Below are 57,671 nucleotides of genomic sequence, written 5' to 3'. Positions count from 1 at the left end.
ACGGGACGCCGGGTTCATCCGGGAACCGTTGCGGTCCGCACGCCCAGCGGTAGAGCCTCTTGACATCGTATTGCCTGCGGCATTCTGGGGCCGGGCCATAGTCACCTGTTTCCTCGGTAAGCGGATCTGTCCGATTCTAACCCGGCCATCTGGGCGGAACCGGGCGCCAATACCGGCCGCCTACGCTGTATGAGATAATGATTTTGGCTGGCACTCGTTCCACATGCGGGTTTCGGTCCAATGGCAAGGTTTCAAGCTCGCCGGTGATGCACCGTCAAGCGCACGGGGTGAAGATACCCGTCGCGTTCCGGTATCCACCGAGCGGCCCCGCTGGGCAGAACGACCAGCGGGAGAGGGAACATGCAATTGGCTTCCAAGTGATTCCGCACCCAATGCTCGTGCGACCTTGGAAGTATCCACACGACTTCTGTCAACGCCCGAGGGTTTTGACTAATTCGCCCTAGCGGGCGCCGGATGTGGCGACGCCTTCGGGGCTGGAGCAACGCCACAGATGGATAATGAACAGTCTTTCGCAGAAGCAAACGCAGCAGGCAATAATTCAGCCGCAGAAGACACCAGCACGAATGAGAACGCTGTCGCTGAGGCGGTCGGGAGCGCCGGCGCGTCCGCCGAAACAGGTACGACGACGGCGGTAAAGCGTCCGGCGCGGAGCCGCCGTAAAACGGTCCAACAGGAAAGCCTTCCGGCACCCGCCCGGGTAGCGGAAGATTCAGGTCTGGCGGAAACCACGGAAGCGGCTTCCGCTGGTGGCTCGGATGGTCAGCGGCTGGTCAGGAAAACACCGGTGCGCCGGAGCAGGGCCAAGAAGGTCGTCGAAGCCTCGGTTGCGGAGGATTCCGCGGCGGTGCATGCGGCCCTGGAGCTGCCGGAGCTTCCCGAAGCGACCTCCGAAACCGCGGCCGGCCCTGTGGCGGCTCCTGCCGCGCAGACGTTGGAAACTAGGGCACCGAAGCGGCCCGCCCGCCGTCGGGCATCCTCCCCGATAGCTTCCCCGGCATCGACAGTTACGGGCCCCGCGGACCTGCGTCCGGCGGCGGCAGGTGCCGTAGCCGTCGAATCGGCTATGACCGTTGCTGTCGAGCTGGCCGCGCCTGCCGTTGCTGTCGAACCGGCCGCGCCCGCCGTTGCTGTCGAGCCGGCCGCGCCTGCCGTTGCTGTCGAACCGGCCGCGCCTGCCGTTGCTGTCGAACCGGCCGCGCCTGCCGTTGCTGTCGAACCCGCCGCGCCCGCCGTGCCGGAGACCACACCCCGTGCCGTCGCAGAGCAACCATCCCTCTTCCTGGCTCCGGGTCTGTCCGTGCTGTTTCAGGCGCCCGATCTGAGCGCGGCTGCAGCCACCGCAAAAACCACCGCCGTCGATCCGGCGGAATCCGATGATGATTCGGACGCCGGCGAGGGCGGTGGCCGCCGCAGGCGTCGTGGCCGGACCCGACGGGGGCGCTCCGAGGACGCCGGACTGCGTTCTGACAACGCTTCATCTCTTGATGACGCCGACGACAACGCCGGTGATGACAACGATCGTGATGACAACGACCGTGATGAGAACGGCCGTGACAACAACGACCGTGACAACAACGGCGTAACCTCCCGCCGCCGTCGCCGCAGGCGCCGCGGTGACCAGGATCTAGAACTCACCGGCGGCAGCGACGAAGACCCGCCTAACACCGTTACCCGCGTCCGCGCACCACGGCAGCCCTCCGAGGCACCGGTCTCCAACAAGGTGACCAGTCTGCGCGGCTCCACGCGGCTTGAAGCGAAGAAACAGCGCCGTCGTGAATCCCGTGACACCGGACGACGGCGCCAGGTGATCACCGAAGCTGAGTTCCTGGCCCGACGGGAATCCGTTGACCGCACCATGGTGGTTCGCCAGCGGGATGAGCGGATCCAGATCGGGGTCCTGGAGGACGGAATTCTGGCCGAGCACTTTGTCTCCAAGACGCAGCAGGATTCGCTGATCGGCAACGTCTACCTGGCCAAGGTCCAGAACGTGCTGCCCAGCATGGAAGCGGCCTTTGTTGACATTGGCCGCGGCCGCAACGCCGTGCTCTACGCGGGCGAAGTTAATTGGGATGCGTCCCGGCTGGACGGCCAGGCACGCCGGATCGAAAATGCGCTCAAGTCCGGGGATTCCGTTTTGGTGCAGGTGACCAAGGATCCCGTGGGCCATAAGGGCGCGCGGCTGACCAGCCAGATCTCGCTGCCCGGCCGCTATCTGGTGTACGTGCCAGGCGGCTCGATGACAGGCATTTCCCGCAAGCTCCCCGATGTGGAACGCAACAGGCTCAAGCGGATCCTGAAGGATCACTTGCCGGAAAACGCAGGTGTCATAGTCCGCACCGCCGCCGAAGGTGCCAGCGAGGAAGAGCTCACGCACGATATCAACCGGCTGCGCGCGCAGTGGGAAGGCATCGAGGCTCAGGCCACGTCCACCAAGATCCTGGCCCCGGAGATGCTGTACGGGGAACCCGACCTGACCATTAAGGTGGTCCGTGACGTCTTCAACGAGGACTTCAGCAAACTGATTGTTTCCGGCGAGGAGGCCTGGGACACGGTCGAAGCCTATGTGACCTATGTGGCCCCTGATCTGGTGGACCGGCTGGAGAAGTGGACCAAGAACGAGGACATCTTCGCAGCGTTCCGCATCGAGGAGCAGATCGCGAAGGCGCTGGAGCGCAAGGTGTTCCTACCCTCCGGCGGCTCCCTGGTGATCGACCGCACCGAGGCGATGACCGTCGTCGATGTTAACACTGGCAAGTTCACCGGTTCCGGCGGAAACCTCGAGGAAACCGTCACGAAGAATAACCTGGAAGCGGCCGAGGAAGTGGTCCGGCAGCTGCGGTTGCGGGACATTGGCGGCATCATTGTCATTGACTTCATCGACATGGTGCTCGAATCCAACCGGGATCTGGTACTACGCCGTCTGGTCGAGTGCCTGGGCCGGGACCGGACCAAGCACCAGGTTGCGGAAGTGACCTCGCTGGGCCTGATTCAGATGACCCGGAAGCGGATGGGGACCGGCCTGCTGGAGGTCTTCGGCGAGCAGTGCGAGGCCTGCGCCGGCCGCGGCGTCGTAACCCAGGACGTGCCGGTGGAGCATCGCCGCATGCAGACCACGACGGCGGCGGAGCAGCACCATCCGCAGGTACGCCACGACCAGCCGCGTCACGAGCAAGCCAGACAGGAGCCGGCCCGCCAGCAGCGCGAAAAGAAGCGCCGCCGGGGGCAGCAGGGTGCAGAAGCGGAAATCTCGGATGCTCCGATGGCTGAAGTGAGCGATGCCGAGCGCCAGGCGAAGGCTTCCGCGGCCCGGACCGCGCTGGCAACGATCGCCGCGGCGACCCATGCCGCCCATCTGGATGGTGCTGAGCACCATGCGCCGGAGCAAGGCGCGGCTGTTGAACACACTGCGGTGGCGGGGCATGTTGGCGCTCGGCGGGAGGCCGGAGGCGACGCAAAAACTCAGGATCCGCGGGGCGGGCAGTTAACCATTGGCGGCGAAGCGATCGAGCTCCCGCGGGGCAACAGCCGCCCGTTGGGGGCTCCGGTTGATCCAGCCCTGGCCTTGGCGGGGCTGGCGGACGTGCTGGAGCACCTTGCCGAAGGTTCAGCCGCCGAGGTCCCGGATCACTCCGGGTTGGACGCCAGCGGCGAGCCCCTGCGCACCAACGAACGCCGGGGACGTCGTAACCGCGGTGCCAGCCGTGCCCAGGGTTCCGCTAACGCGAATGAGGTTCAGCAGCGCACGGCGGCGCCGGCCGGCACCGTAGAGGCCAACGCCGGGCAGGAACACGTAGTCCACGTTCCGGCCAGACCAGACCATGCTCCGCGCACCGCTGCTGTCCAGCAGGGCGCGAAAGCAGCCGAACCGATTATTCTCGGTGTGGGAGTGCCTGCTTCCGAGCTTTAGAACCTCGGGCAGAACATACTCGCAAACCCCGGCAACCCCTCGCCCAAGGTGGGGTTGCCGGGATTTTGCGGGTTAGTCCGCAGCTTTGAGATGGGCGGGAAGATGTTCCGCCCCTCCATCGGCTAGGGTGGGTTTTGACACGGGGTGCCGCGCCATAGGGCCGGCTGAGATCCAGACCCGTCGAACCTGCCCGGCCAGCACCGGCGAAGGGATGTCCCTATGACCAGCGGAACCCAGCCCAACTCACGGCCCGAAAACCCACAGCGTCGGATTCCGCGGGTACTCAGCATCGCCGGTTCCGATCCCTCTGGCGGGGCCGGGATCCAGGCGGATTTGAAAAGCATCGCGGCCAACGGCGGCTACGGCATGGCAGTCATCACTGCGCTGACCGCCCAAAATACCCAGGGCGTGCGCTCCGTGCACGTCCCGCCCGTGGCGTTCCTTCAGGACCAACTCGACGCCGTGGCGGAGGACATCGTGATCGATGCGGTCAAGATTGGGATGTTGGGGGATGCAGCGGTGATCAACACCGTAGCCCGCTGGCTGGAACACACCCGGCCGGCCGTCGTCGTCCTCGATCCCGTGATGGTGGCCAGCAGCGGTGACCGTCTGCTGGCGGCAGACGCTGAGCAAGCGCTGCAGCGGCTGCTGCGTCAGGCGGACCTTGTCACCCCCAACCTCCCGGAACTCGCCGTGCTGCTGGGGGAGGAACCGGCCGAAAGCTGGGAGGAGGCGCTGGCGCAGGGGAAGCGGCTAGCCTTCGGCAGCGACATACGGGTACTGGTGAAGGGCGGCCATCTGCACTCACCGGACTGCCCGGATGCGCTGGTTGACCCGGACGGTTCCGTGTACGAAGTCAGCGCGCCCCGGGTTCGAACGCGCAATACGCACGGCACCGGCTGTTCGCTCTCGGCTGGCCTCGCTACTGTCCAGTCGCAGCTGGGGGACTGGCCGGCAGCCCTGCGGCAGGTGAAGTCATGGCTGCGCGGCGCGCTTGACCATGCCGACGAACTGCGGGTGGGCAGCGGTCACGGTCCGGTACATCACTTCCATGCGCTCTGGTCTACCCGTGCACCGGAGGGAAATGACTTTTCCGCGCAACTGTGGAGGGACAGCGCTGCCGTGCGCATGGCGATTACCGGGCTGGAGTTCATCCGGAATCTGGGCAATGGAACCCTTGCTGAAAGGCACTTCGCTTATTACCTGGCCCAGGATGCACTGTATTTGACGGGTTATTCGCGCGTTTTGGCCCGGGCCAGTGCCTTGGCGCCCACGGAAGCGGAACAGCTGTTCTGGGCCACGTCGTCGCGGCAGTGCCTCGAGGTGGAGACGGAGCTGCACCGCAATTGGCTGGGTGCGCTGACCGAGCCGGCTGTGCAGGGACCGGTGACCAAGGCCTACGTGGATCATCTGCTGGCGGCCAGCTCCGGCGGCAGCTACGGGGAGGTAGTCGCCGCGGTCCTGCCCTGCTATTGGCTGTACGCGGATGTCGGAGCGAGGCTGCACCGGCAGTTCCTGATCGATTTTCCGGACGACGACGGCGGCGACGGCGGTGGATCCCACCCGTATGCCGCATGGCTGCGTACCTATGCGGATGAAGCGTTCGCGGCGGCGACCGAACAGGCCATTGCCATCACGGACGCGGCAGCCCGAAACGCCTCGCCCGCAGACCGGGAGCGAATGCGCCGCGCGTTCGCCCAGTCGGCGAAGTATGAGCTGGCCTTCTTTGACGCACCGAGACTGCACGCGGAAAAATACCCATCCGCCGCGCCGGTGTCCTGAGCGCCAAACGCCCGACCACAAGCTAAGCTGGCTAGGCAGGGTTCTCCGGTGCCAGGCTCTATTGCCCGTCGAAGGCGCGACCCAACAGTGGCGCTTATCACGGCAGGTCTCGGGGAGCCCGCCTCATTTGCGGCCGAGGGCGGATCTAGCGTATTCTTGATCTTCGGTGCTTACGCCAGTTCAGGGCATTTACTCCTTTGAGAGGTCCTCGGCGTCGGGGCACAGCAGGCATCCGGCGAAATATTTTCCGGATCCGCACGTAAACTTTGTTATAAACGTCGAGAGAAGTGAGTTCCACAGTGGTGTACGCGATTGTCCGCGCAAGCGGCCGCCAAGAGAAGGTTTCCGTTGGAGACTACGTAACCCTGAACCGCGTCCCCGGTGGAGCCGGCAGCACATTTGAGCTGCCCGCTTTGCTCCTGGTTGATGGTGAGAAAATCACCTCCGCCGTTGAGGACCTGGCCAAGATTAAGGTTACGGCTGAAATTCTGGAAGATCTTCGCGGCCCGAAGATTGTCATCCAGAAGTTCAAGAACAAGACCGGCTACAAGGTCCGCAAGGGCCACCGTCAGGAACTGACCAAGGTAAAGATCACCTCGATCGCGTAGTTTCTCAACCCGCTGCGGTTTCTTAGACCGCGGCTATGCGATCCCGTGGTTCAGTCGTCTTCAGTCGAATAAGGTAGGCATTTCAAATGGCACATAAAAAGGGTGCGAGTTCCACTCGCAACGGCCGTGACTCCAACGCCCAGTACTTGGGCGTAAAGCGTTTCGGTGGTCAGGTAGTTTCCGCAGGCGAGATCATCGTCCGCCAGCGTGGAACGCATTTCCACCCCGGCGCCGGCGTAGGTCGCGGTGGCGACGACACGCTGTTCGCTCTGACGGCAGGAGCCGTTGAATTCGGCACCGCCCGCGGCCGCCGTGTTGTGAACATCGTTACCGCAGCAGCTGCGCAGTAGCAGCAGGCACAGTAGCACCAGACGTTTTTCCTGTGGAGCGGGCCGCTTGGCCCGCTCCACAGCCTTTTAACTACGTTGACTTTGACATCGGGTCTGGTGCCGAAGGTGCCCCAACTTGGTTGCATTATTTGCTTTACTGCCCGCGGATAGAATTGACGCGAGGGCAGAACTATTCAAGGAGAATCCATTGGCCAGCTTTGTTGACCGGGTTGTATTGCACGTATCCGGCGGGACAGGTGGCCATGGCTGCGTCTCAGTCAAGCGGGAGAAATTCAAGCCCTTGGGCGGTCCCGACGGAGGCAACGGCGGTGACGGCGGCAACGTCATTTTGCGCGTGTCGGAGAACACGACCACGTTGCTGGACTACCACCACGCCCCGCACCGGCACGCCAGCAACGGCGGTCCTGGGATGGGTGACTGGCGCAACGGCAAGACCGGCGAAACCCTGATCCTCCAGGTTCCGACCGGAACTGTTGTCAAAACCAAGGACGGCGATGTTCTCGCGGATCTGGTCGGCGAAGGCACCGAATACATTGCTGCCGCCGGTGGCCAAGGCGGCCTCGGCAACTCATCCCTGGCGTCGCAGAAGCGCAAGGCCCCCGGTTTCGCCCTCCTCGGCGTTCCCGGCGACGCGCGGGACGTGGTCCTGGAGCTTAAGAGCATCGCGGATATCGCGCTGGTGGGCTTCCCCTCCGCCGGCAAGTCGAGCCTGATTGCAGCAATGTCGGCAGCCCGGCCCAAGATCGCCGACTACCCGTTCACTACCCTTATTCCGAACCTCGGCGTGGTCCAGGCGGGCGATGTCCGCTTCACGATTGCCGACGTTCCGGGCCTGATCGAAGGTGCCAGCGAAGGCAAGGGGCTTGGGCACCACTTCCTGCGCCATGTGGAGCGTTGCGCCGCTTTGGTGCACGTCCTGGATTGTGCTGTGCTCGAATCGGACCGGGACCCGCTGAGTGATCTTGCGGTCATCGAGCGGGAATTGGACCGCTACGCCGTCGACATGAGCTTTGCCGGTTCCGACGGTGAGGTCGTGCCGCTGAACGCCCGGCCGAAGCTGGTGGCGCTGAACAAGATTGATACCCCGGATGGCCGTGACATGGCCGAGTACGTCCGCGGCGATCTGGAATCCCGTGGCTACAAGGTCTTCGAGATCTCCGCCGTCAGCCATGAGGGGCTGCGCGAGCTAGGCTTCGCCATGGCCGAGATCGTCCAGTCCGCCCGTGAAGACGTCAAAACCGAGGCCGCCAGGGTTCCCGTTCCGGTGCTGCGTCCGCGCGCCGTCAACGACGGCGGCTTCAGCATCCGCCGTGAGGAAAAGAACCTCGAACCGTTCTTCCGGATTCTGGGCGCCAAGCCGGTCCGGTGGGTGCTGCAGACGGACTTCAACAACGAAGAAGCAGTCGGGTACCTTGCCGATCGGCTGGCCAAGCTCGGCGTCGAGGACAAACTTTTCAAGGCAGGTGCTACACCGGGAGACACCGTCATCATCGGCGAGGGCGATGGCATGGTCTTCGACTGGGAGCCCACCATGATGGGGGGAGCGGAGCATCTGGCGTCTCCGCGTGGTACAGACATCAGGATGGCGGACTTCGGCGACCGACCGACCCGTACGCAAAAGCGTGAAGAACAGCAGGAGCGCAAGGACGCGCGGGCGGCGACCCGGGTGGAGCTGGAGGCCGAGCGCAAGTCGGGAGTCTGGACCGAAACGCCGGGGCCGGGCAGGAAAGCTGCCCCGCTGCGCGAAAGCCAGCTCGCGGACGACAGTGCCTTGGACCATCCTTCGGCGCATCACGCCGGCGATGACTCCTAAGGGGAAAATGCAGACGGAAAGTCCTGTGTCGGCTAAATTGCAGGACCGCTACAGTCTGGCCACTGCGGGCAGAATAGTCGTCAAAATTGGTTCCTCCTCGCTGACCAGCGTGGCCGGTGGAATTTCGGAGCCGGCTCTGCTGGCGCTGGTGCAGGTGCTCGCCGAGCGCCGGCTGCAGGGAACGGAAGTCATCCTGGTCTCCTCCGGCGCAATAGCCGCGGGGCTGGCACCGCTCGGTTTGGCCCGGCGGCCAAAGGACTTGGCTACCCAGCAGGCGGCGGCAAGCGTGGGCCAAGGACTCCTGATGGCACGGTACAGCCAGGCCTTTGCCGCGCACGGTGTCACCGTCAGCCAGGTGCTGCTGACCGCCGAAGACCTGACCCGGCGTACTCAGCACGTCAACGCGCACCGGGCCTTGGAACGGCTGCTGAATCTGGGCGTGGTGCCGATAGTGAACGAAAACGACACGGTGGCCACGCACGAAATCCGTTTTGGCGACAATGACAGGCTGGCCGCGCTGGTGGCCCATCTGGTCAAGGCTGAGGCTCTGGTCCTGCTCTCAGACGTTGACGCGCTCTACGACGGGCCGCCCCAAAGCGGTGCGCAGCGGATTGCACACGTCGCCGGACCGGAGGATCTGGTCGGCATTACCATCGGCCGTGCCGGCGGTCTGGGCACCGGGGGCATGGCCACCAAGGTCGAAGCTGCCGGAATCGCGGCGGACACGGGAATTCCCGCGCTGGTCACGTCCGCGGCCAACGCCGCCGCTGCCCTAGCCGGTGAAGACGTCGGAACCTGGTTCAGTGTCAACGGTGTACGCCGGCCTGTGCGACTGCTCTGGCTGGCGCATCTTGCGGATATCCGCGGCACATTGACTCTCGACGACGGCGCCGTCAAGGCCGTGCGCGAGCGGCACAAATCTCTGCTGCCGGCCGGAATTACCGCCGTGACGGGCGTCTTTGAGGCCGGTGACGCCGTCGACCTCGCTGATCTGAACGGGAATGTGGTGGCCCGCGGTTTAGTGAACTACGCAGCCGCGGAGCTCCCGCAGATGCTGGGCCGCGGAACCAAGGAACTGGCGCTGCAGCTGGGTCCGGAGTACGAACGTGAGGTTGTTCATGTTGACGATCTGGTGCTGCTCTAGGCGGCCCTTGGCCTAAACTTGTTTTATGAATGAGCTGGCTGTGGAACAAGGCGTAACCGAAGCGGTGCATGCCGTTGCGGACCTTTCCCGAGCGGCGTCGCGCCGGATGGCACACGCAAACCGTGCCCAAAAAGACCGGGGTCTGCTGGCAATAGCTGTGGACCTGCGGGAACGCCAAGACTCGGTGCTGGCCGCCAACGCCAGGGATGTTGCCCGGGGCAGGGAGGGCGGAACAACCGAAGCGCTGCTGGACCGGCTCACGCTGACGCCGGACCGGGTTGCCGCACTATCGGATGCGCTCGAAAAGCTCGCGTCGCTGCCGGATCCGGTGGGAAACGTGGTCCGCGGACAGACGCTGCCCAATGGTCTGCGGATGCGCCAGGTGAATGTCCCCTTGGGCGTCGTGGCAGCCATTTACGAGGCGCGGCCCAACGTCACCGTGGACATCGCCGGTCTGGCGCTCAAGAGTGGAAATGCCGTGATTCTCCGGGGCGGCAGCGCGGCGGCAGAGACGAATGAAGCACTTGTCGGGATCCTCCGCGACGCTCTCGAACGTACCGGACTCCCGGCCGACGCGGTGCAAAGCGTGGACCGGTACGGACGCGCTGGTGCGAATGTTCTCATGCGGGCCCGTGGCCGAATTGACGTTCTGATCCCGCGTGGTGGGCGGGACCTGATCCAGTCTGTATTGAATAACGCTTCCGTCCCCGTCATTGAAACGGGTGAGGGAAACGTCCACATTTACCTTGACGAATCCGCGCCCGCAGGCATGGCGGTCGATATTGTCCTCAATGCCAAGACGCAGCGTCCCAGTGTCTGCAACACCGTCGAGACGCTGCTCGTTCACCGCAACGCTACGGCCCTGCCGGACGTATTGTCCGCGTTGTCTGCCGCAGGGGTCCGGTTGCACGTTGATGAGCGCATCATGGCGGAACTTCCCGCCGGACTCAGTGCCGAAGCGGCGTCCGATGCGGACTGGGGGCGTGAATACATGGATCTTGATCTCGCCGTGGCCATGGTCGATTCGCTGGACGCTGCCGTCCGCCACATTAGGCGCTGGAGCACCGGGCACACGGAAGCGATCGTGACCAACGACCTGTCCAGTGCTGAGCGCTTCATTGCCGAGGTAGACTCCGCGGCGGTGATTGTCAACGCCTCCACGCGCTTCACCGATGGTGCCCAGATGGGATTGGGTGCCGAAGTCGGAATTTCGACCCAAAAGCTGCACGCTCGTGGGCCGATGGGTTTGAGTGAACTGACCACCACCAAATGGATCGTTCGTGGTGAGGGCCAAATCCGCGCCTAGCAACCGATCCGGGAGCGTTCGGCGGCCGCAATGGGCTGCTTCGCGTAACATGATAGTTCAAGGTGTTTGACCCGCCGCCCGGCTGGTCGGACGAACGCGTAGTTGATACTTAGGGGAGAAAAATGCTGACCCAGCTTGCCGGCGTTCTTGCGGCCGCCACCGAACACGAGGAAAAAGCGCCGCTGTTCATGCCGTGGTGGATGTTTGGCGTTTCAATTTTCGTCATTTTGATCGTGCTGATGTTCATTACCGCCTCCTTTACGAATATGGGCAACCGCCATTCCGCCGTTGACGAAAGCCCAGATCCGCACCGCCAGCACACGAACAAGCACGATCACGGCGAGGGCGAGAAGATTCCCCATTTCTAACACACCTTCGCCCGCGGCAGAGGTGAAGGATTCGCCCAGACGCCTCCGACTAGGGGTCATGGGCGGAACCTTCGACCCGATCCACCACGGGCACTTGGTGGCGGCGAGTGAAGTCGCCGCTGTATTTAACCTCGATGAGGTGGTTTTTGTGCCCACCGGACAGCCGTGGCAGAAGGCGAAGACCCAGGTCAGCCTGCCCGAGCACCGCTACCTGATGACGGTAATCGCCACCGCATCGAACCCGCGATTCACTGTCAGTCGAGTCGATATCGACCGGCCAGGACCAACCTTCACCATTGATACTTTGCGCGATTTGCGCAGGATGCGCCCGGACGCCGACTTGTTCTTCATCACCGGTGCCGACGCGATGGCACAGATCATGTCGTGGAAAGACAATGATGAGCTGTGGTCGCTGGCACACTTCGTCGGTGTCACGCGGCCAGGCCACGTCCTCGACGGTATGGGGCGTTCTGACGTAAGTTTGTTGGAAGTTCCCGCAATGTCGATTTCGTCAACCGACTGCCGTGACCGTGTCCAGGAACAAAATCCCGTGTGGTATCTGGTCCCTGATGGCGTGGTGCAATACATAGCCAAGTACGGGCTCTATCTTCAACGAGGGCACAGTGGTGTGGGATCCAATCAACAGGTGAGTTCTAGTACTGAATGAGTAGTAAATGAGCAAGAGATCAGAACAGCGACGCAGCCGCCGGGTACGCGGGCTCGTGCAACGGTCGTCTAATCAGGTCCGCCCCGGAGGTAGTAATCCTCCGGCGCCAGTGCCGTCTGCCCCCGAACAGTCGGCCTTCGTTCCTGCTGCACCGGCGACGGCTGCACCGACGACGGCTGGACTGGCGTCCGCGGCACCGGCGCACAATGAAGCAGAGGACGCACCGGCGGAAGCGCTCGGTCGCCGACCCCGGCGTGCCACCGATGCTCCAGTGGACGCCCCCGGCACGGCGGTCAAGGCAGACCGGTCCGCGCTGACGAGTTCGCGGGATCGAGCGGCACTGCGGGCGTACATCGAACTTGCGGGAAACCCCAGCGCCCAAAGTGCCGTATTGCCTTCCCGGCGAGCGCTGCGGCTCGCATTGCTGGAGTCCGAAAGCCCTTCCTTGACGAGCGTTGCTCAACTGGTTCCCCCGGTAACTGCGGCAAGCGGGGGTGCCCCTGGTGCACTTCCTGAAGATTCAGTGCTGCCTGAAAAGTCCGGCTTGCCTGAACAGTCCGGCTCGACTGAAACGGGCCTGGCACCGACGCTCGCCGCCGCCAGCGAGTCAATGAGCATCGAGGAGGCGCTGGCCGCACGAGACGCGCTGACGCAGGATGCGCAGCGTCAGCTTGACGATCTGCCCGAAGCCGGCACTGTAGATCCGCTGGCGGTTAACCCGGAATTCCTGGTGCAGCAACGTGCCATCGCTAAACGTGCCGAAATGCTCAACCACCGTGCGCAGGCAAGGGAACAGCCGGAACAGGAAAACACCGAGCGCCAGCCGCCCGTTAACGACCCGACCGCAGCCCATAATTTGGCGATGGTCACGCCGCTGGAGTTTGTCCGGGTACCGGGAATCGATATGCCGGTCATGCGTCCTCCCACCACGTCACACATACCCATCATCTCCCCCCTGGCGCGTCCGAAGGGGAACCAAGGACCGTCCGCCGCGCCGGGCAGTACGCCGCTCAGATCCGAGGCCGCCCCGCCGCCAGCTCCACGGGACGCTGCCGCTGCCCGCCATCCTGCAGGGCCGGAGGCGGCAGCCCCACAGAATCCAGCAGCCACCCGGACCGCAGCTCCCCTTGAACCGGCCGAGATGCCACCGTTGCCGGCTGGAAGCGCCCATGGCCTCGAGCCGTTGGATGCCGTCACCGCAGGCCTGGGCCGGCTGCGGCGCAACCGCCTGATGCTGTGGGGCGCCGTGGCGATAGGCGGCGTTGCTCTTATTGCCGGATTTACTATGATCATTACCGGACTGGCCCGCTAGGCCATCCCACCCAACCAGAAGGAAATCAGTGACCGCAACAGATAGCTCCGTCGCCATCGTCAGGGCAGCCGCCCGGGCAGCATCGGACAAGCTCGCCCTGGACATTATCGCCTTGGATGTGAGCGACGTCCTGGCCATTACGGACATCTTCTTCATCGCGTCGGCTCCCAGCGAGCGGCAGGTGAACGCCATCGTGGACGGCATCGAAGAGGAACTGATCAAGTCAGGTCTGCGCCCCGTCCGCAGAGAGGGGCGCTCGGGCGGACGCTGGGTCCTGTTGGATTACGCGGAAGTAGTTGTCCACGTCCAGCACGAGGAGGACCGGATTTTCTATGCCCTGGAGCGGCTCTGGAAGGACTGCCCGGTTGTGGATCTTCAGCTGGAGGCCAAGGATCCCTCGGCCAAGCAGGAGACAACAGCGCAGCCGTCGGACGCCGCGCAGCAGTCGGACACGGCAAACTAGGGAGGTATTGCGGCACCCATGAGCAGCTCAACAATTTTGCCACCCGCCGGTGCCGTCCGGCGGGTTGTCTTCTGGCGCCATGGGAGGACACTGTGGAACGCTGATCAGCGTTTCCAGGGCCAGGCGGACATAGAGCTCGACGACGTCGGCCGTGCGCAGGCGGATAAGGCCGCGGCCTTGCTGGCCGCCGTCGGGCCTGCCCGCCTTGTGTCCTCCGACCTTCGACGTGCCCGGGCTACGGCCCAAGCGCTGGCTGACTTGACTTCACTGGACATTGCCACGGATCCAAGGCTGCGGGAAACCTATGCTGGGTCTTGGCAGGGGCTGACTTTTGAGCAGATTGCGCGTGACTATCCGGTGGACCTGCTCCGCTGGGAACGCGATGACATCAGCGTCCGGGCAGGAGGAGGGGAGACCCGGCTCGAGGTCGCCGATCGGATGCGATTGGGCGTACTGGAAGCACTGAGCGGTGTTGAGCCGGGGGGAACTTTAATTGTGGCCACCCATGGCGGTGCGGCGCGGGTTGCCATCGCGCGGCTGATGGGGCTGCCGTATGACTATTGGGGCACCCTGTCCGGGCTGTCCAACTGCAACTGGTCCGTTCTGGAGGAAGCCGGGAACGCCCGCGGTGCGGCGGGAGAGCGCCGCTGGAAGCTCACCGAGCATAACGCCGGCACCTTGCCCGAACCGCAGTCAGAACCCGTGGAGGACTGAGCTTCCGGCCCGTATTTACGCCGATTTGGTATCTGGAGAAGTACTGTTCTAAGATTGACAAGTTGCTCCGGCAAGGACGTAAAACTCCACAACGGCGGCATCAGATTGGGGCTGTGGCGCAGCTGGTAGCGCACCTGCATGGCATGCAGGGGGTCAGGGGTTCGAATCCCCTCAGCTCCACCAACAAACCGCTGGAACCCGAAGAATGTGAGGGTTCCGGCGGTTTTCTTTATGGAGAGTGCTCCACCACGTCGGTGGGCTGACACGGATGGTCTGCTAACCCTAGAGTCGTAGTGACGGGCCTCATCCGGCTACGACAACGAGTTCGGCAGGACACGTAGGCCAGGAATCCGCCGCCTCGGGAATCGGCAGTTGCGCGAAATCGAGCAAGGTCGGGAGCCCTTCCAGCTCCGCATTGCAGCTCTCGCCGGCACTGACTCGGCCGGCCAAATCCCTGGAGTTACTGAGATCAGTCGCGATCGCTGCAAAGAGGGAGAGGAGGAAAGCGCCCAGGCACAGAAGTCGCCACGCCGTGGAATCATCTGCCAAGCCCAATCGGCTCTGCAGAGTGGCGGTAAAGGTTTTGGCCGCCAATCGCCGGGCCGGCGGTCAGCACCGCTGCTACGGCGCTGCCCATAATGCTCAGATTCGCCAGTCGGTTCCGCCGCGGCCGGGCGCGTTGCAGTAGGGTGCGGATGTTTGCCCTGCGGGACTGGATGCGTTGAGAAAGTTCTTGCCGAAGTACTGGATCCTCGGTCATGGTCATACTCCTACCGGTCCGCGCGCAAAGCAGCGGCGCGGGCGCGTGCTAAACAAGCCCATCGATGCTCTTGATAATATGCCTAATCGCCGCACTTGACATTCTTCCGCGCACTAAGGATAGTCAAAGCTCGAGGGACATTCGCACCGTCCGGGGGCCTTCTCGCTACGCCACGTTTTCTCACATTCCTGGCGCAGGTTGGTGTGGACCTTCGGTCTTGAGGTCGATGGGAATGACAGGTACTGGACGGCGAGTTGCCGTGGTGGGACGCCTGGGCGTGTATCCGATGGTACGGCTGACGCTACCGGGCCGGCGCATCCTTGCCTACCTGGCGCTGCAGGGGCAACCTGTTTCCCGTTCGACGGCAGCCGGAGCGCTGTGGCCGGACCAACCGGACCAGCAGGGCCGTGCCAACCTCCGCCGGGCTTTATGGCAGCTTCCGCGCAGCTGGGTGCAAGCCGTCGGTGAGGAGCTAATACTGGACGCCGTTGTAGACCTACCCGACGCTCGCTTAGCTGCGGTGCTCTCCATCGCGGGCGGCGAACTCGGCATGACGGAGATTAACCTCCTGTCCGAAGATCTACTGCCGGGCTGGCACGAGGAATGGGCTACCGGCGCGCAGGATACGTTCCGTTTGCTTCGCGTTCAGGCCCTAGAAGCCGCCTGCCGGTCGATGACCGCGGCAGGCCAGCACGCCTTGGCAACGCAGGCTGGTATTGCCGCTCTACGGGCGGAACCGCTGAGGGAGTCGGCTGCTGAGGCATTGATTTCCGCCCATCTGATTCAAGGAAACCGCTACGAGGCCGCCCGTTGTTTCCGGGCCTTTGCCCAGCTGCTTGACGAGGAGCTCGGAGTCTTGCCGAACCCCGCACTGACGGACCGGCTCCGAGGAGTCGACCTGGACGGGCACCACCACCGCTGAAGAACTTCTCCACCAGCTCATCCCTTTCTGGCCTGGGATTAAACTCCTCCCATGCGCCGCTGAGGACGGAAGGTGGACGCCGCAGCGACGGCGTAGGGACGAAGAGACGACGACGACGTGACAAGGCCCACGCCACCGACCCGGAACCCACCAGGAAGTTGTTGCGAACCCGTGAGGTCTTTAAAAGTCCTGATGTCAAAGGCTTTCCCGAGATCATCTCGGTGTCCCAACGCCCGGATGGGAAGTATGACTACGAAGTGAGGGACTGGTTTCGCGTCTACCCGGATCCGGCGGCGGCCTTTATCGCCCACGGTGAATTCCTGCGCAAGAACTCACGCTATGCCAAGGCTTTCCTGGCTGCCCCGGACCCGTACGCATTTGCGGCCGAGGTGGCCCGGGCCGGGTACGCGACCGACCCCTCCTATGAACGCGTACTCACCGGCACCATGAGGACTTTGGAACGAACGGGCTGGCAGCACTAGCGGGCAGAAACCACCTGTTGAGGCGGCAAAAAAGCCGAGGAGGTGTGGATTGAAGACCTGTGGGCCAGATGCGTGGACTTCGTCCTTCAGCGCGCTATACGGCACGCCCAAGGTACCGTGGAATCATCACCACGGTCCGCACGGCGGCCGGCCGACACCGTGCGAACTGATGCTGGCCTTCCGCGCAAACCCCCTGCCGGACTGCAGGGGCGCCGCGCTCACCACCGCGTATCTCTGGCTCAGCTGACCAAGGTAAAGTGCGCTGGTCTTTCTGACCCGCGAGAAAGCGGGCTACTCCCATGGCCATACCGCTCGTTGTGCGCTTTACTGGGGCTATATCGATTGTGGGCAGCGGAAAGAGGCGGATCGTATGGATACAACTACGGTGATCTGGATAATCGTCGTCGTGATCGTAGTACTGATAATTTTGGGGCTACTGTTCTCCTTGGGACGCAGGCGGAAGGTCGCAGCGAACCGGCAACACGCCGGAGAGCTCCGCGAGTCAGCGGAGAACGACGCCTTCCGCGCCCGCGAAAGCGAGGCCAAAGCGGCCAGGGCGGATGCCGACGCGAAAGAGGCGGAAATCAACGCCGAGAAGCTTCGGAGGGAAGCAAGCCAGCGCCAGGAACACGCCCAGACCGCGCGGAGTCGCACCGACGAGCAGCTGCGTGAGGCGGACAGGCTTGATCCCGACGTTGCTTCCAATCGGCGGCGCGCAACACCAGAGACCACCACCTCCGCCCGCAACCCGGCCGAGCACACGGCTGATGGATCCGAACGGCTGGACGAGAGACCGGGGAGGCACCAGCTCCCGCCGGAGGCCACTGAGTCCGAGGACCGGCATCAAGAGTAAAAGCGACTCCGGCGACTGTGGGCGCTATCTGGAGAGCGACGGCACGCCGCCCACCGCCGAATCGCTGATGCGGTCGCGCTACACGGCCTTTGCTGTTGGCGATGCTGCGTATCTTCGGCACAGCTGGCATTCAAGCAGCCGGCCGGAGAGATTTGAGCTTGATCCGACCCTGCGTTGGTCCCGGCTGGACATCCTTTCCACAACGGCCGGCGGCCCGCTGGACACGACGGGAGAGGTGGAGTTCCGTGCCTATTTTAAGCACGACGACGGCGCTGGCACTCAGCGCGAGCGCAGCCGTTTTGTCCGGGCCGGCGGGCGCTGGTTTTATCTCGACGGCGTGGTCGGCGCCTGAGGGCGGTGTCTGCCGGGGACCCTGCCTGCAGACGCGGCTGCGTGCCGACGGCACCGCTTACTGACGGCACCGCCTACTGACCTCACTGCATGGTGAAGCGGCGGGCCACGAAATTGTGCACAGCGGGCGCGGCGACCAGTTGCGCCAAGGCCCGATTGCGGATAGCCATGACCGCCCGCGGCAGAGGACGGCCCAGCGCCATGTTCAGGTGTGCCTGTCGAACGGCCTGCCGGGCAGCCCGCTGCCGGCTCCGTTCGAAGGCGTGCAGTGCGCTGGCCGAAGGTTTCCCGTCGAGTGCTGCGGTGATGATCGGTGCCAGCGCGACGGCGTCCAGCCAGCCCAGATTCATCCCCTGACCACCAATCGGGCTGATCTCATGCGCGGCATCGCCGATCAACGCCAACCGTCCACGGATCAGGCGGCGGGCCAGCCTGGAGCGGACGGTGAAGGCGCTGAGCATGCTGTTCGTGTCGGGATCGACGACGGCGCCGGTCCGTGCCCGGATCAGCTCGGCCAGGGATCCGGCAGTGGGCTGGCCGCAGAGAGCATCGGTATGGACCACCCAGCGCCTGACCCCGCCCGGCAGGGGGAAGGACTCCACGATGCCCCCGGGTTCCAGGTGGAGCACCGCCGTTGCACCATCACCGGTGTTGTCCCGAAAATCGCCCATCAGGTAGGTGTCCGGATAGTCGCGGCTGTAGGTTGCGACGTCCAGCTGCGAGCGAAGGGCCGAGCGCGCGCCGTCGGCGCCCACGAGCAGACGCGCGCTAAACTCAGCGTAGGTATCGCCTGCGTGTTCTACTCCTCGCCCCGGCCCGATGCCCGGATCTGGCCCCATGCTCCGGTCCAGCCCGACGTGCCTGTCCGTTTCCGACCGGCGGATGCGGGCCGAGACCGTAACTTGTGTTCCGTCGTCGTGCGCGCGCATTACCTGCGCACCCCGCACCATGACATCGGATCCATGGGCACGCAGTCGCTGTTCCAACACCGATTCCGTGACGGTTTGCGGTACCGCCAGGACAAACGGATACGCCGTCCTCCCACCGGAAAAAGACAGACCAGCCAGATCCCTGCCTTGGGTTCGCGCCACGCCGTTGTGGATCTGCACGCCTTGAGCGATCAGGGGAGCGGCGGCTCCAACGCCTTCCAACGCGGCCAGGGACGGCGGATGGATGCCAATGGCCCGGGAGTGATCGCTGCGTTGCGTGCGTTTCTCCAGCACCAGCACGTCCACCCCGGATTGGCGCAGCAGCCCACCCAAAAAAAGTCCCACCGGACCGCCGCCGGAGATGATGACGTCATGCATCGGGCGTTGACTCCGGTGAACCGGCCACCGGCGGATGGGCCTCAGCCCGGTACATGAGCAGGTTTCGGAACGGGCCCTGCGGCTGCACCCGCCATGGTGGCGGTACGGCGGACCGAAGTTCCGGCGCCGTGTAACTACGGCGTATGGAGGTCAGGCCGTCGGCGCGGATGAATGAACGGTGGAAGACAGGCAATGTTCCGGCGGAAAAGAGGGCGTAGGCCAGCGGACTGCGCGCAATGTCGCTGTGCACGCTGGCCTGCGTGGCCAAGAGTCGGGAGTCCGCCAGGAGACCGTGCAGCTGCACGGCGCTGAGGTGATGAAGCACATGGTTGGAGACGACCAGATCAAAGGTGGCCCCCTCGGCCACGAGTTCCGAGCTGAAAGCACGCCGGAACCGCAGCCGGGGTACCGGCGGCTGGTCAGCGGCATAGGCGAAGGCCCGCTCATCCGGGTCGATGGCGGTGATGTCCAACGGTAATCCGTCCTGTGCCGCCCACCGCGCCAGCCGTCGTGGAACGTCTCCGCCGCCGCAGCCAATGTCCAGCAACGTCGACGTCCGACTGCGGGAGAGCAGGGGACGCAACACGTGCGTGTAGGTGCGCCGCCACCCGGACACCGCGGCGTTGATCAGCGGAAACTGCGCATAGGTGCGCTCCAGTAGCTGCGGATCGCAGTCGGATCGGTCCATTTCTTCGACGGCATCCGCGGCACGGGTCTGCAGTTGGCCCAGCATCACAGCAGTTGCACCGCCGTCAAACCCGGGCCGGCAGTGCAGCGGTCCGCTCCTCGTCGAACGGGTCACTTTCCGCCTGTTCCCCGGCGGTCTCCTCGGACGTCCTGCCCGCCGTCGCTTCCGCGTGGGCAGGGACTTTGCTGAACAGTCCTGTCTCCACTGTCAGACCTGGCCCGAATGCCATGGCGCAGATGCGTTCATTCTCGCTGCCGGTGGACTGATCGAGAATGTGCTTGAGCACGAACATCACCGTTGCGCTGCTCATATTGCCGTATTTGCGCAGGGTCTCCCGGGCCGGCACAAGCTGATCCGCGTCGAGGCCGAGTTTGGCTTCCACCTTGTCCAGAATGCTGCGCCCCCCCGGGTGAATGGCCCAGTGCTTGATCTCCCGGTACGGCAGGCCTCGAACGGACGGATCTGCGGCCAGCAGGGGCTCCAGAGCTCCCACGATGTGGTCGTCAATGATGTGCGGGACGTAGCTTCCGAGGACCATCTCGAAGCCCTCGTCGCCGATGTTCCACGCCATCGATTCCTCACCCACCGGCGTCAGCGTGGTTTCGAAGCGATCCAGACTTATGCAGGCACCGCCCTGCGGGAGATCGCGGGCGCTGACAACAGCTGCGGCGGCCCCGTCGGCAAAGAGTGAGGACCCCATGATGGTGTCCGGGTTGTTGGAGGTGCGCACGTGCAGGGAGCACAGTTCCGCGCTGACCACGAGGACAACGGCTTCCGGATCGGCCTCGCAGAAAGACTTTGCCGCGCGCAGCGCTGGAAAGGCTGCGTAACAGCCCATGAATCCGAGGTGGAACCGCTGCACCGAAGGGTCTAGCCCGAGCGCACGGACCACCTTGTAGTCGGGGCCCGGGTTAAAGAATCCCGTGCAGGAGACCGTGATGACGTGAGTGACGTCGCCGGGGCCGATGCCGGCACAGGCATCGAGGGCCTTTTGGGCGGACTCCACGAAGAGCCGGGTCGCTTCCACGGCAAATATGTCGTTTCTGACCTTGGTGCTGGGGCTGAACATTTCGTTCGAACCGGCGTCGAAAAACACCGGGTTCTCGCTTCGTTGGCTCCGGGTCAGCTCACCGACGGCCGTATACCGGGTGTCAATGCCCGAGGCATCGAAACAAGTCCGCACCAGTCTGGTGCCCAAACGGGTGAGCCCGGGTTGGGATGCAAAAACGTCCCGTGCTTCATCCTGGATCAGGACCGTGGGCGGGACTGCAGTTTCGAGAGTTCGTAAGAAGACCGTCATAGTCCATTGTGCTAGGACGCCGCCGCATAAAACAATGGAGGCCTACTGATATCCGGAATTGCCCAAAACCTGCGATTATCCAAGCGAGAGGAAACGCCATGACGTATTCCCCCAGTACATCGATCGTCACCGGGGCGGATTCGGGGACGGGCGCGGGAAATGGCTCAGCAGGTTCGCGAACTCGGGCGAAAGGCCTTTGTCGCCAGATTGGACACTACCGAACTTCCTGACTGCGGTGACGTCGTTGACGATTTGGCGCAGTCCCTTGGCGGTCTGGACGTCTTTGTCAACAACGCCGGGGCAGGGGACGGACTGAAATTCCTGGAGCTGGGGTACTCCGACTGGTGCCGGACGCTGAATACGGACCGTACCGGCCTATGACGCCGCTAGACACGGGCTCGGCGGACTGATGAAGACGGTGGCGCTGGAACTGGGCGAGCATGGCATAACCGCCAACTGTGTGGCTCCGGGGGCCGTCCTGGTCCGTTGACGGCGGCATGCTACAGATGGGTCCACAGGCCGGGTCGCACCTAACGGATAATACGTGGCGGCAGGGCTGAGCGACGTCACAGATGCTTTCGCTACGCGGTAGCAGGACCCAGCGTGAGCTTATGCCGGCAAGAGCTGACGCAGAACGTACTGCAGGATTCCGCCATTTTGGAAATAGGCAGCCTCGGCGGGAGTGTCGATCCGCACGGTTGCGGTGAACACCTTAATTTTGCCGTCCTGTTCCACCTGCACCTGGACGTGTGGCGGTATCCCGGCCGTTCCGGCGAGCCCGGTGACGGAGTACACCTCTTCGCCGGTGAGAACGAGCGTCTGTGCACTCTCGCCCGGGCTGAACTCCAGGGGGAGCACGCCCATGCCAATCAGATTGGAGCGGTGGATCCGTTCAAACGAAGTAGCCAGCACCGCTTTGACGCCCAACAGCAGGGTGCCCTTGGCAGCCCAGTCCCGGGATGATCCCGAGCCGTATTCCGCCCCGGCGATCACGATCAGCGGGACGTTGTCGGCGAGGTATTTCGTGGAGGCGTCGAAGATGCTCAGCTGTTCCCCGTCGGGCAGGTGCCGCGTGAATCCGCCCTCGATGCCCGGTACCAGCTGATTGCGCAGCCGGATATTGGCGAAGGTGCCCCGGATCATCACTTCATGGTTGCCGCGGCGGGACCCGTAGGAGTTGAAGTCTCCGGGCTGCACGCCCTGCTCCATCAGGTACCGACCGGCGGGGGAGTCCTTCTTGATGGCACCGGCGGGAGAAATGTGATCCGTGGTCACGGAGTCACCCAGAAGGGCCAGCACACGTGCTCCCGATATATCCTTTAAGGGTAGTGGTTCCCGTGGCATAGCGTCGAAGTACGGTGGTCTGCGGACATAGGTTGAGGTCTCGTCCCAGGCAAACATATCGGCGGCCGGGATCTGAAGGTTTTGCCAGTTCGCATCCCCGGCAAAAACGTTGGCGTAGCCGGCGGTAAACATCTGAGCCTGGACGGCTTTGCCGACGACCTCGTCAATCTCCTGACTGGAGGGCCAAATGTCGCGCAGGTAGACCGGTTCACCTGACTCGTTGTTGCCCAGAGTGTCCGTCAGCAGGTCGATGTTCATGGTCCCCGCAAGCGCATACGCGATCACCAGCGGCGGCGAGGCCAGGAAATTCATCCGCGTCTGGGCATGGATCCGGCCCTCGAAGTTGCGGTTTCCGCTGAGCACCGAACTGACCGTCAGATCATTCGCGTCCACGGCCTGGCTCACCTGCGGAATCAGCGGACCGGAGTTGCCGATGCATGTGGTGCAGCCGTAACCGACCAGATTGAAGCCCAGCTTATTGAGGTAGGGGGTAAGCCCTGCCTTGTCGAAGTAGTCGGTGACAACGCGGGAGCCCGGCGCAAGGGAGGTCTTCACCCATGGCTTGGAACGCAGGCCGTGCTCCACGGCCTTCTTCGCCAGCAGTCCGGCCCCGATCATCACGGAGGGGTTGGACGTGTTGGTACAGCTGGTGATCGCGGCGATCACGACGTGGCCGTGGTCGATGGTGACTGGTTGCTGGTCGGAAAATGTCACCGGGGCAGGATTCGACGGGTAGGTGGGGGACCGCACATCACCGTCACGGTCCACCGGCGGGATATTTGCAGCGGCCGAGGCGAATGCGATCGAGTCACTGGCCGGGAACGATTCGGCAGATGCCTCGTCAAGTCCCGTCAGTTCCTCCGGTTCCTTCGACCCCTCGCTCAGGATGGCACCCACGACGCGCCGGGCATTCGCCAACGGGATGCGGTCCTGAGGTCTTTTAGGTCCGGCGATGGACGGTTCCACGCTCGCCAGGTCGAACTCGATGGTTTGGGAGTAAACAGGCTCGTGCTCCGGATCGTGCCAGAGGCCCTGTTCCTTTGCGTACTCCTCGACCAACCGGATCTGGTGCTCTGCTCGTCCGGTGAGGCGCAGATACTGCAGGGTTACGTCATCGATCGGGAAGATGGCGCACGTTGAGCCGTATTCTGGACTCATATTCCCCAGCGTCGCGCGGTTGGCCAGCGGTATGTTGGCCACTCCAGGCCCGTAGAACTCGACAAACTTTCCGACTACGCCGGTCTTACGCAGTTTTTCGGCAACCGTCAGCACAAGGTCGGTTGCGGTTACGCCCTCGCTCAGGGCCCCGATGAGTTTGAAGCCCAGCACCGGTGGGATCAGCATGCTCATTGGCTGCCCCAGCATGGCGGCCTCGGCTTCGATCCCGCCAACACCCCAGCCCAGGACGCCCAGTCCGTTGACCATTGGCGTGTGCGAGTCGGTGCCGACAAGGGTGTCCGGGTACGCTTGGCGAGGCGCTGCGCCGCTGCCGTCACCGGCGTCCTGCACCGCATCCCGGGTAAAGACCACGCGGGAGAGGTATTCGAGATTGACCTGATGACAGATGCCGGTATCGGGCGGGACGACGAGGAAGTCATCGAAGGCCTGCTGTGCCCAGCGCAGCAATTGATAACGCTCCTTATTACGGGAAAACTCAAGACCGGCGTTACGCGCGAAGGCGTCGGAACTGCCAAAGACGTCGGCGATGACGGAGTGGTCGATGACGAGTTCGGAGGGAATCAACGGGTTGATTCTCTGTGGATCCCCGCCCAGGGCCGCCATCGCGTCCCGCATGGCAACCAGATCCACCACGCATGGGACGCCAGTGAAGTCCTGCAGCAGTACGCGCGCGGGCGTGAACTGGATCTCCGTGCCGTGCCCGGCGTCCGGGTCCCACGCCGCGAGTGCCGTAATCTGGGCCGCGGTGACCAGGGAACCATCCTCACAGCGAAGGAGATTCTCCAGCAGTACCTTCAGACTGTAAGGAAGGCGGCCCGATCCCTGGACAGCATCAAGGCGGAAGATCTCGTAGCGTTCATCATCGACCGTAAGGGTGTTCCGGGCGCCAAAACTGTTCTTCATCGTAAACCTCCGCCGGCTCCCGCCGGATCGATAGCAGGGATATGATCTGCTGCCATTGACGTTCGTGACAGCGGGTCAGCCTAGGACATCTCTAAGCGCCGTCGGGAAGGGACTGACGCGTGGCGACGGCCACCGGTTCCTTGTCCGTGTACAGATCAGGTGCTCCCGCCCGGCGGAGAGCACGGCCATGCGGCGAAGGCTTCGCCTTGGGACGTTGCCTCGCGGGAATGCATGTCCAGGCAAAAGGCACCACGATTCACCTGGGAGGCACGCATTTTGATCAGGTTGCCGCTGCATCGAAGACATCCTGGCTCCTTCTTGTTAGTTGTGGCCCGATAGTTCCGGCCCGGATCAAGTTTTGTTCCTGCGCATATCAGGTGGAGTTGTGCCGTAATGCGGACAGTACGTCGCCGTTGAGGCGTGAGATCATATCCAGCGGGATACCCACCGGGCACACGGCCGTGCATTCACCGATTTCTGTGCAGCCGCCGAAGCCCTCGGCGTCGTGCTGGTTGCCCATGGCCAGCGCACGGGAGTTGCGCTCAATCTGGCCTTGGGGGAGCGCGCCGAGGTGGGTTGCCTTAGCGCCGGTGAAGAGCATCGCCGAGCCATTGGGGCAGGCAGCTACGCAGGCTCCGCAGCCAATGCAGATGGCCGCGTCGAAGGCCCGGTCCGCGTCCTTCTTAGGTACCAGCATGGCCGCCGCATCCGGAGCTGCCCCGGTGGGTGCGCTGATGTAGCCGCCGGCCTGGATGATCCTGTCGAAGGCACTGCGGTCAACAATGAGGTCCCTGAGGATCGGGAACGACGGCGAACGCCACGGTTCGATGTCGATGGTGTCGCCGTCGTGGAAGTGACGCATGTACAGCTGACAGCTGGCGGTGCGTCCTTCCGGGCCGTGGGCGATGCCGTTGATGACCAGGCTGCACATCCCGCAGATGCCTTCGCGGCAGTCGTTGTCAAACGCCACGGGATCGTCCCCGGCAGCGGTGAGCTGTTCATTGAGCACGTCGAGCATTTCCAGGAAAGACATATCGGCGGAGATTCCGTCGACGCCGTAACTGACCATCCGGCCGGCCGCGTCCTGGTCGTGTTGGCGCCAGAGGCGAAGGGTGACGTTCATTTGTAGCTCCTCTGGGTCAACTCGATGTTGTGGTACTCGAGGACTTCCTTGCGCAGCTTCGGCGGTGAGTTATCACCTGTGAATTCCCACGCCGCGACGTAGGCGAAGTCAGCATCGTCGCGCAGCGCCTCGCCGTCGTCGGTCTGACTCTCGGTGCGGAAGTGGCTGCCACAGGACTCGAGGCGATGGAAGGCGTCGATGCACATGAGCTCGGCCAGCTCGAAGAAGTCCGCGACCCGGCCGGCCCTTTCCAGGGTTTGGTTCAGTTCCTCGTTGGCGCCGGTGACTTTGACGTTGGTCCAGAACTCTGCCCGGAGCGTGCGGAGGAGGCCGAGGGCGTGCTGGAGTCCTTCGGCGTTGCGTTCCATCCCGCAGTACTCCCACACGATGCTGCCGAGTTCTTTATGAAACGAATCGACGCTCCGCTCACCGTTGATGGTCAGTAACGTGTTGATGCGTCCGCGTACCGCATCAGCAGCTTTGACCGCCTCCGGGTGGGAAGCGTCGATGGTTTCGGTGCTCGGGTTCTTGGCAAAATAGTCACTGATGGTGTTGGGCAGGATGAAGTACCCGTCCGCAAGGCCCTGCATTAACGCGCTGGCGCCGAGCCGGTTCGCCCCGTGGTCGGAGAAGTTGGCCTCGCCAATAACGAACAGGCCCGGGATCGAGCTTTCCAAATCGTAGTCAACCCATAGCCCGCCCATGGTGTAGTGGACAGCCGGGTAGATGCGCATGGGCACCTGGTACGGGTCTTCGTCTGTGATTTTGCGGTACATATCGAAAAGGTTGCCGTACTTCTCTTCGATCGCCGCGCGGCCCAACCGTGCGGTTGCATCGGCGAAGTCGAGGTAGACCCCGCGCCCGCCAGGGCCGACCCCACGACCGGCGTCGCACTGATTTTTGGCCGCCCGGGAGGCGACGTCCCGCGGGACGAGGTTCCCGAACGCCGGGTATTGGCGTTCCAGGTAATAGTCACGGTCGTCGTCGGGAATTTCACGTGGGTGGCGGCCGTCACCGGCCTCTTTGGGCACCCAAATGCGCCCGTCATTGCGCAGCGATTCGCTCATCAGGGTCAGCTTCGACTGATGCTCTCCGCTGACCGGGATGCACGTGGGGTGAATCTGCGTGAAGCATGGGTTCGCAAAGAGCGCGCCCTTGCGATAAGCCCGCCAGGTGGCCGTCGTATTGCATCCTACGGCGTTGGTGGAGAGGTGATAAACGTTGCCATAGCCCCCGCTCGCCAGCACGACGGCGTCGGCCAGGTGGGTTTCAAGCCCGCCCGTCACCATATCGCGGACTATTACGCCCCTGGCCCTGGCATCAATGACAATAAGGTCCAGCATTTCATGCCGGGTGTGTACCTCCACCGTCCCGGCCGCGACCTGGCGCTCGAGGGCCTGGTAGGCCCCAAGCAGCAATTGCTGACCCGTTTGGCCACGGGCGTAGAACGTTCGGGACACCTGGACCCCGCCAAACGAGCGGGTGTCCAGCAGACCGCCGTAGTCCCGGGCAAACGGTACGCCCTGGGCCACGCTCTGGTCGATGATGGCGGAGCTGACCTCCGCCAGCCGGTAGACGTTGGACTCCCGCGACCGATAGTCCCCGCCCTTAACGGTGTCATAAAAGAGCCTGCGGATACTGTCGCCATCGTTGCGGTAATCCTTGGCCGCGTTGATGCCGCCCTGCGCCGCAATGCTGTGCGCGCGGCGGGGGCTGTCCTGGTAGCAGAAACTCTTCACCTGGTAGCCGGCCTCGCCCAATGTTGCTGCAGCGGAGGCACCCGCCAGACCGGTACCGACAATGATCACCGAGAGCCGGCGCCGATTGGCGGGGTTAATCAGCTTGGCACCAAAGCGGCGCGCCTCCCATTGGTCCTGGACGGGTCCGCCCGGCGCCTTCGTGTCCCGAATGGCTTCCCCGACCGTGAACAGTCCAGCCATTACCTCACCCATCCCGCGAAAATCACCAGCGGCGGGATCAGGAAGCCCACCAGAATCAGCAGCGCTACAACGGTAGCCAGCTGGTTGAGGCCGCGCCTGCGCGCCACCGACGAGTTGCCACCCAAGGACGCAAACGCGCTCCATACTCCATGACGCAGATGAAAACCGAGGGCGATCAGCGCGATCACATACGAGAGCACCACCCACCAGATGGAGAAGCCATTGACCATCCGCTGATACGGACTCGACGACGCCCCGCCGGGTGCGACGTAATCCGCACTCAGGTGCAGGAGGTGGTAAATAACGAAAAGACCGACGACGACGCCGCCCCAGCGCATAGTGAACGAGGCATAACTGCGCTGGACTCCCCGACGGTTCTTCGTGGTCTCATACCGCCAGCCACCCGCCCCGGCCGTGGCTGCACGGGACCGATGCCACAAGGTAAACGCCGCGTAAATATGGACCAGAACACTAATCAGCAGCACGACGCGGATAATCCACAACACACCGGTGCGGGGCAGCAACGGTTCGCCCACCTCGCGTAAATACTCTGAATAGCCATCGAAAGCCTGCCTGCCCTCGAAGATCTTCAGGTTGCCATACATGTGGGCCAGTAGAAAAAGCACCATGATCAGGCCGGAAACCGCCATTACCGCATGCAGCAAAACGGACGACCGCAGCGCTCTGGACCGCTGCCCGGTTCCATTGCTCACTACCATGACCTCACCATAGGACCGATCCGGAGAGCGCACCAGACGAAGAGACAAAGCGCATGCCCTATCTTTAGCCATGCCCCAGGCGGCGCTGACCGCCATGCTCATTGCCAGCCTGCGGAACGATCCCTGCTCGTCGTGGCTTCACGGGGCACTACAAGGTTCACTCATCGTCAGACGTCACAGTGGCTCATTCCTCGTCAGCTGTGGTTCCTGTCTCCAGATCCGGCAGATCCGGGTTTTCCTTGCGGGCCGGACCGGGCTCGGCCAACTGCGTACGGGCATGCAGGACATCGCCGATGAGCAGGTCGTAGATCAGTACACCGATCACCCCACCGATCAGCGGGCCGATGATGGGGACCCAGAAGTAGACGCTGAACGAACCGTCAACCGTACCCGGAAGAGCAACGTCGCCCCAGCCGGCCATCCAGGCAAAAAGCCGGGGGCCGAAGTCACGGGCGGGGTTGATGGCGTAACCGGCATTGGCGCCAAACGACATGCCGATAGCGGCGACAGCAAAGCCGATCATCAGCGGACCCAAGTTGGCTTTCACTGCCGTGTTCCGCAGATCGATAATGGCGACGATTAAGAGGACCAAGAAGGCGGTGCCCACGATTTGGTCCGTCAGCGGGCCTATCATGTTGCCGTGGTAGTACGCCGCCGGGAAGGTGGCAAAGATGGAGAAGGTCGCGTTCCCGCCTGGATCAGTTCGGGCCACTTTGGAAGCTTCATTGAACGCATCAATTGCCTGATGGTAGACGAGGTAGACCAACGCCGCACCGGCAAATGCTCCTACTACCTGGGCCGCCATGTAAGGGAGGACCTTACGCCAGGCGAACTTCCGGCGGACCGCGAAGGCCAGGGTTACCGCGGGGTTGAGGTGAGCACCGCTAACCCCGCCGGCCACATAGACGCCTAACGCGACAGCGAAGGCCCATCCCCACGTGATCAGCAGCCAGTCCCCAGCGGCGTTGAAAATGGTTGTTGAGGTTGCCGTGCGGCCGCTGCCGGGCAAAGCTGCTACAGCCATCGCCACCACGCCGTCGCCAAAACAAATCAGCACAAAAGTGCCGAGGAACTCCGCTAACACCTCGCCCCACGTCCCGCCGACCCGCTTAAGGCCGCTGCCGTTGCGGATCGCGTTCCGCAGAGGAGAAATATCACTCATAATGACCCCTTGAATCGTCGGCGACAGGGACACTGTACGTTGAGTTCAGCTGCTGCACTGTTTGAGCTACGGCACTGCTTCAGAAACTGCGGCGAGCCTGTGAGCCGTTTGAACACTCCTGGGTTGACTAGTCGATGGTCTTCATGCTAGCAGCATGCTTAGGACCTGACCATGGCTGCGTTTTGCCGTTAAATTCTGACCAGGATCCGCGGCTAAACTAGAGTGGATGAGGGACATAACGCTAGGCGGCATGGCGAAATTTGTGGATCCCGGAGTGCTGTTTGACTTCAGCAGTCTGCGGCGCTCTCCAGACGTGGAAGCACCGAACCTTTTCGCCTTTGACGCCACCGACAAACTCATCCTCACCGAGGCTGCCCCTAGTCTTGAAGAGCGTGACGGCGGCACTGTCGCGGTGGTGGGGGATCGCTACGGCGCGCTGACGTTGCCCGTGGTTTCGGTGCCCGGTTCCTGGGATGTGCGTGTGCATCAGGACCTGATGGCTGGAGAGCGGGCCCTGGACCGCAATGCGGCAGAACGTTCACTGTCCGGGAGGTTCCGCCGTTTCCCGTTGGGGAAGGAACTTTTTGACGGAGCCGGCGTGGTCTTGTGGCAATTGCCCAGGAGCCTGGCCGAGCTGGCGGAAACCGCAGATCAGATTGCCCGCTACGCGCGCCCGGATGTAAAGGTTTTTGCCGGCGGCCGGATCAAGCATATGAGCATGGCCATGAACGCTGTTTTGCAAGACTCATTTGGCGACGTACACGCCGGCCTGGCGCGGCAGAAATCCAGGGTGCTCACTGCGGCCACGCCCATTAGGCCAACTGCGGAGCCTGCTTTTCCGGAACGGCTATACCATTCGGAGCTTGGATTGTGGGTGTGCGCCTACGGCGCCGCGTTTTCCGGCCCGCGGCTGGATATCGGAACGCGGTATCTGCTGGAGTTCATTGACAGGATGAAAGCTGACGCCCGGCACGCCATAGACCTAGGCTGCGGCTCCGGCGTTATCGCGGCGGTGCTGGCCAACGCACGGCCGCAGATAACTGTCACCGCCACCGATCAGTCCGCCGCCGCTGTTGCCTCGGCCGCGGCGACGGCCGAGGCAAACGGTCTTTCCGCGCGTATCTCCACGGTTCAGGACGATGCGATGGCAGGGTTTCCGACCGGCAGCGCCGAGCTGATTTTGCTGAATCCGCCCTTTCACCTCGGAGCAACCGTCCATGCCGGAGCGGCAGTCCGGCTCTTCGATGCCGCCGCACGGGTGCTGGCCGGGGGAGGCGAATTGTGGACGGTGTACAACAATCATCTTCACTACCGGGCTCAGCTTGAAGAACGGGTAGGGCCAACAACGGTGCAGGGCCAGAACGCCAAGTTCACCGTGGCCCTGTCGATCCGAAGCTGAGCAGCAGACCAACGTAGTTCGCCCGTATTAGTCCACGGACTCAAGTATTTCGCCAAACGGAATCAGCTCGTCAACCACTGCCTGAACTTCGTCATGGGGCAGAAGCCTGACCCGCACGCCGTGGAGCTGATCGGCCGCTGACTGTTGAAGGATCGGTTTAACGGTCTCTACGACAGCTGGCGGTTTTCCCGTGAGGTAGGACAGATAGCTGGCTGGGAGTATATTCATGGCCACAGCTTAGACCAGACCCAACAGCTCTGCAGAGGTATCGCGCATCTGAATTTTGCGGACCTTTCCGGTCACGGTCATCGGGAACTCGGGCACGACCAGGACGTAGCGGGGAATCTTGTTCCTGGAGAGTTTCCCGGCGCAAAAGACCGCCACGGCAGCGGCATCGAGCGTTGCAGCACCTTCCCGCAATTGGATCCACGCACAGAGTTCCTCCCCGTACTTTGAGTCCGGTACGCCGACGACCTGAACATCGGCAATGTCCGGATGGGTGTAAAGGAACTCCTCGATTTCACGGGGATAGAGATTCTCACCACCGCGGATCACCATGTCCTTGATCCGGCCCACTATGGTGATGTAGCCGTCGTCGCGCATTTGGGCCAAATCACCGGTGTGCATCCAGCGTGCCTCATCGATGGCCTCGGACGTCTTCGCGGAGTCATTCCAATAGCCCAACATGACAGAGTAGCCACGGGTGCAGAACTCTCCGGTGGTTTCGCGGGGCACGGTAAGCCCGGTGATCGGGTCGACGATCTTGACCTCCAGGTGCGGGTGCACCCGCCCCACAGTGGCAGTGCGTCGCTGCAGGTCGTCGTCGGGTTGCGTCTGTGTGGACACCGGCGACGTCTCGGTCATCCCATAGGCAATGGCCACTTGCGACATATTCATTTCACTAATGCAGCGCTTCATGACCTCCACGGGGCAGGGCGAACCGGCCATAATTCCGGTCCGAAGGCTGGAAAGGTCGTAACTGGAAAAGTCCGCCAGGCCCTGTTCGGCGATGAACATCGTGGGGACTCCATAGAGCGCCGTGCACTTCTCGTCCTGCACGGCCGCCAGCGTCGCTTTCGGGTCGAAGGCCGGTGCCGGGATGACGATGGCTGCCCCGTGGGACGTGGCACCTAAGTTTCCCATCACCATGCCAAAACAGTGATAGAAGGGTACGGGGATGCAAATCCGGTCGCGGTTGCTGATCCCGATTGTTTCTGTCACAAAGTAACCGTTATTGAGAATATTATGGTGGCTCAGTGTCGCGCCCTTGGGAAAGCCCGTGGTGCCGGAGGTGTACTGGATATTAATTGGATCGTCCGCGCTGAGGGTTTCCATCCGCCGGGCCAGCGAATCCGGCGCAAGGGTGCTTCCGGCGGCGAGCAATTCGTCCCAGTCCGGGGTTGAGAGGTACACCACGTCCGTCAGATTGGGGCACTCGGGACGTACGCCGTCGACCATCGCCCGGCAGTCAGTTGAGCGATATCCGGTCATTGACACCAGCAGCTTGAGGCCGGACTGCTGCAGGGCGTACCGCAGCTCATGCTCACGGTAGGACGGGTTGACATTGACCAATATCGCGCCGATTTTCGCGCTCGCGTACTGCACGTGCACCCACTGTGCACAATTGAGCGCCCAGATGCCCACACGATCTCCCTTTGCCACGCCGGCTGCCAACAGCCCGCGTGCCAGCGCATCGACGTCGGCCTCCAGCTGGGCATAGGTCCAGCGGCGTCCAGCGGCAATGTCAACCAGTGCTTCGCGTTCGGCGTTGGCGGCGGCCAGCCTACTGAAGTTCGCACCGATCGTTTCGCCCAGCAGCGGGACTGACGATATACCGGAAACGTACGAAAGAGCCGGGATCTGGGCGCGATGTTGATCGTCAGCAGTCATAGCCATACGCTACTGGCCGCCGGACCAGTCTGGTAGGCGTGCCGAGTCCGGGCTATTTGCAGAGCCGGCCCGCAGGCTGGTTATCTATGGCCGCGGGCAAGGACTGCTCCCTTCGATTGTTCGATTTTAGCCACCGCATGGGCCTGATCCACTCCTGCATGAGGATTTTGCTGCGTAAACTTGCGTCTTAATTCGGTGCCTGCTGTTGCGCCTCGGTTAGGGCCTGCGTAGAGTCATAGCCAAGTTACTGAATGTAACGTGTCAGCGATCCTCGCAACGGCCACGGTAAAGCCCCACCTGGGACTGCCCGTCGAGCCAGGGGATGTGGGTGCCCCCATGTGGGCCTGACATTTGCACACAGAACCGCCGATCATTTTTTCCGGGCCCAGGCCCGGGCCGGTGCTGCCGGTCCGGCTGCGCGTTTTGAGCGCAACGGTGATCTGGAAGACGGTTCTGTTATTCCTTTTCCGACTACGTTCACGTCCGCACCGCAGTCCGCTAGCACGGCGGCGGGCGTCAACGGCATCCAGCCAAGGGCAGCAAATGTCACCTCCAAGCCTTCTCCAGGCACATCCGAAGACGATCGATACCGCACCGATCGCCTTGTCCTACGAACTTTTTCCACCTCGAACGCCCGCAGCCGCAGATAATCTGTGGACCACCGTCCGGGAATTGGAAAGCACTAATCCTGACTATGTCTCCGTCACCTACGGCGCCAGCGGGGACAACCGGGATGTCGCCGTTGGGCTGCTTAACCGGCTGCTCACTGAGACCACGCTGCGTCCGCTGGCGCACCTGACCTGTGTGGGTAATACCGTTGAGGAACTCACAGCCATCATCACCGATCTGCTCGATCACGGGGTGCGCGGCATTCTGGCCCTGCGCGGGGACCGTCCGCAGTCCCCTGACTCCATGGACCCGCCTGGGCCGTTGACATACGCCCAGGACCTGATCGAGTTGATTCGCCGGGTGGAGCAGCGGCGTACGGCGTTGCTCTGCGCCGGGAAGGTGGCCATCGGCGTGGCGGCATATCCTGCCAAACATCCCGAATCGCCAAGCGCGGAGCACGATATTGAGGTGCTCCTGGCTAAGCAGCGCTCGGGAGCGGATTTCGCCATTACCCAGGTTTTCTTCCATCCGTCGGAGTACTCGGATCTCTTGACCAGGGCCCGGCGTGCCGGGGTGACCATCCCGCTTATTCCCGGCGTCATGCCGCTGATCAGTGTCCGCCGGCTGCAGCGGCTCGGGACGCTGGCCGGAGTCGATCCTTCACCGGATTTGATCCGGTCGTTGGCCGGCGCACAGGACGACGGCGAACGCCGCCGGATCGGGGTGCGGGCAACCGTAGATTTGGCGCGTGCCGCGTTGGATGCGGGCGCGCCGGGGATCCATCTTTACACCTTCAATGAGCACGCCGCGGCGCTGGACGTGCTCGATAAACTCCAGCTCCCGCGGCCGGCCCGACCGGGTTCGCGGCGGTTGCAGCCCGCCCTGTAAGGGCCGGCACTGTAGCGACACGCACCTTAGCGACACGAACTGTAACGACGCTCGACCGACCACAGATAGAGGACTTCAATCATGACTGCCAGCACTTCCACCAGCACTCTCACGTACACCGGCGCGCGCTCCACAACGCCGGTGTTTCCCGCGGCGTCGATTTTGGGCTACCCGCGGATCGGCCGCCGCCGGGAATTGAAGAAGGCCGTTGAGTCCTTCTGGGCCGGTAGCATTGACGCTCCGGCGCTCGAAAAGGCCGCGCAGGAGCTACGGCTGAGCACCGCCCAGCGCCTGCAGGGTCTGGGGCTGACCGAGGCCGGCGCCGTACCGGGCACGTTCTCCTTTTACGACCAGGTGCTGGACGCAGCGGCTCATATCGGCGCTGTACCCGCCCGGTTTGGCGCGCTGCTGGATGCGCAGGGGCAGCTGGATATCAACGGCTACTTCACGCTGGCCCGCGGGACTGCGGAGCAGCAGCCGCTGGAAATGACCAAGTGGTTTGACACGAATTACCACTACCTGGTGCCGGAAATCGGACCCGAGACGGTCTTCTCCCTGACGTCCACTCGGATTGTTGAGGAATTTAGCCACGCGCTGGCCAACGGAGTGCACACGCGTCCGTACCTTGTGGGTCCGGTTACCTTTTTGCTGCTGAGCAAGGCCTCCGACGCTGCCGAGAAGGACTTTTCCCCGCTGAGCCGGTTGGCGGATGTTTTGCCCGTCTACGCTGATCTGCTCGCCAAACTCTCCGCTGCGGGAGCGGATTGGGTGCAGCTGGATGAGCCTGCGCTGGTGGTGGACCAAGGGACGCCCTTGACCGAGGTTCAGGCAGCCGTGGCGGAAGCCTACGAATTCCTGTCGGCGGTCCCCGTGCGGCCGGCGCTGTTCGTCAGCACACCCTACGGGGCGCTGGAGGGCCTGCTGCCCACGCTGGCGGCAACCGGAATTGACGCACTTCACCTCGACGTGTTCCAAGGTGAGGTGCCCGCCGCAGCAGATCTGGCGACGCTTTCGGGGAAAACGCTGGTGGCGGGACTGGTGGATGGACACAATATCTGGCGCAATGACCTGGCAGCCTCCGCCGCTAAACTGGCCGAGCTGCGCAAAAGCGGGCTGACGGTGGCGGTATCAACGTCGACGTCGACGCAGCATGTTCCGCACGACGTCAACGAAGAGACGCAGCTGAGCACCGAGTTGCGCAGCTGGCTGGCCTTTGCGGATCAGAAGATCGCCGAGGTGGTCACCTTGTCCGGTCTGCTCACGGATTCCCCGTTGGTGCAGCCGGCCATCGACGAGGCGTCGGCCGTGATTGCCGCCCGTTCGGCCGCCGTCGGCGTTCACCGCCAAGAGGTCCAGACGCGGTTGGCCGCGCTGACCAGCGCCGACTTCAGCCGCGACGCTTACGCCACCCGCGCCGCCGTTCAGGAGACGGAGCTGGCGCTCCCGGCACTGCCAACCACCACCATTGGCTCCTTCCCGCAGACCGGGGAGATCCGCTCCGCCCGCGCCCGGGCCAACAAGGGTGAGCTGACTCAGCAGCAGTACGAGGGCCTGATGAAGGACGAAATCAGGCGCGTAGTGCAGCTGCAGGAAGAGCTTGGGTTGGACGTGCTGGTGCACGGTGAGCCCGAACGCAACGACATGGTGCAGTACTTCGCGGAGAACCTTGAAGGCTTCGACGTGACGGTGCACGGGTGGGTGCAGTCCTACGGCAGCCGGTGCACCCGGCCCTCCATTCTCTGGGGCGATGTGGTGCGCAGCCAGCCGATTACTGTTCAGTGGGCGAGGTTTGCGCAGTCCCTGACCCAGAAGCCGATGAAGGGCATGCTGACCGGACCGGTCACCATTCTGGCCTGGTCCTTTGTCCGTGATGACCAGCCGCTGGGGGAGACGGCAAACCAGGTGGCGTTGGCGCTGCGCGATGAGATCGCCGATTTGGAAACGGCCGGCATCCGGATTATCCAGGTGGATGAGCCGGCCCTGCGTGAACTGCTGCCGCTGCGCAAGGCAGACCAGGCCCGCTACCTGGACTGGTCCGTCAATTCCTTCCGCCTCGCCACGTCGGGGGCGGGGAACGGTACACAGATTCATACGCACCTGTGCTACTCCGAATTCGGCGTCATCATCGACGCCATTGACGGGCTGGATGCGGATGTGACATCCATTGAGGCGGCGCGTTCGCGGATGGAAGTGGTTCATGACCTGGAAAACCACAGCTTTGGCCGTGGCGTGGGGCCAGGTGTCTATGACATCCATTCCCCGCGGGTTCCCGGCCGCGCCGAAGTGGCGCAGCTGCTGGAAACCGCCGTCCGGCACGTGCCCGTCCGGCAGCTCTGGGTCAACCCGGACTGCGGACTGAAGACCCGGGGGTACGCCGAGACGGAAGCGTCGCTGCGTAACCTGGTGGACGCGGCTCTTCAGGTGCGCGCGCAGCTGGTCTGAGCCATTAATGACCTGAGCCATTAGTGCGGGGAACCATTGATGCTGGGGGCCATTAGGGAGCGGTCACTATCTGCCGGATCGGCCGCAGCCGGCGCGGCAGATAGTGACCGTTCGTTGGACGGACGGGAGATTCGTTGTAGCCCGGAGCCACCGTCGGCGGTAAGAATGGCATCGGTATGATACGGCCATTGTTACCCGGGAGTAGATTTGTGCCATGACTGAGGACATTTCTGCCGATATCACTGCCCAGGTTGCCGGTGCCCGCGCCGCATTTGATTCCTGCGCGTCCCGGCCCTACGCCTGGCGCGTGGAACGGCTGAGAGCGGTGCAGCGGATGTTGATCGAGCGCGGTAGCGAATTCGCGGCCGCGCTCAAAGAGGATCTTGGCAAGCATCCGAGCGAGGCATGGCTGACGGAGGTCGGCTTTGTCACCGCGGAAATTACCCACACGTTGAAGAGTCTTCAGCGCTGGCTTGCGCCGGAACGTGCCAGCGTGCCCGTGTCGCTCCAGCCGGCGAGCGCGCAGATCATCCGGGAGCCGCTCGGAGTCGTGCTGATCATCGCGCCCTGGAACTATCCCGTACAGCTACTGCTGGCACCGATGGCGGGAGCGCTCGCAGCCGGCAATACCGTGGTGGTCAAACCCAGTGAACTTGCTCCCGCGACATCAGCAGCGATGCAGCGTTGGATCCCGCAATACCTGGCCGGCGCCGTCTTCGTGGTGCAAGGAGGGGCGGAAGAAACCACCGCCCTGCTGGGGGAGCGGTTCGACCATATTTTCTATACCGGTAACGGCACCGTGGGACGAATTGTCATGCGGGCCGCCGCGGAGCATCTGACGCCGGTAACCTTGGAACTGGGCGGAAAATCACCCGTCTTCGTCGATGATTCCGCGGACTTGCCTGCCACTGCGATACGTTTGGCGTGGGGAAAATTCATGAACGCCGGCCAGACGTGCGTGGCGCCCGACTATGTCTTGGCCTCGCGGACGGTAGGGGCGGAACTGGCGCGACTGCTGCCGGACGCTATTGGTCGGCTGTACGGACCCAATCCGCGCAGCAGCCGGGAATACGGTCGGATTGTCAATGACAGGCACTTCCAACGCCTGACCGGCCTGCTGGAGGGCGCGGACGTTGTAACGGGCGGTGAACACGACGCGGCAAGCCGTTATCTGGCACCCACGGTGGTTCGGGCAGAGTCGGATTCGGCACTGATGCAGGAAGAGATCTTCGGCCCCGTGCTTCCGCTGCTGGAGGTGGCAGGGACGGATGAGGCTATTGACTTCATTAATAGCCGCGACAAACCGCTGGCCCTGTATGTCTTTACCGCGCGGGCAGAGACCAAAGCCAAATTTACTGAGCAAACCTCATCAGGTGCTTTGTGCTTCGGCATTCCGGCTGCGCATTTGCTGGTGCCCGGACTGCCTTTCGGCGGCGTCGGGGCAAGTGGTATGGGCGGATACCACGGACGATTTTCCATCGACACTTTCTCGCATCGGAAGGCGGTGCTGGATAAACCCCTCAAGCCGGACACCATGAAACTGGTTTACCCACCCTTCAGTGCGGCCAAGAATCTGATCATTAGAAAGGTAATCGCGCCCGCCGGCAGGGGATAGGGCGCAGCAGCGGGCTGACCTGGGCGTGCTGCGGACAGCCCGGTCAATGCTGTGGAGTCCGGCCCATCCGGTGCAGAATCCCGGTGAGCAGGTCCACGAAAACGCCCACCTGTGCGGTCTGCTTTTCGTTGAGCAGTAGGGCAAAGATGTTTCGGGCCAGCCGGATTTCCGGCACATCCAGTACCACGATGCCCGCCGGTCTTTCAGCTAGCGCGAGTTCCGGAACCAGAGCGGCCCCTAGTCCGGCAGCGGCTAATTGCAGGCTGGCGTTAAAATCGTCGCTGTATACGGCGACGGTGGGGTGCAGATTGCAGCTGGCGAATAGTCTTTCGATCACGGACGCGTCGCTGGTGCCCGGATGGTGCATGATCCAGGGCATGTCCGACAGCTGGGCCGCCGCCATCTGTGCCCCGGCCCTGATACCCCAGGCCTCCGGCAGGACAACGCGGAAGTTGTCGTCTCCGATCCACTGCCGATTAATCGTGTGCGGCCAGGCCAAGCCGCCCTGTCCCACCTGATAAATCAGCGCCACGTCCAATTCGCCGCCGGTCCGCAACCCGGCAATGGTGGCAGCCGGCTCGGCTACGGATACTTTCAAGTTGATCCCAAGATCATGCCATGCGGGTCTTGCCAGCAGCACCGGGAGCACATGGCTGGCCAGCGAGGGGAAGATTCCCAGCCGAAGTTCCTGCTTGGTGGTGGCATGGGTCCGCGCGCTGGCTGCCAGCAGTGCGTCAATGTCCGTGAGAACCTTGGCCGCGTGCCGGTTCATCACGATGGCGGCCTCGGTAGGGAGCACGCTGCGGGCGGAGCGCTGAAAGAGGACGACCCCGGTGTCGCGTTCAAGAGCGGACATCTGCTGCGACACTGCCGAGGCCGTGTAGCCAAGCCGGCTGGCCGCTGCCGCGAACGAACCCAGGCGCGTGACTTCCAGCAGGGTGCGGAGATGGATCGGATTGACCATAAGCGTTCCTTTCCGGAGCGAGGTCCAGCAACAGCACGACTATACCCCCCCCCCCCGCCCGGAGGACATGCCCGACGGCGGGGCCACTCGGCCAGATTAGCCGCGCCGCTGCCGGCGACCCCCCCCCCTACCCAACTGAGTCGCAGTTCCGGCATGCAAAACGCCGGATGCGTGCCTCAAGTGCGACCCAGTTGGGCAAGCGGCACGACGCTGCGCGACACGCCGGACCGCGGGCAACACGCCCGCGATATTTTGTGGCTAAGTACTCCACAGGCTGTGGACATCTCGGTCGGCAGAGCCGGGATTGCACCGATTTCTACGGTCCGGCCTGTGGACGACCGGTGCATAAAATGACATACTTGTAATACATCATCTAGGGGTCGTTCCCAGCAGTGTGCACTACATGTAGTATTGAAATACAGAAACAAGCACCCCGGGTTTAAGTAGCCGGGACGCTGGCGAAGCCGGTTTACAGCCGTCTGCCGCAATAAAGTACCCAAGAGACGGGTACGAGCAGATGCAGGTGCCCCAGAGGTACCGCGAAGTAAAAGGGGACAGGGAAAATGACCGTTACGGTCTACACGAAGCCGGCCTGCGTTCAGTGCAACGCCACCTACCGCGCTTTGGATAAAAAGGGCATCACTTACCAGAGCGTGGACATCTCTCAGGACCCGGACGCCTTGGAGCGCCTTCGTGCGCTGGGCTACATGCAGGCTCCCGTGGTGATCACCGATCAGGATCACTGGTCCGGATTCCGTCCGGACAAGATCGCCGAGCTGGGAACCGCAGCGGTGGCGGTAGCCTCCTGATTTCCTCGCATCATCTCAACAGCCCGGCTTTACTTAACGGCTCAGCAGGGCACTAAGCGGCGGTAATGCAGTCTGTGGAAGTAGTACACGAAGACCGGGCGACAGTTCACCCGACGACAGCGCACCGGACGACTACGGCGCACCGGTTGCTGCCGCCGTCGTCCGGTGTCGTATCAACCGGTACCGGTTCGGTCGGCGGTCCACAGCCCTGCACGCGGCACACGGCCAGCGGGCTCATTTACTTCTCGTCCGTCTCGGACAACACCCACCGCTTCGTACAGAAACTCGGAGTGGATTCGGCGCGGATTCCGCTGTACAGCTCCGAAGAGACACTGCTGGCGAACCGACCGTACGTCCTGGTGCTGCCGACCTACGGCGGCGAAACCGGCCACGGTGCGGTGCCCAAGCAGGTCATTAGGTTTTTGAATGTCGAGCAGAACAGATCACTGATCCGCGGCGTCGTCGGCGCGGGGAATACAAATTTCGGGGAAACCTACTGCCTTGCCGGTGACATTGTTGCCGCCAAATGCACGGTTCCCCTGCTATACCGCTTCGAGCTTATGGGAACGTCTCGGGACGTTGACCGGGTCAACCAAGGATTGGATACGTTTTGGACACGACTGTCGCAGCACCTGCCGTAACCGGCTCCCACACGGGAACCATCGACGTCGGCACAAAGGACGCGGGCATGCCCGCCGCCTTCAAGGGGCTCGGGTACCACGAGCTCAACGCCATGCTGAACCTTTATGGCCCCAACGGCGAGATCCAGTTTGAGGCCGATCGCGAGGCGGCGCACCAGTACTTCCTGCAGCACGTGAACAACAACACCGTGTTCTTCCATGACCTGGAGGAGAAGCTGGAGTACTTGGTCAAGAATGAGTACTACGAGCGCGAGACGCTGGACCAGTACACGATGAACTTCATCCGCGAGCTGTATCAGCGTGCCTACAAGAAGAAGTTCCGGTTCGAAACGTTTCTCGGCGCGTTCAAGTTCTACACCTCTTATACGCTCAAAACCTTCGACGGCAAGCGGTTCCTGGAGCGCTACGAGGACCGGGTCTGCATGGTGGCCCTGCACCTGGCCCGCGGCGACGAAGAGCTGGCCATCAAACTGATGGACGAGATCATCGAAGGCCGCTTCCAGCCCGCCACCCCCACGTTCCTCAACGCCGGCAAGGCCCAGCGCGGCGAGCTGGTCTCCTGCTTCCTGCTGCGTATCGAAGACAACATGGAATCGATCGGCCGCTCCATTAACTCCGCCCTGCAGCTGTCCAAGCGCGGCGGCGGCGTGGCTTTTGCGCTGACTAACATCCGCGAGGTGGGGGCGCCGATCAAGCAGATCGAGAACCAGTCCTCCGGCGTTATCCCGGTGATGAAGCTCCTCGAAGACAGCTTCTCCTACGCCAATCAGCTCGGTGCCCGGCAGGGTGCCGGCGCGGTCTACCTGCACGCTCACCACCCGGACATTAACCGCTTCCTGGACACCAAGCGCGAGAATGCCGATGAGAAGATCCGAATCAAGACGCTCTCCCTCGGTGTGGTGGTCCCGGATATCACCTTCGAGCTGGCCAAGCGGGACGAGGACATGTACCTGTTCTCCCCGTACGACGTCGAAAACGTCTACGGCATGCCCTTCTCCGACATTAACGTCACCGAGAAGTACTACGAAATGGTCGATGACGCCCGGATTAAAAAGACCAAGATCAAGGCCCGCGAATTTTTCCAGACCCTCGCGGAGATCCAGTTTGAATCCGGTTACCCCTACATCATGTTCGAGGACACGGTAAACCGGGCCAATCCGATCGACGGCAAGATCATTATGAGCAACCTGTGCTCGGAGATCCTGCAGGTTTCCGCGCCCACGGTTTACAACGATGACCTCTCCTATGCCGAGACCGGCAAGGACATCTCCTGCAACCTCGGCTCGCTGAACATTGCCAAGACCATGGATTCGCCGGACTTCGGCAGCACGATCGAAACCTCCATCCGGGCGCTCTCCGCCGTGTCCGTGATGTCCAACATCACCTCCGTGCCGTCCATCGCCAAGGGTAACGAGCAGTCACACGCCATCGGCCTGGGCCAGATGAACCTGCACGGCTACCTGGCCCGGGAGCGCGTGCATTACGGCTCCGCGGAAGGCCTGGACTTCACCAATATCTACTTCTACACCGTGGTGTACCACGCCATCCGCGCCTCCAACCTGCTGGCCATTGAGACCGGCAGCACCTTTGGCGGCTTCGAGAAGTCCAAGTACGCCTCCGGGGAGTTCTTCGACAAGTATGTCAACAAGGAATGGGTTCCGAAGACGGCCCGTGTGGCCGAGCTTTTCGAAGGCACCCACATCCCCACCCAGGATGACTGGCGTGAGCTGAAGGCTTCCGTGATGGAGCACGGCATCTTCAACCAGAACCTGCAGGCCGTTCCGCCCACCGGGTCGATCAGCTATATCAATAACTCCACCTCCTCCATCCACCCGGTGGCCTCCAAGATCGAGATCCGCAAGGAAGGCAAGATCGGCCGCGTCTACTACCCGGCTCCTTACCTGACCAATGACAATCTGGAGTACTACCAGGACGCGTATGAACTCGGCTACGAGAAGATCATCGACACCTACGCCGCCGCAACTCAGCACGTGGATCAGGGCCTGTCGCTGACGCTGTTCTTCAAGGACACCGCCACCACCCGTGACATCAACAAGGCGCAGATCTACGCCTGGCGCAAGGGCATCAAGACCATCTACTACATCCGGTTGCGGCAGCTGGCCCTGGAAGGGACCGAGGTGGAGGGTTGCGTTTCCTGTGCCCTATGACAACCGATATAGGTTGACTGCGGTGGGTGCGCTTTGAAATGAGTGAGTTGACGACGGCGACGGGCGGCTTGGTCTACGGCATCCGGCTTAGGCGGGAGGTCGAGTACCGCTACGTCGGTATAACGACCAAGACAGCCAGCCGCCGTTTCCACCAGCACCTACGCGTGGCAGCCGAGGGACGCAAGACACCGTTCTGCGACTGGCTCCGAAGACACGACGCAGCTGACGTGATCGCCGACGAGTTGGATTGGATCGAAGGGTTGCCGGAGCTCGGTCAGGCTGAAATTGATTGGATCAGTTATCTGCGTCGAGAAGGGGATCGCCTGTTGAACCTGTCCGAGGGAGGCCTGGGGCCCACTGGCGTTGTGTGGACGGAAGCGATGCGTGAAGCGGCTCGAATTCGCTCCACCGGCCGCAAGATAATCAGAGAATCAGGTCCGGGTGCCTCCTTTTACGGCAAGAATCACAGCTCCGAGCAGAAGGAAAAATGGTCTCGGGAACGCAAAGGAACCCACCTTGGTCCGGCCAATCCAAACTTCGGCAAGTTTGGAGAGGACCATCCGAGCTTTGGCCACTCGATGTCGATAGAGGCGCGTCAAGTGCTGTCCAAGGCTAGGAGGGGCGTAGGAAATCCCAACTTCGGCCAAGGCAGCCAGCGCCGAAACCCGGGCGAAAATGTCAGCAGTACGGAAGGGCCGTCCGATGCCTTCCAGCCAGAGAAACGCGCATACCAGGTATCACACCAACAAAGGCGTCGAGAAAGCCGACTGCAAGTACTGCGTCGAGGACTCAGCCAAGCCAAGTCCTTCTTTAGAAAGCGAGTCGGAATCATGACCGAAAAAGTAAAGCTCCTCAGCCATGTTGAGGCCATCAACTGGAACCGGATTCAGGACGAGAAGGACGTTGAAGTCTGGAACCGCCTGACCAACAACTTCTGGCTGCCGGAGAAGGTGCCTCTGTCCAACGACATCCAGTCCTGGGCCACGCTGACCCCGGACGAGCAGCAGTTGACCATGCGCGTCTTCACGGGCCTGACGCTGCTGGACACCATCCAGGGCACCGTTGGCGCCGTCAGCCTGATTCCCGATGCGATCACCCCGCACGAGGAAGCCGTCTACACGAACATCGCGTTCATGGAATCCGTGCACGCCAAGAGCTATTCGTCCATCTTCTCTACACTCTGCTCCACCAAAGAGATTGACGAAGCCTTCCGCTGGTCCACTGAAAATGAGTACCTTCAGAAGAAGGCCAGGATCGTGATGGACTACTACGCAGGAGATGACCCGCTCAAGCGCAAGGTGGCCAGCACCCTGCTGGAATCCTTTCTCTTCTACTCCGGCTTCTACCTGCCGATGTACTGGTCCTCCCGGGCCAAGCTGACCAACACCGCCGACATGATCCGGCTGATCATCCGCGACGAGGCCGTGCACGGCTACTACATCGGCTACAAATTCCAGCGCGGGCTGGAGAAGGTCTCCGAGGCCAAACGCCAGGAGCTCAAGGATTACACGTTCGAGCTGATGTACGAGCTCTACGAAAACGAAGTCCACTACACGCACGATCTGTACGATGCTGTGGGCCTGGCCGAGGATGTCAAGAAGTTCCTGCACTACAACGCCAACAAGGCGCTGATGAACCTGGGCTACGAGGCCATGTTCCCGGCCGCTGTCACGGACGTGAACCCGGCGATCCTCTCCGCGCTGTCCCCGAACGCGGATGAGAACCATGACTTCTTTTCCGGGTCCGGGTCTTCATATGTGATTGGCAAGGCCGTGAACACTGAGGACGACGACTGGGACTTCTAAGCGCGTGTCGTTAATTCCTATGGCTCTGGTTTGTCGGCAGACTAAAGTCATGGTTTATCTGGCTAAGGCATTGGAACTTCGTTAGGGGACCGTGAAGCCCTGAAGGCGCTGATCCATGGGAAAACATTCACCGCGACGTTGGCCCTGCGGGCCGGCGCTGTGTTGGTGGCGGCCGGTGGGGTGCCAAATTTCCAGATCGAGCAGGTCACCGGGTTTTCGGCGCCCACGGTTTTGAAGTGGCGCCACCGCTATGCCGAAGGCGGGATCGAAGCCCCCTCCCACGTCCAGCACCCGGGCCGGGTGAGGGAGATCGATGAGATCGCGGTGATTGCCGATACCCTGACCAATGACGGGAACCCGTCGGCCGAGCTGGGGATCTCGCACTGGTCTGCCGCATCATGGCCGCACGCCACGGAATCTTTTCCCCCCGTCGGAGGTGGTGGGACTGTACATGTCACCGCCGGAAAAGGCGGTCGTGGTGAGTATCGATGAGAAGACCCAGATCCGGGCCCTCTCCCGCACCGGCCCGGGCCAGCCGTTGTCCCAGACGCACCCGCAGCAGCAGACCCACGACCACAAGCGCGACGTCTCGTCGGAGCATTCCACTATGGTGCGGTGAGGCGTACCATGTGGGCATGATAGCCACGAACAGCTTCGGTGTCCGGTTGTTGTCGCGCATTAGCGCAGTTTCCCTGCTGGCGGTGGCGTTAGTTACGGGGATGGCCGCGGCTCCCGCAGCAGCCTTGACCGGAGCGGCTACATCCTTAGCTGGATATCATCGGACGTACACCGCGTTGGGGGACTCGTTTACTGCCGGACAGGGTGCCCCGCCGTATATTCCCGGACCCTGCCTGCAGAGCAGGTACGCCAGCTACCCGGTCATCACCGGATTCCTCAGCCCCTATAGGTTGTCCGCGAATAAGGCCTGCAGCGGAGCCGACACGGACAACGTGCTGGGCCAGCTGGCGGGCGTTGATCCAAATACCAGTCTGGTGACCCTGACCGTTGGCGGAATTGATGCCGGCTCCAATGTCGTACTGGCCGCATGCGCACCCGATCCCGCGGCCACCGTTTGCACCGACGCCCTCAAAGCCAGCACAGCGCTGATAGCAAAGCTGCCGGCCAAACTCTTCCCGACCTATGTGGCGGTGGCTGCCGCCATGCCCCACGCGCGTATCGCTGTGCTCGGGTATCCCCATCTGTTCAACCCCGGGGACGCCTTTGGAGACAAAGTCAATCAAGCCACCGATGTCCTGAACCAGGTCATTGCCGGTGCCGTTGCGGCCGCTGCCACAAGCACCCCTCGGCTCCAGTTCGTTGACGTCAGCCAGGAGTTCGCGAACCACGGCATCGGCGCGGCCATCCCATACATCAACTACAACCCGGCAAACCCGACGGCAACGGCCAATTTCCATCCGAACGCCTTGGGCAACCTGTTCGGTTATTACCGGGCACTGGTCAACGACGGCCTGCTCACCGGCCAACCGGTGGTGCACTCAACCAATCAACGCTGAGCGCCCGTTTGTCCCAACCGGAATGGACCGGCCTGCCGCGCCAAACGACGACGCCGGCAATTACCGAAGAGAGGTCCGGTCACGCAAGTACTCCTGTCGGCAATGACATCTCCTGGCCGCAGTGCGGAATATCCCTTCCACGGGGTCAGGCATTCGGTATCGTCGGCGTCACCAACGGGCTGGCAAATAACACCAACCCCTGTTTGGCCAGCCGGCTAACGCGGGCGGTAGGGTCAAAGGGAGGCACCGGCCAGCCCCCATCAGCTCTGTACGTGAACACGGGGAATCCCGGACTTGCCGGGTCCTGGTGGCCCGTCAACAACAATTACGGCGGGTCCATCGTCGGTAATCCCTACGGAACCTGCAATCACACCGCCACGCTGGCCTGCGCCTATATGTACGGCTATGCCAAGGCCTACGATGACGTAAACATCCGCGGCGTCACCGGGCCGTCGGCCTACCTGTGGTGGCTCGACGTCGAAACAGGCAACAGTTGGTCAAGCAACACGACTGAAAATACCGCCGATCTGGAGGGCATGACCGACTACTTCCGCAGTATCGGTGCCGAGGTGGGCCTGTACTCCACGAGCTACCAATGGGAAATCATCGGTGGACCCTCCCACCAGACAGCAGCCTCTACACCCTCAGAAACTGGATCCCGGGTGCCAGGACATTGGCCCAGGCCAAGGCGGTCTGCAGGGCGGCGGGGGTCGGATATTTCATCAGCAGCTCCGCCATTGCACAGTGGTCCAGGTGTGCGCCGAATACCGGTTCAAGGGCCCGGGGGATCTGGATCAGACGCCGGCGGATACGGTTTGATGTAGCGGTGGCCTGCTGGGTCAGATCATCATCAAAACCGCACAGCGTCGACAGCTCGGCGATCTGCTCATCGGCGACCTCAATCGAGCCCAGGGTAGGTGGCATCGTGCGGGCTGCTGCGGCGATGATGTACGCGTCCCGGGCACCGGTTTTAGCCTCGCCGGTACCGAGCGGGTGAACGACTTTAGCGGTGGCTTGAGGTGCTCTGCGGGAGGGAACGCGGCCGCGTCGTCCTCCGGATCTTAAGGATTCTTATCCCGCACGCGCACCGCCGCCGCAGGACAGTGAACCCTTGAAGATCAGGCAGCTTTAGGGTAGTAGTGAAGTGCCGAATGGCGCGAAATGGTAGGGGAGAACTTCATGGCTGAAAACGTCAAATCCACTGACGGAACGACGATCGCCTACGAAATGGCCGGGAGCGGGCCGACGCTCATCCTGGTCGGTGGGGCGCTGAACACGCGTCAGTCGCCCGGAGGTATGGTGCCGCTGCTCGCGGATGATTTCACAGTGGTCACGTACGACCGCCGCGGCCGCGGCGAGAGTACGAATACGCCGCCTTACGCGGTCGAGCGCGAGGTTGAGGATTTCGGCGCACTGGTGGCAGCCGTTGGCGGGGTTGCGGGGGTATACGGTCATTCGTCCGGCGGCATCCTGGCTCTTGAGGCAGCCGCCGCGGGCGTCGGGATCAGCAGGCTCGCCGTGTATGAGCCGCCCTATCTCACAACAGAGGGAGGAGACGAGCTGTGGCAGGTTTTTGTTGACAAGATACAGGCCCTGGTGGACGAGGGAAATTCGGACCTGGCGGTGGAGGAGTTCATCCGGCACACGGGCGCCGACTTCGATGCAGGAATGAAGCAATCGCCTTGGTGGCCGTCGTTGGTAGCTCTGGCGCCGACTCTGCCCTACGATCTGAGGCTCGCCGGGGATAATAATGTTCCGGTGCAGCGGCTGGACCGCATTTCCGCACCAACTTTGGCGTTGTACGGCGGTGCGAGCGCCGCATGGGCACAGGCTTCTGCGTCGGCGGTGGCGATAGCGGTCCAGAACGGGAGGCAGGACGTCATCGAAGGGCAGGATCATGCGGTGGAGCCCGAGATGGTGGCGCCTGCATTGTTGGAATTCTTCCGCTGAGGTCTGCGGAACCGCTGGGGGCTGGCGTTGAGGACTGCGTACCTGCCGGCATGAAGCTACTCGGCGGCCGGCCGTTGGCGTTGCCGTTTTGTTGCTGACCGCTGTTGCTTTGCGGCGAGGTGCCGCCGCCGCGAGCTCCGGGTTGGTTTAGTCGGACGGCGCTGGGCCGCGTCGGGAGCAAGGCCTGCGCTGATGAGTTCGGCGAGTTTGCCCACGGCGATCTCGCGATTGCGGAGTTGAGAGCGACGCTCGGAGGCGGCCACGGTGATCACTCCGCCGATGAGACGACGGCCCAGACGGGCAAGCAACATCATCCGCTGTTCCTCGGACAGAACGGGTGAGTCGGCGATGTTCCAAGAGAGCTCGACGCGACTGTCCGACGTGTTCACGTGCTGGCCGCCTGGCTTGGACGACCGCGAGAACCTCCAGCCAAGTTCCGCAGCGGGAATCGTGAGCGCGGGGGAGACGTCCAGATCCATGCAATAAGTGTTGCACGGCGAGGCGTCCCGCCTTCGTGCCGGCATTTTGTCGGCGGCACCGGACCCAGCCGTTCAGGGCGTGCTCTGCCGGGGCGGTACTGCTCGGCAAGGCCGACATCGTCGTCGCTGAAGGTGCATTCTGCCACGAGCAGGTCCGCGCCTTCTGAGAGCTCCTCGGCGCCCGCGCATGGGGCGGTATCCATAACGAAGGCGAAGCGCTGGCCGGGCCGCGGGACACTGACGTCCGCAAGCCGGACGCCGTCCAGGGTTCCCGTGCGCTGCAGACGGCCGACATCAGGGCCGGCAATGCCGGCTGCCGCGAGCCGCTCCGGCAGGAATGTGCGGCCGTCGGGCTCAGCGAGCCGGTAGCCGTAAGTCTCGATCCGGTGATGCAGCGGCCGGACCTCCAGGCCCGGGGCAACCAGCCCGGGGCTGCCATGCGGGTGCAGCCGCAGATCAATGCCCCCGGTGGCAACGGATAGCAGCGCGCGGACCACATCCGCTCCGGAGGCGGGGTAATGCAGGTGCACCGGGTGCCGGACGCCGTCCAGGGCCATCCGCGAGAGCACGCCGGGCAGACAAAACAATGGTCGCCATGGACGTGGGTGAGACAAATACGCGTGATCTGTCCGACCGGGACCCCGGCATAGATCATCTGCCGTTGGGTGCCCTCGCCCGGATCGAAGAGCAGGCCCTCGCCGTCCCAGCGCAGCAGATAGCCGTTATGGTTGCGCGTTCGCGTCGGGACCTGCGAGGCGGTGCCAAGAACGACGAGCTTACGCATGCCGAGGGCTTAGAGGTATTCGGCCGAGATCAGGATCGGCATATGGTCGGACTTGCCGCGCGGCAGGGTTTCCACGTTGGTGATGTCCAGCCCCAACGAGGTCGCGAAGTCAAAGTGGCCCCGGAAAACCTTGTACCGCGTATACGTCCTGCTGTCGCTCATCGTAAGTTCATAGCCGGTCTTGTTCACTTCCTCCGTCAGGTTCTTCTTGAAGAAGGGATAGTTGAAATCTCCGACCATCAGGGTGACCAGCTCCCCACCCATACTGAGCAGTTCGGTGTGCGCGGCGTGAATCTGCTTGCGGCGCAGGGAATTGGACGCGGTCAGTGGGGCGGCGTGGAACGATGCAATGGCAAGGTTGCGTCCGGTCTCCCGGTCGACCAGCCGGGTGGCGATCAGCCGTTCGTGGGCAGGCGCGAGCATCCGGTCATGCATGGACTTTTTGAGCGCAAAGGCCTTCGTTTCCAGCGCGGTGAAGCGGTCCTTGCGGTAATACATTGCCAGACCGAGCCGGTTGCCCTTGGTTGAATCCGCAAGGTGCAGATGTCCTACCGTTTCCGGGAGTTCTGCGGCATCGCATTCCTGCAGGCACAGCAGATCGATTTCGGAATCCCTCGCCAGCTCAACGAGTTCATCGCTGGCAAGGTTTTTGCGGAGGTTGTAACTGATGACTCGTAGCAGGGGAAGACCTCTTCCGGTCAATCGGTGGGAGTTACCGTCTGGTACGTAGTTTAGCAACGGCCGGTCATGACCGACGCGATTCTGCAGTCGGGTCGCGCCGGTTCTCAGAGATTCCTTCCAGCTGGATCGACCGCATCCGTGCTTGAACCGCAAACAATTTGCAGATAGTGTGCAAATTGTTTGTGAACGTGAGCTGAACCACTTCCACACGGCGCGGAAAAGGACGGAATCATGACCCAAAGCGAAGTGAACGTGGACTACTTCCGGCTCGATGACGGCCTAACGGACGGTGAGCGGGCGCTGCGGGACCGGGTGCGCGCGTACGTTGCCTCTGACATCCTGCCAATCATCAACGACTTCTGGGAACGCGCGGAATTCCCCGCAGAACTACTCCCCGGCCTGGCCCGGCTGGGCATCATCGGAAGCACGATCAATGGCTACGGCTGCCCGGGGCTCAGCCGGCGTGCGGCGGGAATCGTAGCCCGGGAAATAGCGCGCGGTGACGGATCGATCAACACTTTTTTGGGCGTGCATTCGAGTCTGTGCATGGGCGCTATTAACATGTTGGGCAGCCCGGAGCAGAAGCAGCGTTGGCTGCCGTCCCTGGCCACACTCGAAAAGATTGGCGCCTTCGCGCTGACGGAGCCGGAGCACGGCTCGGATTCGGTGGCGCTGGAAACCAGCGCGCGGCGGGACGGGGAAGACTTTGTGCTCAACGGGCACAAGCGGTGGATCGGGAACGGGGACCGGGCCGACGTCGTGGTGATTTTCGCCCGCGATGTTGCGGATAGTCAGGTTAAGGCCTTTGTGCTGGAAAAGGGCGATGACGTCAGGGAGAAGAGCGGCGACGGCGCCTACCCTGCCGGGTACCGCCCGACGGTGATCACCGGCAAGAGTGGTAAGCGCGCCATCATGCAGGCGGACATTGTGCTGGAGAATCTGTGGATCCCGGCCCGGAACGTCCTGGAATTCTGCCATTCGTTCAAGGACGTGTCCTCGGTGCTGACGGCAACCCGTGGCGGTGCAGCATGGGAGGCCGTGGGGCATGGCATGGCGGCTTACGAGATTGCCGTGGCCTACGCCCTGGAGCGCAGGCAGTTCGGTAAGCCGATCGGCTCCTTCCAGCTGGTGCAGAGCAGGCTCGCCAACATGCTCAGCGAACTGACATCCATGCAGCTGATGTGCACGCGGATGGCGGAGCTCGCCGAGGCGGATCAGCTGACCGGGCCAATGGCCTCCATGGTCAAAATGTCCACGGCACAAAAAGGGAAGTGGATCTGCGCCGAAGCCAGGGACATCCTGGCCGGCAACGGTCTGCTGCTGGAACGCCATGTTGCCCGGCACCTGACGGATATGGATGTGGTGAGCACCTACGAGGGCACCGATTCCATTCAGTCCCTGCTGGTGGGCCGGGACATCACCGGAATTTCCGCCTTCAAGTAGGCGATACTCAGCATAGCAAAAGTACTCAGCGACAACCCGCCAGGCAGCCTACGCAGCGGGCACAGCAAGCACGGAAGTGAGTTGTTCAGGATGAGTGAAGTTTCAACCGGACCGGTGTCGGTGGACATGGTCGACGGCGTCGCGCGGGTCAGCATGTTCCACCCACCGGTCAATGCCCTGGGACTGCCGCTGCGCAGAGCACTGGTGGATGCACTTGCCGGCATTGCCCACAATCGGCAGGCAACTGCGGTACTGCTGACAGGGCAAGCCAACGCGTTCTCCGCGGGAGCGGATATTACCGAATTTAATGCGGCCGCAGGCTCGCCGGATCTGCGCGAGCTGGTCGCCCTGGTGGAAGACTTCCCGCTGCCGGTCATTGCCGCGATCACGGGAGTGGCGCTGGGCGGAGGGCTGGAGCTGGCAATGGCGGCCACCGCACGGCTTGCCGACCCGGAAGCCCGGCTCGGCCTGCCGGAAATCACGCTGGGCCTGCTCCCCGGCGCAGGCGGCACCGGCCGCCTGCCGCGGCTGGTGGGGCCGGAGCGCGCGCTTGACATGATTCTCAGCGGAAAGCCGATCTCCGCGGCGCAGGCCCGCCGGGACGGGCTCGTCGACGCCGTTTTCTCCGACCCGGCCTCGAAAGACGGCGTTCGATGGGCAGCCCACTTCGCGCTGAAGGGTGACCGGACGCGGACGCGGGATCGCCAGCACAAAATCGCCGGGGCGCACGCCGTGCGGGGAACCGTAGCCGCACTGGCGGCCGTCCCGCTGCGCAAGGCCAAGGACCCCTCCGCAGCCCAGGCCGCCATCGACGCCATCACCGCCGGCATCGAAGTCTCCTTCGACGCCGGGGCGCGGGTGGAGCGGGAAAAGTTTGAAGAGCGGCGCCAAAGCCCCGAGTCGGCGGCCCAGCGTTACCTGTTCGCGGCCGAACGCGCGGCCCGCAAACCTAAGAACCTCAACCCCGGGACCGCCACGCGCGTGGCCCGGGCCGGCGTCGTCGGCGCCGGGACCATGGGCGGTGGCATAGCCATGGCACTGGCAGCGGCGGGAATTCCTGTCACCCTCGTCGAGGCGGAGCAGAGCGCGCTGGACCGCGGCCTCGCGCGGATCGAGCAGAACCTTGCCACCTCAGTCGCGCACGGCAGCCGGACAGAGGCTGACGCCAGCAGCGAGCGTGCTTTGATTGAGAGCAGTCTGGATTATGGCGCACTCGCCTCGGCGGATCTGGTGATTGAAGCAGCCTTTGAGGATCTGCCTGTCAAAAAGGACATCTTTGCCGACCTGGACCGCCATGTCCGAGAGGATGCGGTGCTGGCCTCCAATACCTCCTATCTGAACATTGATGCGCTCGCGGCCGGAACGGCCCATCCGGAGCGGGTGCTCGGTCTGCACTTTTTCAGCCCGGCGAATGTGATGCCGCTGGTGGAGGTGGTCCGCGGCTCACACACTAACGCCGAAGCCCTGGCCACCGGCTTCGAACTGGTCCGCCGCATCGGTAAGACGCCCGTCGTCGTCGGAGTCTGTCACGGCTTTGTCGGCAATCGCATGCTGGAGGTCCGCTCCGGTCAGGCCGAGCGGCTGCTGTTGGAGGGTGCGCTCCCCGGACAGGTGGATCAGGTACTGACGGACTTCGGTTTCCGGATGGGTCCATTTGCGATGGGGGATATGGCCGGGCTGGACATTGGCTGGCGTAACCGGAAGGCGCAGGGCCGCACGGCGCCGGTCAGCGACGCGCTCTGCGAGGCGGGTCGGTTCGGGCAGAAAACCGGTACCGGCTACTACGCCTACGAGGGCCGTGACCGCCGGGATGATGCGGCCGTGGCGAAGCTGATCGAGGGTGTTTCCGCGAAGCTGGGTATAGTGCGGCGGCCCATTTCCGAGCAGGAGATCTTGGAGCGCCTGACGCTTCCGATGATCAACGAGGGCGCGCGCATTCTGGCCGAGGGCATCGCGGACCTCCCGGGGGACATCGATGTCATCTGGGTCAAGGGCTACAACTGGCCAGCCTACCGCGGCGGCCCGATGTGGTACGCGGACCAGATGGGGCTTGCGCTCGTCGCGGCACGCCTGCGGCATTATGCGCTCCTGACAGGGGATGCGTCACTGGCGCCGTCGGCGTTGTTGGAGCAGCTGGCCGACGACGGCGCCACCTTTGATGGGTACGGCCGGTGAGTGCAGCTGCCGTGGACGGACGAAGCGCCCGCGCGCAGCGGACCCGGCAGATCATTGCCGACGCGCACATCGCACTGATTAATGACGGCGAACTCCGGCCATCCGCTAAACAGATCGCCGGCCGCGCGGGTGTCTCGCAGCGCGCACTCTGGGACAATTTCAAGGACATGGAAAGCCTGATGGCCGGCACGGCCCGGCAGCAGCTGGACCGGCAGGATGAAGCCTTTCAGTCCCTGGAACCGGGCGCTTCCCTGCCGGAGCGGATCGAGCGCTACTGTCAACAGCGCGCCGTGCTGCTGGAATCGGTGGCGCCGCTGGCACGCGCGGCCGATCTCCAGCGTCCCTTTTCCCCGGCGCTGCAGGAGAACCTGCAGGAGAATCTTCGTCGCATCCGCGCCGCCTTCGAGGCTCTCTTCTCGAAGGAGCTTGCGGCGATGGAACCCGGGGACCGCGAACGCGTAACCCTTGCCGGCTGTACCGCCGCGGACTGGGCCAGTTGGCACTTGCTGCGGGACCAGCTGGGGGAAAGCGTGCAGCAGGCGCGCGAGGTGTTGCAGCTGACCCTGACCGCACTGCTGAGCCGCCCTGCCGGCCCGTCACCCCGTCACCCCGGGCCGCCCTGTAGACCAGATCGGTGGGGCCGCCAGGATTGACCGCAGCACCAGCGCAGACCCGACAATCCCGGACCATATAAAGGAACAGCAACTATGAGCGTTTTATCTCTGGCCGCAATTCTGGCCGAGTCCGCCCGGAAATACCCGAAGAAGACGGCCGTAGTCGACGCCGGCGTTCATTACTCCTACGCCGCGCTGTGGCAGCAGGCACGTAGCTACGCCGCGCAACTGAAAGACGCCGGGCTGGCAGCCGGAGACGTTGTGGGCATCATGTCTGCCAACGTTGTGGAATTCCCGCGGGCCTATTACGCCGTGCAGGCCGTCGGCGCCGTCGTCGTTCCCGTGCATTTGCTGCTCACTGTCGAAGAGATCGTCCAGGTGCTGCGCGACAGCGGCGCGAAGCTGCTTATCTGCCACAGCGCATTTCTCCCGGTCGGTGCGCCGGCCGCACGGGAAGTTGGAATTGAGCTGCTGGTGGTCGGCCCGCTGCCGGAAGAGGAGCGGGCCGCCCTGACCGTGCTGGACCCCCACGGGCCGCAGGAGGTGGCCAGTTACGCGCCGCGGAACCCGGCGGACCCGGCTGTCATTTTTTACACGTCCGGCACCACCGGCAAGCCGAAGGGTGCGATCCTGACGCAGCTCAATATGGTCATGAATGCCACCGTTTCCGCCGTGGACGCCAACGACGTGCACACCGATGACATTGCCCTCGGGTGCCTGCCGATGTTCCATGTCTTCGGCCAAACCGCCAGCATGAACGCCATATTCCGCCTCGGTGCCACGCTGGTGCTGCTGCCCAAATTCAGCCCGGAGGCGGCCTTGGAGATGATGGTGGCGGAAAACGTGAACGTCTTTCACGGCGTGCCGACCATGTACATGCAGCTGTTGGCCGCGGCCAAAGACCGGGGAAAGCTGCCCAAGCTGCGGCTGTGCGTCTCCGGCGGCGCCGCCCTGCCCGTTGCCGTCATGGAGAAATTTAACGCGGCATTCGACGTCACCATTTACGAGGGCTACGGGCTGTCCGAAACGTCGCCCGTGGTCTGCACCAATTCGCCGGCGTCCGGTGTCAAGTCCGGTACTGTGGGGCCGGCGATTTGGGGCGTGGAAGTGCAGATCACCGACCACACCGTTCCGGAGCGGCTGGAGTTCGTGCCCAATGGCCAGCTCGGTGAGATCCTGGTGCGGGGGCACAACGTCTTCGCCGGATACTTGAACGATCCCGACGCCACCGCTGCTGCCATGACGGAGGACTGGTTCCACACCGGGGATCTGGGAACCAAGGACGACGACGGCTTCATCACCGTGGTCGATCGCACCAAGGACGTCATCATCCGCGCCGGATACAACGTCTACCCGCGGGAGGTGGAGGAAGTACTGGCCCGCCACCCGGCGGTGATGCAGGTTGCCGTGATCGGGCTGCCGGACGAGCTGCGCGGTGAGGAGGTCTGCGCCGTGATCAAACTGGAGCAGCAGTTCGTGCAAAATCCGCCGAGCGCGGAGGAAATCATTGCCTGGAGTAAGGAACATTTGGCCAAGCACAAGTACCCGCGCGTCATCCGCTTTATCGACCAAATTCCGCTGGGACCGAGTCAGAAGGTCCTTAAGCGGGAGCTGCGGAGCACTTACTCGGCACAGTGATCCCAGGCATCGACTCGAGGGCAGCTGGGTGGAGGATCTGACTGTTACTCAGGAAACTCCCAAGTGGGCGTGCGAGTCGGCCGAGCGGCCCTGGGAGGTCCGAATCGAAGCCTGGGGGATCATATAATATAGAACATATTTACGGTATATTATGGACAACTTCCGTGTGTTTCGAATATAATAAAGATATGGCACGCGGGGGTTTCTTTGAACTGCTGATCGAGGGAAGCCTCGTTGATCTGCCCTGCGAGCCGGACGTGCCCTGCGAGCCGGGCCTGGATTGCCGGTCGGACCGCCGGTCGGGTGTCGGGTCTGTGCCGTTGGAGGCCCGCGTCCGGGCCCTGGCGTTGGAGACCATTGAAACCCATGGCGGCACCGAACACGTCGATATGGACCCGCGACTGGTGACCTGTGCACTGTTGACCGTTGATCCGGCGTCGCTGGATGCCGGGCAGCAGGTAGAGTATTTCACCGTGTGCCAGCGGCTGACATCCTGGACGCAGGCCCGCCAGGTCCGTGCCCTGGCCGCCTTCGCTGACCAACGCCCGCCCCTGCCCGCGGAAACACCGAAACGCCGGCACCCGGAAACATCGAGGTGGGCTGCGGCGGAGGTCGGTGCGGCTCTGGGCATCAGCCGCCTGGCCGGCGAAAGGAAACTCGTCCAGGCCCAGGACCTGGTCGACTCCCTGCCCGGAGTCCTCGCCGCTCAGGAAACCGGGGAACTCGATCAACGCCACGTCAGCGCCGTCTTGGACGGGTTGGACACCACACCGCGGGAGGTCTGGCCCGCCGTTGAAACCTTCATCCTTCCCCGCACCGGGTCACTGACCTCGAAGGCGCTGGAAAAATACGTACGTCAAAGCGCGGAGAAACTTAACCCCGAACCCCTGGCCGTTAGGTACGAGCGGGCGCGTACCTCCCGGGACGTGTGGTTCTTTCCCCAGCCCGACGGGATGGCCGAGATCGGTGCGCGCCTGCCCGCCGCAGACGCCCGGCGCCTGTATGAAACCATCGACGCCTGGGCCCGGCACGCGCAAAAAGAAAACGACTCCTCCACCGGCGCCACCCCGGGAGGCAAACCCTCCCGCGCCGTCACCGAATACCGGGCCGACATTTTCCTGGACCTCTTCGACCTCGCCCTTAACGCCGCCGACAAGGCCGGTACCGAGGGCATGGAAGGCACCGCCCCGCATGCCGGAACGGCACGCCGTGGCTGGCGGACGGGGTGTGGGAGGCACGCTCCGGCGCAGATCGCGGTGACGGTGCCCGTCCTGACCCTCATGGGCCTGAATGAAATGCCCGCCACCGTCGACGGCTACGGACCCATCCCCGCGCATATTGCCCGGGAACTCGCAGCGAAAGCGAAGTCCTGGATACGGATCCTCACTCATCCCGAAACCGGTACCATCCTCTCCATCGGCCGGACCGGTTACACCCCTCCCGCGGACCTGAAACGCTGGATCATCCACCGTGATCAAACTTGCACCGGCATCGGCTGCGACAAACCCGCCCGGACCTGCGACATCGACCACACCGTCCCCTACCACCGGCAAACCTACACCCCCGACGGCACACCCCTGCCCCTGGGCAAAACCGCCGACACCAATCTCGGGGCCCGATGTGACTACGACCATCACCTCAAAGACAACCCCGGAACCGGCTGGACCGTCACCCA

The 57,671-nt window shown here is 63.1% G+C and carries 49 protein-coding genes, 1 tRNA gene and 3 pseudogenes (2 of these 53 running past the window's edge); 35 read left to right on the top strand and 18 right to left on the bottom strand.

Features of this window, described 5'->3' with window-relative positions; translation table 11 throughout:
* Positions 1-18 carry the 5' end (the start) of a vitamin K epoxide reductase family protein gene (locus tag OS914_RS03085; RefSeq protein WP_420713854.1) on the bottom strand. Its footprint begins 648 nt before the window's first position, so the window shows 18 of its 666 coding nt (coding positions 1-18); its start codon is at positions 16-18; its stop codon lies beyond the left edge, outside the window.
* 493 nt (positions 19-511) lie between these two features.
* Here OS914_RS03085 and OS914_RS03080 point away from each other — a divergent pair, with 493 nt between their 5' ends.
* The 13 genes from OS914_RS03080 to OS914_RS03020 all read left to right on the top strand — a co-directional run bounded on the left by OS914_RS03080 (position 512) and on the right by OS914_RS03020 (position 14,638).
* Positions 512-3,928 (top strand): Rne/Rng family ribonuclease, encoded by a 3,417-nt coding sequence (locus tag OS914_RS03080; RefSeq protein ID WP_267544583.1) that lies wholly within the window; start codon positions 512-514, stop codon positions 3,926-3,928.
* A 219-nt stretch (positions 3,929-4,147) separates the two neighbouring features.
* Positions 4,148-5,710, top strand: coding sequence for a bifunctional hydroxymethylpyrimidine kinase/phosphomethylpyrimidine kinase (gene thiD, locus OS914_RS03075; protein ID WP_267544582.1), 1,563 nt, complete (start codon positions 4,148-4,150; stop codon positions 5,708-5,710).
* Positions 5,711-6,009: 299 nt separating this feature from the next.
* Positions 6,010-6,318 carry a 50S ribosomal protein L21 gene (rplU, locus tag OS914_RS03070; RefSeq protein ID WP_267544637.1) on the top strand — a complete coding sequence of 103 codons (309 nt, stop codon included), beginning with the start codon at positions 6,010-6,012 and terminating at the stop codon, positions 6,316-6,318.
* Positions 6,319-6,404: 86 nt separating this feature from the next.
* Positions 6,405-6,668 (top strand): 50S ribosomal protein L27, encoded by a 264-nt coding sequence (rpmA, locus tag OS914_RS03065; protein WP_267544581.1) that lies wholly within the window; start codon positions 6,405-6,407, stop codon positions 6,666-6,668.
* Positions 6,669-6,855: 187 nt separating this feature from the next.
* Entirely contained in the window at positions 6,856-8,481 is a 1,626-nt protein-coding gene (obgE, locus tag OS914_RS03060; protein WP_267544636.1) for a GTPase ObgE, read from the top strand.
* A 7-nt stretch (positions 8,482-8,488) separates the two neighbouring features.
* Positions 8,489-9,625, top strand: coding sequence for a glutamate 5-kinase (gene proB / locus OS914_RS03055; protein ID WP_267544580.1), 1,137 nt, complete (start codon positions 8,489-8,491; stop codon positions 9,623-9,625).
* A gap of 25 nt (positions 9,626-9,650) precedes the next feature.
* Complete coding sequence (locus OS914_RS03050) at positions 9,651-10,931, top strand: glutamate-5-semialdehyde dehydrogenase (RefSeq protein ID WP_267544579.1); 1,281 nt, start codon at positions 9,651-9,653, stop codon at positions 10,929-10,931.
* A gap of 122 nt (positions 10,932-11,053) precedes the next feature.
* Positions 11,054-11,299, top strand: a complete 246-nt coding sequence (locus OS914_RS03045) for a hypothetical protein (RefSeq protein ID WP_267544578.1) — start codon at positions 11,054-11,056, stop codon at positions 11,297-11,299.
* 22 nt (positions 11,300-11,321) lie between these two features.
* Positions 11,322-11,966, top strand: coding sequence for a nicotinate-nucleotide adenylyltransferase (gene nadD / locus OS914_RS03040; protein WP_267544577.1), 645 nt, complete (start codon positions 11,322-11,324; stop codon positions 11,964-11,966).
* A gap of 7 nt (positions 11,967-11,973) precedes the next feature.
* Positions 11,974-13,278 (top strand): hypothetical protein, encoded by a 1,305-nt coding sequence (locus OS914_RS03035; protein ID WP_267544576.1) that lies wholly within the window; start codon positions 11,974-11,976, stop codon positions 13,276-13,278.
* A 28-nt stretch (positions 13,279-13,306) separates the two neighbouring features.
* Entirely contained in the window at positions 13,307-13,741 is a 435-nt protein-coding gene (gene rsfS, locus OS914_RS03030) for a ribosome silencing factor (protein ID WP_267544575.1), read from the top strand.
* An 18-nt stretch (positions 13,742-13,759) separates the two neighbouring features.
* Entirely contained in the window at positions 13,760-14,455 is a 696-nt protein-coding gene (locus tag OS914_RS03025; protein WP_267544574.1) for a histidine phosphatase family protein, read from the top strand.
* 107 nt (positions 14,456-14,562) lie between these two features.
* Positions 14,563-14,638: transfer RNA gene (locus OS914_RS03020), tRNA-Ala, on the top strand.
* Between the two features lie 355 nt (positions 14,639-14,993).
* On the opposite strand, the gene OS914_RS03015 is transcribed toward OS914_RS03020, so the two are convergent.
* The gene (locus OS914_RS03015; RefSeq protein WP_267544573.1) at positions 14,994-15,215 is read right to left on the bottom strand and encodes a hypothetical protein; all 222 of its coding nucleotides are present in this window, start codon (positions 15,213-15,215) and stop codon (positions 14,994-14,996) included.
* Between the two features lie 232 nt (positions 15,216-15,447).
* On the opposite strand from OS914_RS03015, the gene OS914_RS03010 reads away from it, so the two are divergent.
* The 4 genes from OS914_RS03010 to OS914_RS02995 all read left to right on the top strand — a co-directional run bounded on the left by OS914_RS03010 (position 15,448) and on the right by OS914_RS02995 (position 17,824).
* Entirely contained in the window at positions 15,448-16,137 is a 690-nt protein-coding gene (locus OS914_RS03010; RefSeq protein ID WP_267544572.1) for an AfsR/SARP family transcriptional regulator, read from the top strand.
* A 221-nt stretch (positions 16,138-16,358) separates the two neighbouring features.
* Positions 16,359-16,619: a glucosaminidase domain-containing protein gene (locus OS914_RS03005; protein ID WP_324290612.1), complete on the top strand. Its 261-nt coding sequence runs from the start codon at positions 16,359-16,361 to the stop codon at positions 16,617-16,619.
* Positions 16,620-16,989: 370 nt separating this feature from the next.
* Complete coding sequence (locus OS914_RS03000; RefSeq protein ID WP_267544570.1) at positions 16,990-17,472, top strand: hypothetical protein; 483 nt, start codon at positions 16,990-16,992, stop codon at positions 17,470-17,472.
* Positions 17,387-17,824, top strand: a complete 438-nt coding sequence (locus OS914_RS02995) for a YchJ family protein (RefSeq protein WP_267544569.1) — start codon at positions 17,387-17,389, stop codon at positions 17,822-17,824. The genes OS914_RS03000 and OS914_RS02995 overlap by 86 nt, the downstream gene beginning before the upstream one ends.
* An 82-nt stretch (positions 17,825-17,906) precedes the next feature.
* Here OS914_RS02995 and OS914_RS02990 read toward each other — a convergent pair whose 3' ends face one another.
* Genes OS914_RS02990 through OS914_RS02980 form a run of 3 tightly spaced genes read right to left on the bottom strand, consistent with a single transcriptional unit; the run spans position 17,907 to position 21,118 of the window.
* On the bottom strand, positions 17,907-19,130 hold the full coding sequence (locus OS914_RS02990) for an FAD-dependent oxidoreductase (RefSeq protein ID WP_267544568.1): 1,224 nt from the start codon (positions 19,128-19,130) through the stop codon (positions 17,907-17,909).
* Positions 19,123-19,863 (bottom strand): class I SAM-dependent methyltransferase, encoded by a 741-nt coding sequence (locus OS914_RS02985; RefSeq protein ID WP_267544567.1) that lies wholly within the window; start codon positions 19,861-19,863, stop codon positions 19,123-19,125. Before OS914_RS02985 ends, OS914_RS02990 begins: the two co-directional genes overlap by 8 nt.
* 19 nt (positions 19,864-19,882) lie before the next feature.
* Positions 19,883-21,118, bottom strand: a complete 1,236-nt coding sequence (locus OS914_RS02980) for a type III polyketide synthase (protein ID WP_267544566.1) — start codon at positions 21,116-21,118, stop codon at positions 19,883-19,885.
* Between the two features lie 159 nt (positions 21,119-21,277).
* On the opposite strand from OS914_RS02980, the pseudogene OS914_RS02975 reads away from it, so the two are divergent.
* Positions 21,278-21,608 (top strand): annotated as a pseudogene (locus tag OS914_RS02975) (SDR family NAD(P)-dependent oxidoreductase).
* Between the two features lie 119 nt (positions 21,609-21,727).
* On the opposite strand, the gene acnA reads toward OS914_RS02975, so the two are convergent.
* The 6 genes from acnA to OS914_RS02950 all read right to left on the bottom strand — a co-directional run bounded on the left by acnA (position 21,728) and on the right by OS914_RS02950 (position 29,488).
* Positions 21,728-24,544, bottom strand: coding sequence for an aconitate hydratase (gene acnA / locus OS914_RS02970; RefSeq protein ID WP_267544565.1), 2,817 nt, complete (start codon positions 24,542-24,544; stop codon positions 21,728-21,730).
* 155 nt (positions 24,545-24,699) lie between these two features.
* On the bottom strand, positions 24,700-24,819 hold the full coding sequence (locus OS914_RS18170; RefSeq protein ID WP_420713848.1) for a carboxymuconolactone decarboxylase family protein: 120 nt from the start codon (positions 24,817-24,819) through the stop codon (positions 24,700-24,702).
* Positions 24,820-24,917: 98 nt separating this feature from the next.
* Positions 24,918-25,667: a succinate dehydrogenase/fumarate reductase iron-sulfur subunit gene (locus OS914_RS02965; RefSeq protein ID WP_267544564.1), complete on the bottom strand. Its 750-nt coding sequence runs from the start codon at positions 25,665-25,667 to the stop codon at positions 24,918-24,920.
* The gene (locus OS914_RS02960; RefSeq protein ID WP_267544563.1) at positions 25,664-27,619 is read right to left on the bottom strand and encodes a fumarate reductase/succinate dehydrogenase flavoprotein subunit; all 1,956 of its coding nucleotides are present in this window, start codon (positions 27,617-27,619) and stop codon (positions 25,664-25,666) included. Before OS914_RS02960 ends, OS914_RS02965 begins: the two co-directional genes overlap by 4 nt.
* The gene (locus OS914_RS02955; RefSeq protein ID WP_267544562.1) at positions 27,607-28,320 is read right to left on the bottom strand and encodes a succinate dehydrogenase cytochrome b subunit; all 714 of its coding nucleotides are present in this window, start codon (positions 28,318-28,320) and stop codon (positions 27,607-27,609) included. Before OS914_RS02955 ends, OS914_RS02960 begins: the two co-directional genes overlap by 13 nt.
* Before the next feature lie 190 nt (positions 28,321-28,510).
* On the bottom strand, positions 28,511-29,488 hold the full coding sequence (locus tag OS914_RS02950) for an MIP/aquaporin family protein (protein WP_267544561.1): 978 nt from the start codon (positions 29,486-29,488) through the stop codon (positions 28,511-28,513).
* A 226-nt stretch (positions 29,489-29,714) separates the two neighbouring features.
* Here OS914_RS02950 and OS914_RS02945 point away from each other — a divergent pair, with 226 nt between their 5' ends.
* Complete coding sequence (locus tag OS914_RS02945) at positions 29,715-30,887, top strand: class I SAM-dependent methyltransferase (RefSeq protein ID WP_267544560.1); 1,173 nt, start codon at positions 29,715-29,717, stop codon at positions 30,885-30,887.
* A 27-nt stretch (positions 30,888-30,914) separates the two neighbouring features.
* Here the strand turns inward: OS914_RS02945 and OS914_RS02940 are convergent, their stop codons facing one another.
* Both OS914_RS02940 and OS914_RS02935 read right to left on the bottom strand, forming a co-directional pair.
* Entirely contained in the window at positions 30,915-31,115 is a 201-nt protein-coding gene (locus tag OS914_RS02940) for a hypothetical protein (protein ID WP_267544559.1), read from the bottom strand.
* A 9-nt stretch (positions 31,116-31,124) separates the two neighbouring features.
* Entirely contained in the window at positions 31,125-32,777 is a 1,653-nt protein-coding gene (locus OS914_RS02935) for an AMP-binding protein (protein WP_267544558.1), read from the bottom strand.
* Between the two features lie 543 nt (positions 32,778-33,320).
* Here OS914_RS02935 and OS914_RS02930 point away from each other — a divergent pair.
* The 3 genes from OS914_RS02930 to OS914_RS02920 all read left to right on the top strand — a co-directional run bounded on the left by OS914_RS02930 (position 33,321) and on the right by OS914_RS02920 (position 38,331).
* Positions 33,321-34,274 (top strand): methylenetetrahydrofolate reductase, encoded by a 954-nt coding sequence (locus OS914_RS02930; RefSeq protein ID WP_267544557.1) that lies wholly within the window; start codon positions 33,321-33,323, stop codon positions 34,272-34,274.
* Between the two features lie 81 nt (positions 34,275-34,355).
* On the top strand, positions 34,356-36,716 hold the full coding sequence (metE, locus tag OS914_RS02925; protein ID WP_267544556.1) for a 5-methyltetrahydropteroyltriglutamate--homocysteine S-methyltransferase: 2,361 nt from the start codon (positions 34,356-34,358) through the stop codon (positions 36,714-36,716).
* A 214-nt stretch (positions 36,717-36,930) separates the two neighbouring features.
* On the top strand, positions 36,931-38,331 hold the full coding sequence (locus OS914_RS02920; protein WP_267544555.1) for an aldehyde dehydrogenase family protein: 1,401 nt from the start codon (positions 36,931-36,933) through the stop codon (positions 38,329-38,331).
* 43 nt (positions 38,332-38,374) lie between these two features.
* Here the strand turns inward: OS914_RS02920 and OS914_RS02915 are convergent, their stop codons facing one another.
* Entirely contained in the window at positions 38,375-39,295 is a 921-nt protein-coding gene (locus tag OS914_RS02915; protein ID WP_267544554.1) for a LysR family transcriptional regulator, read from the bottom strand.
* A 563-nt stretch (positions 39,296-39,858) separates the two neighbouring features.
* Here OS914_RS02915 and nrdH point away from each other — a divergent pair.
* The 7 genes from nrdH to OS914_RS02880 all read left to right on the top strand — a co-directional run bounded on the left by nrdH (position 39,859) and on the right by OS914_RS02880 (position 46,232).
* On the top strand, positions 39,859-40,104 hold the full coding sequence (gene nrdH / locus OS914_RS02910; RefSeq protein ID WP_267544553.1) for a glutaredoxin-like protein NrdH: 246 nt from the start codon (positions 39,859-39,861) through the stop codon (positions 40,102-40,104).
* A 236-nt stretch (positions 40,105-40,340) separates the two neighbouring features.
* Complete coding sequence (nrdI, locus tag OS914_RS02905) at positions 40,341-40,745, top strand: class Ib ribonucleoside-diphosphate reductase assembly flavoprotein NrdI (RefSeq protein ID WP_267544635.1); 405 nt, start codon at positions 40,341-40,343, stop codon at positions 40,743-40,745.
* Between the two features lie 47 nt (positions 40,746-40,792).
* Positions 40,793-42,913 carry a class 1b ribonucleoside-diphosphate reductase subunit alpha gene (nrdE, locus tag OS914_RS02900; RefSeq protein WP_267544634.1) on the top strand — a complete coding sequence of 707 codons (2,121 nt, stop codon included), beginning with the start codon at positions 40,793-40,795 and terminating at the stop codon, positions 42,911-42,913.
* A gap of 830 nt (positions 42,914-43,743) precedes the next feature.
* The gene (nrdF, locus tag OS914_RS02895) at positions 43,744-44,718 is read left to right on the top strand and encodes a class 1b ribonucleoside-diphosphate reductase subunit beta (protein ID WP_267544633.1); all 975 of its coding nucleotides are present in this window, start codon (positions 43,744-43,746) and stop codon (positions 44,716-44,718) included.
* Between the two features lie 180 nt (positions 44,719-44,898).
* Positions 44,899-45,210: a hypothetical protein gene (locus tag OS914_RS02890; protein ID WP_267544552.1), complete on the top strand. Its 312-nt coding sequence runs from the start codon at positions 44,899-44,901 to the stop codon at positions 45,208-45,210.
* Positions 45,197-45,337: a hypothetical protein gene (locus OS914_RS02885; protein ID WP_267544551.1), complete on the top strand. Its 141-nt coding sequence runs from the start codon at positions 45,197-45,199 to the stop codon at positions 45,335-45,337. Before OS914_RS02890 ends, OS914_RS02885 begins: the two co-directional genes overlap by 14 nt.
* Before the next feature lie 16 nt (positions 45,338-45,353).
* Positions 45,354-46,232, top strand: a complete 879-nt coding sequence (locus OS914_RS02880) for an SGNH/GDSL hydrolase family protein (RefSeq protein ID WP_267544550.1) — start codon at positions 45,354-45,356, stop codon at positions 46,230-46,232.
* A 696-nt stretch (positions 46,233-46,928) separates the two neighbouring features.
* Here the strand turns inward: OS914_RS02880 and OS914_RS02875 are convergent.
* A pseudogene (locus OS914_RS02875) lies at positions 46,929-47,222 on the bottom strand (IS110 family transposase); the annotation flags it as partial.
* A gap of 189 nt (positions 47,223-47,411) precedes the next feature.
* Between OS914_RS02875 and OS914_RS02870 the strand changes: the two are divergent.
* Positions 47,412-48,182, top strand: a complete 771-nt coding sequence (locus tag OS914_RS02870; RefSeq protein ID WP_267544549.1) for an alpha/beta fold hydrolase — start codon at positions 47,412-47,414, stop codon at positions 48,180-48,182.
* Between the two features lie 56 nt (positions 48,183-48,238).
* Here OS914_RS02870 and arfB read toward each other — a convergent pair whose 3' ends face one another.
* The 3 genes and pseudogenes from arfB to OS914_RS02850 all read right to left on the bottom strand — a co-directional run bounded on the left by arfB (position 48,239) and on the right by OS914_RS02850 (position 50,147).
* Entirely contained in the window at positions 48,239-48,661 is a 423-nt protein-coding gene (gene arfB, locus OS914_RS02865; RefSeq protein ID WP_267544548.1) for an alternative ribosome rescue aminoacyl-tRNA hydrolase ArfB, read from the bottom strand.
* Between the two features lie 92 nt (positions 48,662-48,753).
* Positions 48,754-49,445, bottom strand: a pseudogene (locus OS914_RS18165) (ribonuclease Z); the annotation flags it as partial.
* A gap of 9 nt (positions 49,446-49,454) precedes the next feature.
* Complete coding sequence (locus OS914_RS02850; protein WP_267544546.1) at positions 49,455-50,147, bottom strand: endonuclease/exonuclease/phosphatase family protein; 693 nt, start codon at positions 50,145-50,147, stop codon at positions 49,455-49,457.
* Between the two features lie 210 nt (positions 50,148-50,357).
* Here OS914_RS02850 and OS914_RS02845 point away from each other — a divergent pair, with 210 nt between their 5' ends.
* The 5 genes from OS914_RS02845 to OS914_RS02825 all read left to right on the top strand — a co-directional run.
* On the top strand, positions 50,358-51,569 hold the full coding sequence (locus OS914_RS02845; protein WP_267544545.1) for an acyl-CoA dehydrogenase family protein: 1,212 nt from the start codon (positions 50,358-50,360) through the stop codon (positions 51,567-51,569).
* 90 nt (positions 51,570-51,659) lie between these two features.
* A complete protein-coding gene (locus OS914_RS02840) occupies positions 51,660-53,744 on the top strand; it encodes a 3-hydroxyacyl-CoA dehydrogenase NAD-binding domain-containing protein (protein WP_267544544.1) in 2,085 nt (694 codons plus the stop codon).
* The gene (locus OS914_RS02835) at positions 53,741-54,397 is read left to right on the top strand and encodes a TetR/AcrR family transcriptional regulator (protein WP_267544543.1); all 657 of its coding nucleotides are present in this window, start codon (positions 53,741-53,743) and stop codon (positions 54,395-54,397) included. The genes OS914_RS02840 and OS914_RS02835 overlap by 4 nt, the downstream gene beginning before the upstream one ends.
* A 54-nt stretch (positions 54,398-54,451) precedes the next feature.
* The gene (locus OS914_RS02830; protein ID WP_267544542.1) at positions 54,452-55,996 is read left to right on the top strand and encodes a long-chain-fatty-acid--CoA ligase; all 1,545 of its coding nucleotides are present in this window, start codon (positions 54,452-54,454) and stop codon (positions 55,994-55,996) included.
* Positions 55,997-56,184: 188 nt separating this feature from the next.
* On the top strand, positions 56,185-57,671 hold the 5' portion of the coding sequence (locus OS914_RS02825) for a DUF222 domain-containing protein (protein WP_267544541.1). Its footprint extends 79 nt past the window's final position; the window shows 1,487 of its 1,566 coding nt (coding positions 1-1,487); the start codon lies at positions 56,185-56,187; the stop codon falls past the right edge of the window.

Source organism: Arthrobacter endolithicus (genome assembly GCF_026627425.1).
In the GTDB taxonomy this organism is placed as follows: Bacteria; Actinomycetota; Actinomycetes; order Actinomycetales; family Micrococcaceae; genus Arthrobacter_M.
This window is presented reverse-complemented; position numbering and strand designations above follow the sequence as displayed.

Bases quoted from the DNA above. Each gene is read 5' to 3' on its own strand.
- OS914_RS03045 (WP_267544578.1), top strand. From the start codon at position 11,054: ATGCTGACCCAGCTTGCCGGCGTTCTTGCGGCCGCCACCGAACACGAG.
- OS914_RS02995 (WP_267544569.1), top strand. From the start codon at position 17,387: ATGGATCCGAACGGCTGGACGAGAGACCGGGGAGGCACCAGCTCCCGC.
- OS914_RS02880 (WP_267544550.1), top strand. From the start codon at position 45,354: ATGATAGCCACGAACAGCTTCGGTGTCCGGTTGTTGTCGCGCATTAGC.
- OS914_RS02935 (WP_267544558.1), bottom strand. From the start codon at position 32,777: ATGACTGCTGACGATCAACATCGCGCCCAGATCCCGGCTCTTTCGTAC.
- OS914_RS03080 (WP_267544583.1), top strand. From the start codon at position 512: ATGGATAATGAACAGTCTTTCGCAGAAGCAAACGCAGCAGGCAATAAT.
- nrdH (WP_267544553.1), top strand. From the start codon at position 39,859: ATGACCGTTACGGTCTACACGAAGCCGGCCTGCGTTCAGTGCAACGCC.
- OS914_RS02945 (WP_267544560.1), top strand. From the start codon at position 29,715: ATGAGGGACATAACGCTAGGCGGCATGGCGAAATTTGTGGATCCCGGA.
- OS914_RS02920 (WP_267544555.1), top strand. From the start codon at position 36,931: ATGACTGAGGACATTTCTGCCGATATCACTGCCCAGGTTGCCGGTGCC.
- OS914_RS02985 (WP_267544567.1), bottom strand. From the start codon at position 19,863: ATGCTGGGCCAACTGCAGACCCGTGCCGCGGATGCCGTCGAAGAAATG.
- OS914_RS03015 (WP_267544573.1), bottom strand. From the start codon at position 15,215: ATGACCGAGGATCCAGTACTTCGGCAAGAACTTTCTCAACGCATCCAG.
- OS914_RS03035 (WP_267544576.1), top strand. From the start codon at position 11,974: ATGAGCAAGAGATCAGAACAGCGACGCAGCCGCCGGGTACGCGGGCTC.
- nrdE (WP_267544634.1), top strand. From the start codon at position 40,793: ATGCCCGCCGCCTTCAAGGGGCTCGGGTACCACGAGCTCAACGCCATG.
- OS914_RS02960 (WP_267544563.1), bottom strand. From the start codon at position 27,619: ATGGGTGAGGTAATGGCTGGACTGTTCACGGTCGGGGAAGCCATTCGG.
- OS914_RS03000 (WP_267544570.1), top strand. From the start codon at position 16,990: ATGGATACAACTACGGTGATCTGGATAATCGTCGTCGTGATCGTAGTA.
- OS914_RS02845 (WP_267544545.1), top strand. From the start codon at position 50,358: ATGACCCAAAGCGAAGTGAACGTGGACTACTTCCGGCTCGATGACGGC.
- OS914_RS02990 (WP_267544568.1), bottom strand. From the start codon at position 19,130: ATGCATGACGTCATCATCTCCGGCGGCGGTCCGGTGGGACTTTTTTTG.
- OS914_RS03050 (WP_267544579.1), top strand. From the start codon at position 9,651: ATGAATGAGCTGGCTGTGGAACAAGGCGTAACCGAAGCGGTGCATGCC.
- metE (WP_267544556.1), top strand. From the start codon at position 34,356: ATGACTGCCAGCACTTCCACCAGCACTCTCACGTACACCGGCGCGCGC.
- rpmA (WP_267544581.1), top strand. From the start codon at position 6,405: ATGGCACATAAAAAGGGTGCGAGTTCCACTCGCAACGGCCGTGACTCC.
- OS914_RS03025 (WP_267544574.1), top strand. From the start codon at position 13,760: ATGAGCAGCTCAACAATTTTGCCACCCGCCGGTGCCGTCCGGCGGGTT.
- OS914_RS02830 (WP_267544542.1), top strand. From the start codon at position 54,452: ATGAGCGTTTTATCTCTGGCCGCAATTCTGGCCGAGTCCGCCCGGAAA.
- arfB (WP_267544548.1), bottom strand. From the start codon at position 48,661: ATGGATCTGGACGTCTCCCCCGCGCTCACGATTCCCGCTGCGGAACTT.
- OS914_RS02980 (WP_267544566.1), bottom strand. From the start codon at position 21,118: ATGACGGTCTTCTTACGAACTCTCGAAACTGCAGTCCCGCCCACGGTC.
- OS914_RS02940 (WP_267544559.1), bottom strand. From the start codon at position 31,115: ATGAATATACTCCCAGCCAGCTATCTGTCCTACCTCACGGGAAAACCG.
- OS914_RS02840 (WP_267544544.1), top strand. From the start codon at position 51,660: ATGAGTGAAGTTTCAACCGGACCGGTGTCGGTGGACATGGTCGACGGC.
- OS914_RS02950 (WP_267544561.1), bottom strand. From the start codon at position 29,488: ATGAGTGATATTTCTCCTCTGCGGAACGCGATCCGCAACGGCAGCGGC.
- nrdF (WP_267544633.1), top strand. From the start codon at position 43,744: ATGACCGAAAAAGTAAAGCTCCTCAGCCATGTTGAGGCCATCAACTGG.
- thiD (WP_267544582.1), top strand. From the start codon at position 4,148: ATGACCAGCGGAACCCAGCCCAACTCACGGCCCGAAAACCCACAGCGT.
- proB (WP_267544580.1), top strand. From the start codon at position 8,489: ATGCAGACGGAAAGTCCTGTGTCGGCTAAATTGCAGGACCGCTACAGT.
- OS914_RS02870 (WP_267544549.1), top strand. From the start codon at position 47,412: ATGGCTGAAAACGTCAAATCCACTGACGGAACGACGATCGCCTACGAA.
- OS914_RS02915 (WP_267544554.1), bottom strand. From the start codon at position 39,295: ATGGTCAATCCGATCCATCTCCGCACCCTGCTGGAAGTCACGCGCCTG.
- acnA (WP_267544565.1), bottom strand. From the start codon at position 24,544: ATGAAGAACAGTTTTGGCGCCCGGAACACCCTTACGGTCGATGATGAA.
- OS914_RS02930 (WP_267544557.1), top strand. From the start codon at position 33,321: ATGTCACCTCCAAGCCTTCTCCAGGCACATCCGAAGACGATCGATACC.
- OS914_RS02965 (WP_267544564.1), bottom strand. From the start codon at position 25,667: ATGAACGTCACCCTTCGCCTCTGGCGCCAACACGACCAGGACGCGGCC.
- OS914_RS03010 (WP_267544572.1), top strand. From the start codon at position 15,448: ATGACAGGTACTGGACGGCGAGTTGCCGTGGTGGGACGCCTGGGCGTG.
- OS914_RS18170 (WP_420713848.1), bottom strand. From the start codon at position 24,819: ATGCGTGCCTCCCAGGTGAATCGTGGTGCCTTTTGCCTGGACATGCAT.